Annotated in this window: 39 protein-coding genes; 37 read left to right on the top strand and 2 right to left on the bottom strand. The window is 68.6% G+C overall.

Annotation, left to right across the window (positions count from 1 at the left end; translation table 11 throughout):
• The coding region (locus tag VGV13_05940) for a kelch repeat-containing protein (protein ID HEV8640622.1) at positions 1-708 on the top strand (708 nt) is incomplete at its 5' end.
• Positions 709-715: 7 nt separating this feature from the next.
• On the opposite strand, the gene VGV13_05935 is transcribed toward VGV13_05940, so the two are convergent.
• Positions 716-1,528: a cyclase family protein gene (locus VGV13_05935; protein HEV8640621.1), complete on the bottom strand. Its 813-nt coding sequence runs from the start codon at positions 1,526-1,528 to the stop codon at positions 716-718.
• Positions 1,525-2,193, bottom strand: coding sequence for a GntR family transcriptional regulator (locus tag VGV13_05930; protein HEV8640620.1), 669 nt, complete (start codon positions 2,191-2,193; stop codon positions 1,525-1,527). Before VGV13_05930 ends, VGV13_05935 begins: the two co-directional genes overlap by 4 nt.
• Positions 2,194-2,367: 174 nt before the next feature.
• Here VGV13_05930 and VGV13_05925 point away from each other — a divergent pair, with 174 nt between their 5' ends.
• The 36 genes from VGV13_05925 (at position 2,368) to VGV13_05750 (ending at position 40,647) form a co-directional block, all read left to right on the top strand.
• Complete coding sequence (locus VGV13_05925; GenBank protein HEV8640619.1) at positions 2,368-3,162, top strand: SDR family oxidoreductase; 795 nt, start codon at positions 2,368-2,370, stop codon at positions 3,160-3,162.
• Between the two features lie 22 nt (positions 3,163-3,184).
• On the top strand, positions 3,185-4,465 hold the full coding sequence (locus VGV13_05920; protein ID HEV8640618.1) for an amino acid ABC transporter substrate-binding protein: 1,281 nt from the start codon (positions 3,185-3,187) through the stop codon (positions 4,463-4,465).
• A gap of 390 nt (positions 4,466-4,855) precedes the next feature.
• Positions 4,856-5,491, top strand: coding sequence for an urea carboxylase-associated family protein (locus VGV13_05915; protein ID HEV8640617.1), 636 nt, complete (start codon positions 4,856-4,858; stop codon positions 5,489-5,491).
• An 8-nt stretch (positions 5,492-5,499) separates the two neighbouring features.
• Positions 5,500-6,378, top strand: coding sequence for a branched-chain amino acid ABC transporter permease (locus tag VGV13_05910; GenBank protein ID HEV8640616.1), 879 nt, complete (start codon positions 5,500-5,502; stop codon positions 6,376-6,378).
• Positions 6,379-7,332: a branched-chain amino acid ABC transporter permease gene (locus VGV13_05905; protein HEV8640615.1), complete on the top strand. Its 954-nt coding sequence runs from the start codon at positions 6,379-6,381 to the stop codon at positions 7,330-7,332.
• Positions 7,329-8,051: an ABC transporter ATP-binding protein gene (locus tag VGV13_05900; protein HEV8640614.1), complete on the top strand. Its 723-nt coding sequence runs from the start codon at positions 7,329-7,331 to the stop codon at positions 8,049-8,051. Before VGV13_05905 ends, VGV13_05900 begins: the two co-directional genes overlap by 4 nt.
• The gene (locus VGV13_05895; protein HEV8640613.1) at positions 8,044-8,745 is read left to right on the top strand and encodes an ABC transporter ATP-binding protein; all 702 of its coding nucleotides are present in this window, start codon (positions 8,044-8,046) and stop codon (positions 8,743-8,745) included. Before VGV13_05900 ends, VGV13_05895 begins: the two co-directional genes overlap by 8 nt.
• Before the next feature lie 177 nt (positions 8,746-8,922).
• Positions 8,923-9,903 (top strand): tripartite tricarboxylate transporter substrate binding protein, encoded by a 981-nt coding sequence (locus VGV13_05890; protein ID HEV8640612.1) that lies wholly within the window; start codon positions 8,923-8,925, stop codon positions 9,901-9,903.
• Positions 9,903-10,355, top strand: a complete 453-nt coding sequence (locus VGV13_05885) for a tripartite tricarboxylate transporter TctB family protein (protein HEV8640611.1) — start codon at positions 9,903-9,905, stop codon at positions 10,353-10,355. Before VGV13_05890 ends, VGV13_05885 begins: the two co-directional genes overlap by 1 nt.
• 7 nt (positions 10,356-10,362) lie before the next feature.
• Positions 10,363-11,877 (top strand): tripartite tricarboxylate transporter permease, encoded by a 1,515-nt coding sequence (locus VGV13_05880; protein HEV8640610.1) that lies wholly within the window; start codon positions 10,363-10,365, stop codon positions 11,875-11,877.
• Between the two features lie 33 nt (positions 11,878-11,910).
• Positions 11,911-13,317 carry a UbiD family decarboxylase gene (locus VGV13_05875; GenBank protein HEV8640609.1) on the top strand — a complete coding sequence of 469 codons (1,407 nt, stop codon included), beginning with the start codon at positions 11,911-11,913 and terminating at the stop codon, positions 13,315-13,317.
• A 7-nt stretch (positions 13,318-13,324) separates the two neighbouring features.
• A complete protein-coding gene (locus tag VGV13_05870; GenBank protein HEV8640608.1) occupies positions 13,325-14,203 on the top strand; it encodes a xanthine dehydrogenase family protein subunit M in 879 nt (292 codons plus the stop codon).
• Positions 14,200-14,694, top strand: a complete 495-nt coding sequence (locus VGV13_05865) for a (2Fe-2S)-binding protein (protein HEV8640607.1) — start codon at positions 14,200-14,202, stop codon at positions 14,692-14,694. Before VGV13_05870 ends, VGV13_05865 begins: the two co-directional genes overlap by 4 nt.
• The gene (locus tag VGV13_05860) at positions 14,694-15,695 is read left to right on the top strand and encodes an ABC transporter substrate-binding protein (protein ID HEV8640606.1); all 1,002 of its coding nucleotides are present in this window, start codon (positions 14,694-14,696) and stop codon (positions 15,693-15,695) included. Before VGV13_05865 ends, VGV13_05860 begins: the two co-directional genes overlap by 1 nt.
• Positions 15,696-15,902: 207 nt before the next feature.
• Positions 15,903-16,658, top strand: coding sequence for an ABC transporter permease (locus tag VGV13_05855; protein ID HEV8640605.1), 756 nt, complete (start codon positions 15,903-15,905; stop codon positions 16,656-16,658).
• Positions 16,659-16,660: 2 nt separating this feature from the next.
• Complete coding sequence (locus VGV13_05850) at positions 16,661-17,464, top strand: ABC transporter ATP-binding protein (GenBank protein HEV8640604.1); 804 nt, start codon at positions 16,661-16,663, stop codon at positions 17,462-17,464.
• A complete protein-coding gene (locus tag VGV13_05845; protein HEV8640603.1) occupies positions 17,461-18,219 on the top strand; it encodes an ABC transporter permease in 759 nt (252 codons plus the stop codon). The genes VGV13_05850 and VGV13_05845 overlap by 4 nt, the downstream gene beginning before the upstream one ends.
• Positions 18,220-18,222: 3 nt before the next feature.
• Positions 18,223-18,516: a hypothetical protein gene (locus tag VGV13_05840; GenBank protein HEV8640602.1), complete on the top strand. Its 294-nt coding sequence runs from the start codon at positions 18,223-18,225 to the stop codon at positions 18,514-18,516.
• 13 nt (positions 18,517-18,529) lie between these two features.
• Positions 18,530-20,833, top strand: coding sequence for a xanthine dehydrogenase family protein molybdopterin-binding subunit (locus tag VGV13_05835; protein ID HEV8640601.1), 2,304 nt, complete (start codon positions 18,530-18,532; stop codon positions 20,831-20,833).
• Between the two features lie 5 nt (positions 20,834-20,838).
• Positions 20,839-23,193, top strand: a complete 2,355-nt coding sequence (locus VGV13_05830; GenBank protein HEV8640600.1) for a xanthine dehydrogenase family protein molybdopterin-binding subunit — start codon at positions 20,839-20,841, stop codon at positions 23,191-23,193.
• Positions 23,190-24,155, top strand: a complete 966-nt coding sequence (locus tag VGV13_05825; protein HEV8640599.1) for an ABC transporter substrate-binding protein — start codon at positions 23,190-23,192, stop codon at positions 24,153-24,155. The genes VGV13_05830 and VGV13_05825 overlap by 4 nt, the downstream gene beginning before the upstream one ends.
• A gap of 10 nt (positions 24,156-24,165) precedes the next feature.
• A complete protein-coding gene (locus tag VGV13_05820; protein ID HEV8640598.1) occupies positions 24,166-24,948 on the top strand; it encodes an ABC transporter permease subunit in 783 nt (260 codons plus the stop codon).
• Complete coding sequence (locus VGV13_05815) at positions 24,945-25,742, top strand: ATP-binding cassette domain-containing protein (GenBank protein HEV8640597.1); 798 nt, start codon at positions 24,945-24,947, stop codon at positions 25,740-25,742. The genes VGV13_05820 and VGV13_05815 overlap by 4 nt, the downstream gene beginning before the upstream one ends.
• Positions 25,739-27,016 carry a M20/M25/M40 family metallo-hydrolase gene (locus VGV13_05810; protein HEV8640596.1) on the top strand — a complete coding sequence of 426 codons (1,278 nt, stop codon included), beginning with the start codon at positions 25,739-25,741 and terminating at the stop codon, positions 27,014-27,016. Before VGV13_05815 ends, VGV13_05810 begins: the two co-directional genes overlap by 4 nt.
• A 390-nt stretch (positions 27,017-27,406) precedes the next feature.
• Positions 27,407-28,390 (top strand): sigma-54 dependent transcriptional regulator, encoded by a 984-nt coding sequence (locus tag VGV13_05805; GenBank protein HEV8640595.1) that lies wholly within the window; start codon positions 27,407-27,409, stop codon positions 28,388-28,390.
• 2 nt (positions 28,391-28,392) lie between these two features.
• Positions 28,393-31,602 (top strand): response regulator, encoded by a 3,210-nt coding sequence (locus VGV13_05800; GenBank protein ID HEV8640594.1) that lies wholly within the window; start codon positions 28,393-28,395, stop codon positions 31,600-31,602.
• A gap of 89 nt (positions 31,603-31,691) precedes the next feature.
• Positions 31,692-32,630: a cytochrome c peroxidase gene (locus VGV13_05795; GenBank protein HEV8640593.1), complete on the top strand. Its 939-nt coding sequence runs from the start codon at positions 31,692-31,694 to the stop codon at positions 32,628-32,630.
• An 11-nt stretch (positions 32,631-32,641) separates the two neighbouring features.
• Positions 32,642-32,962, top strand: a complete 321-nt coding sequence (locus VGV13_05790; GenBank protein HEV8640592.1) for a plastocyanin/azurin family copper-binding protein — start codon at positions 32,642-32,644, stop codon at positions 32,960-32,962.
• Complete coding sequence (locus tag VGV13_05785) at positions 32,959-33,303, top strand: hypothetical protein (protein HEV8640591.1); 345 nt, start codon at positions 32,959-32,961, stop codon at positions 33,301-33,303. Before VGV13_05790 ends, VGV13_05785 begins: the two co-directional genes overlap by 4 nt.
• A complete protein-coding gene (locus VGV13_05780) occupies positions 33,303-33,734 on the top strand; it encodes a response regulator (GenBank protein ID HEV8640590.1) in 432 nt (143 codons plus the stop codon). The genes VGV13_05785 and VGV13_05780 overlap by 1 nt, the downstream gene beginning before the upstream one ends.
• Positions 33,734-34,141 (top strand): response regulator, encoded by a 408-nt coding sequence (locus VGV13_05775; GenBank protein ID HEV8640589.1) that lies wholly within the window; start codon positions 33,734-33,736, stop codon positions 34,139-34,141. The genes VGV13_05780 and VGV13_05775 overlap by 1 nt, the downstream gene beginning before the upstream one ends.
• A 7-nt stretch (positions 34,142-34,148) precedes the next feature.
• Positions 34,149-35,891, top strand: a complete 1,743-nt coding sequence (locus VGV13_05770; GenBank protein ID HEV8640588.1) for a GspE/PulE family protein — start codon at positions 34,149-34,151, stop codon at positions 35,889-35,891.
• Entirely contained in the window at positions 35,878-36,915 is a 1,038-nt protein-coding gene (locus VGV13_05765) for a cytochrome-c peroxidase (GenBank protein HEV8640587.1), read from the top strand. The genes VGV13_05770 and VGV13_05765 overlap by 14 nt, the downstream gene beginning before the upstream one ends.
• The gene (locus tag VGV13_05760; protein HEV8640586.1) at positions 36,912-39,359 is read left to right on the top strand and encodes a DAHL domain-containing protein; all 2,448 of its coding nucleotides are present in this window, start codon (positions 36,912-36,914) and stop codon (positions 39,357-39,359) included. Before VGV13_05765 ends, VGV13_05760 begins: the two co-directional genes overlap by 4 nt.
• A gap of 105 nt (positions 39,360-39,464) precedes the next feature.
• Positions 39,465-39,875, top strand: coding sequence for a response regulator (locus tag VGV13_05755; protein HEV8640585.1), 411 nt, complete (start codon positions 39,465-39,467; stop codon positions 39,873-39,875).
• Between the two features lie 10 nt (positions 39,876-39,885).
• Positions 39,886-40,647, top strand: coding sequence for a hypothetical protein (locus VGV13_05750; GenBank protein HEV8640584.1), 762 nt, complete (start codon positions 39,886-39,888; stop codon positions 40,645-40,647).
• Positions 40,648-40,705 lie beyond the last annotated feature (58 nt).

Raw genomic sequence — 40,705 nt, 5'->3', positions numbered from 1 at the left:
GGGCTGCCCGCCTGGGTCCCCACGAACTCGGTCTGGATCTTCGACGTCACCACGAACGCGTGGTCGAAAGGCCCCGCTCTGCCGACGGCGCGGGGGGCGCTCACGGCCACCGCGGTCGGGACCAAGATCTACGCCATCGGCGGCGCCCGCAATCCCAGCTACTCCACCCCCGAGCTGCGGCCGACGGTGCCGGTCGAGAACCTCGCGACGAACGAGGTCTTCGACACCACGACCAGCACCTGGTCCTCGGCGCGGCCGATGCTGACCGCGCGCAATCACCACGGCGCCGCCCTGATCGACGGCAAGATCTACGTCGTGGGCGGGCGCGTCGGCTCGACCTTCATCATCGGTCTCTCCACCAACGTCAACACCCACGAGGTCTACGACGTGGCCAGGGACACCTGGTCGTCCGTGCTCGGCGTGCCGACGGCGCGCAGCGGGGTGGGCGTCGCGGTGCTCAACGGACGAATGCACGTGCTGGGCGGCGAGGCCTACCTGAACGACCTGGTGGGCACCTATCGCACGCACGAAGCCTACGACCCCAAGACCAACAGCTGGGAGCGGTTGCCGCCGATGCCCACGCCCCGGCACGGGCTGGCCGTCGCCGAGATCGACGGCAAGATCTACGCGGTGAGCGGCGCCAACGTGGCGGGCGGGGGCGGGCCGCACGAGGGCCTCGTCGTGAACGAGGTGTACGACCCCAAGTAAGCGCTGGTCAGGCCTCGACGGAGAGCGGCCCCACGTCGAAGAACGCGATGATGCGGCAGGGGCAGGCCTCCCCGCCCTCGAACTTCCAGGGGAAGGCGCCGATGATGCAGCGCTGGTTGAGCACTTGCTCGATGTCGCCGCCCACGTTTTCGGCGTGGATGCACCCTTCCGGGAAGGCCAGGTAGTGCATCGGGAAGATCTCCTCCTTCACCAGGCGGCCGCTCTTGTGATGCCGGTACTCGTACTCGCCGAAAAACTGCCCCACCGGCATCCCCACCTTCTCCTCGAACCGTCGCGTGAGATCGGGGCGCATGTAGCGAATCGTCGTGTTCATGGGGTGATCGCCGGAGCCGGCGTCGATGCCCCACCAGGAGATCTGCATGTCGTGCATCCAGGCCGCCAGTTCCTGGGTGCCGCCGGGATGCAGGCAGAAGTACCGCGTGAGGTCCTGCCGGGGTTTGTCCACGAAGTACCGGTGGTAGCCGGTGTGGAGGATGAGGATATCGCCCTTCTTGACCCGCATCTTGTCGGTGATGTGCTTCGGCGTGATGATGTCCCAGTCACCCACCACGTCGGACACGTCGACGATCACCCCCTCGTGGACGAGCTTGGTCAGAGGCAGCGACGCGATGTCGCCGGCGCCGTCGGCCGCGTGCATCGGCCCATCGAGATGCGTGCCCACGTGCAGCGAGGTCTCGATGCGCTGGGAGACGATGCGGTTCGTCTGCAACGTCTGCGTGTAGTAGATCTTCGAGCCCGGGTAGCCGACCCAGCCCGGCGTGTGCATGTTCCACGGGTGCGAGAGATCGACCAGCTTCATACGGTCCCCACCATGGCTTTGAGGAGGGCCTCCTTCAGATTCGTGATGTGGGTGGCGACCAGATCGACGCCCCGCTCCACTTCGTCCTGCTGGAGGGCGGCGAGGATGGCTTCGTGCTCGGCCTGCCAGCGCTCGGGCTGGCCGGGCAGCCCGATGAGGGAGATCTGGTAGCGGCGTAGCGAGATCTTCAGCTCCTCGTGGAGCCGGGTGAGGTGGCGGTTGGCGGCCAGCGCGACGAGACCGTCGTGGAAGCGGAGCGAGACCCGGTGCCACCGCTCGAAAGCCTCCTCGGCCAGCGCCGAACGCGCCTCGTCGACCGCCGAGCGCAGCGGGGCCATCACGTCGAGCGTCAGCCGATGCGGGCCCCGTCGGAGCCCGTGGCTCTCGATCATGAGCCGGACGTCGAAGATCTCCTCGAGATCCTGTTCGGACACCGGGCGGACGTGGGCGCCCCGGTGCGGCTCGATGGTCAGGAGGCCTTCCGCCTCGAGGATCCGGATCGCCTCGCGGACGGGCGAGCGGCTGAGCGCGAGCTCCCGGGTCAGCTTCGCCTCGTTCACCCGCTGGCCGGGAGCGAGCTCGCCCTTGATGATGGCTTCCCGGAGGTGGCGGGCAATCTCGATCGCCAGCGTCGTCGGCTTCTGGAATCGGCTGCCGCGGGTCACGGTCGCGCCTTCATGGCATGGCTCCAGCGGGCGGCATGATAAGGCGTTGACAATCGATTGTCGATTGTTTAGTTTCCCGACCGACGCGGATTCCCCGCTCCGGCGCCAGCTACGCAGACCCGCGTCCGGGAGTTGTGCGCTGCAGAGGTCGACACCCACAAAGGAGTGCGTGGCATGGATCTCGGCTTGAAGGGCAAGGTGGCGCTGGTCACGGGCGGGAGCAAGGGCATCGGCAAGGCGGTGGCCCGGGGCCTGGCGGAGGAAGGCGCCAAGGTCGCGGTCTGCGCGCGGGACAAGGCCACGCTGGAAGCGGCGGCCCAGGACATCGCCAAAGCGACGGGGTCCGAGGTGTTCGTGGTGGCCGGCGACCTCACCCGGCCCGCGGACGTCCAGCACATCGTCGACGCCACCGTGGTCCGGTTCGGCCGGATCGACATCCTCGTGAACAACGCCGGCGCCGCGCCCGGCGGGGAAATCCTCGATCTGACGGAGGAGGACTGGCAGAAGGCGCTCCAGCTCAAGTTCATGGGTTACGTCCGCTGCACCAAAGCCGTCATCCCGCACATGCTGAAGCAGGGCGGCGGGCGGATCGTGAACATCGTCGGCAACGACGGCGTCAAGCCCATCGGCATCGAGCTCAGTCCCAGCGCGGCCAACGCGGCGGACCTGGCGATGACCGTCGCGCTGGCCGAGCAGTACGGCCGGCGCAACATCTGTGTGAATGCTCTCAATCCGGGGCCGGTGGCCACCGAGCGCTGGGACCAGCTCATCGGCGGCATTGCCCGGCTCCGGAAGATCAGCGTCGAGGAGGCGCAGAAGCGGGCCGAGCGCAGCATTCCGCTGGGCCGCATCTGCACGCCCGAGGAGGTGGCCAACGTCGCCGTCTTCATCGCCTCCGGCCGGGCCAGCTTCATGAACGGCGCCGTGATCACGCTGGACGGCGGGCAGCGCAAGGCCTTACTCGACTGATTCGCGGACGGGAGGTCCGGGCATGGCGACGACACGGAGATCTCGCGGTGCGCAGTGGCTGGCGGTCTTGCTCCTGGCCGGGGTGGCGCTGGCGGCGCCGGGAAGCGCGGGGCGGGGGTGGGGCACCGCCGACGCGCAGCCCAAGGAGTTCCGGGTCGGCGTGGCCCTCTCGCTGAGCGGCATCTTCAGCCGCGACGCCGCGCTGTTCAAGGAGACCTACGACCTCTGGGCGGAGACGGTGAACCGCGCGGGCGGCATCAAGGTGAAGGGGACCGGCTACCCCGTCCGCATCACCTACTATGACGACGAGTCGAGCCCCCAGAAGAGCGCCCAGCTCGTCGAGCGGCTGGCGGCGTCGGACAAGGTCGATCTCATCCTGGGCGGCTTCGGCTCCAGCATCGTCTTCGCCGCCAGCGCGGTGACCGAGAAGTACAAGTACCCCTACATCTCGGGGGCGGCCAGCGCCAATCCCATCTTCGAGCGTGGCTTCAAGTACGTGTTCGCCACGCTCAACAAGACGTTCGACGAGGTGGAGGGGGCGGCCAAGGTCTTCTCCGTCGCTCAGCCCAGGCCGACCAGGGCCGCCGTCATCGGGTCCGATCACCTCTTCGGCAAGCTCTCGGCGGAAGGCTTCAAGAAGTTCCTGGGGGAGATGGGGATCGAGGTCGTGCACTTCGAGATCTTCCCCCTCGACCTCACCGACTACAACTCGCTTCTCCTGAAAGTGAAGCGGCAGAACCCGGACCTGCTCCTGGTCGGCGGGCTCTTCTCCCACGCGCTGCGCGTGATGAAGGCGACCAAGGAGGTGGACTTCACGCCCAAGGGCCTGGCCTTCAGTTACGGCCCCACCGTGCCCGAGTTCCTGAAGGAGTTCGGCAAAGACGCCGAAGGCGTCATCGCCGCCTCCGAGTGGCTGCCGTCTTTCCCGTTCAAGGACCCCGTGTTCGGCTCCGCCCAGGCCTTCGCGGACGCCATCGAGAAGAAGTATGGGCATGCCGCCGATTACGTTCAGGCGGCGGCGGCCGGTGGTCTGGTCGCCCAGCAGAAGGCCATCGAGACGCTCGGGCTCACGCCGCCGCTCGCCGAGAAGGACCGCGAGGCCCTCATGGAGCAGCTCCACAAGCAGGACATCCAGACCCTCTACGGGCAGGTGAAGTTCGGCCCCGACGGTGGCATCGTCCAGAAGCCGCCCATCGCCGTGCAGATCCAGGGCGGCAAGTTCGCGCTCGTCTACCCCAAGCAAGTGGGCGGCGTCCAGGCCGCGAAGCTCGGGTATCCGCTGACGCCCTGGCGATCACGCTAGTGTTCCGTCTGGGAGGTCATGTTCACGATCGCCGCGCTCGCGCCGGCGGGGCCGACGGGCGTGCGCGGCAGGGATCGCGGGACCACGAGGCACGCGTCCGCTGCCCGGTTGCGGCTGGGCTCCACCTGGGCACGCGGGGTCCGTTGCCGGGGGGGCGGGAACGGGTCCCGCGGACCCCTGCCGTGCGCGCCCGTCGGCCCCGGGGCCGCGCGCTGGCCGGTGCTTCACATGACTTCGAGGACGGGACACTAGGAGCGCGTCCGAGTAGCCTCCGTTCGAACGGCGGCTTTGCCGCCGTAATCGAATCCTGGGGGAGGTTTCGGAGGGGGCCGTCGCGCCCTGTGGGCGCGCCTGTGGAATCGCCCCCGCCGACGAACTAGGGAGCGCGGCATGCGGGTCGTGTTCGAGCAGGTGATTCCGCCCAAGCGCGGGCTCGCGGTGACGGTGCGCCGGGGCCAGCACCTGCGAGTGACGGACCTCGAGGGCCAGCAGGTCGTCGACATGGCGGTGTTCAACGCCAACAACCCCCGCGAGAAGCTGTCGACCTCGTACTCCCGCACGAGGTACGTCCCCCCGCCGGGCGCCGAGTACGTGCCGCGCGACAAGCTGACGGAAGGCGACACCCTCATGTCGACGATCTGCCGGCCCCTGATGACGATCGTCAAGGAGACGCCGGAGCCCAAGGGTGTCCACGACACGCACAACCGCATGTGCAACCGGTTCCTCTACGAATCGTACGGGCTCGGTCCGCGCGACGGCTGCCACGAGAACATCGCGAACGCGGTGGCGCCGTACGGGATCCTGCCCGAGGACATCCCGGACACGATGGATCTGTTCATGAACTACCACCACGACTGCGCGCGGGGACGCTGGGTCATCGGCGAGCCGGTGTCGAAGCCCGGAGACTACATCGAGTTTCGCGCGGAGAGGGACTGCCTGGTGGGGTTCTCCAACTGTCCGCTCGACGTACTGGCCCCGTGCAACGCGTACCACTGCACGCCCGTCAAGGTGGAGATCTTCGAGTAGCCCCTCCCGTGACGTTCCTCACCGACCTCGTCCAGACCCTCATCAACGGTATCTTACAAGCCGGGGTGTACGCGGCGGCGGCGGTCGGCCTCTCGCTGATCTTCGGCGTGAGCGGCATCCTCAACGCCGCCCACGGCGAGCTGGTCATGCTGGGCGCCTTCGCGACCTACTGGCTGGTCAGCGCCGGGGGGGTGGACGCGTTCCTGACGTTGCCGATCTCCTTCGCGCTGCTCTTCGCCCTCGGCTACCTCCTACAATATTTCGTCCTGAACCGGACGCTGGGAAGCCCCCTGCTCCTCTCGCTGCTGGTGACGTTCGGCATCTCGCTGATCCTCGTCAACACCGCGCTGCGGCTGTGGAGCGCCGATTACCGGCTGCTGAGGACCGCATACTTCGACCACAGCCTCGTCCTGGGACCATTCATCGTCCCGCTCTCGCGTCTGGTCGCCTGCCTCGTCGGCGTCGGCATGGTCGGCGGGCTCACCTGGCTGCTCCAGAAGACGCATCTGGGCCGGATGATCCGCGCCACCGCCCAGGACTGGGAGATGGCGCGCCTCATGGGCGTCGATCATCGAATGATCTACGCGGTGACCTTCGGGCTGGGAGCCGGCATCTCGGGCGTGGCCGGCTCCCTCATCGCCTTCTACGCGCCGGTGGAGCCCTATATGGGGCTCACCTACACGCTGTTCGCCTTCTCCGTGGTCGTCCTGGGAGGGCTCGGCTACATTCCCGGGGTGGTCTGGGGCGGCCTCGCGCTCGGCATCGCCCAGGCCCTGACCGAGACTTATCTGGAATCCGGGCTGTCGCTGCTGGTGGCGTTCTTCCTCCTCTACCTGATCTTGCGCTTCATGCCGGCCGGGATCATGGGGAAAGGCCGCCTGGAGTAATTGCGATTCCCAACGCTGAGGCCGGACGAGGTCGCCGCACTCCTGCTGCTCGTGCTCCTTGTCCTGCTCCCGGCGGCGGCCGGCGCCTACCAGATCCGGCTGGCGACGGTGATCTTCATGTGGGCGGCGCTGGCCGGGAGCTGGAATCTCCTGGCCGGCTACGCGGGCGCGGTGGACCTCGGTCCCGTGGTCTACTACGGCCTCGGCGCCTTCGCGACGGCGGCCTTGATGCTTCGGGCCCAGCTCCCGTTCCTGGTGAGCCTGGTCCTGGCGGGCGGTGTGGCGATGGTCATCGCCTACGCCGTCGGCACCCCGACCCTCAGGCTGCGCGGCGCCTACTTCGCCATCGGGACGCTGGCGCTGGCCGAGTCCGCCAAGCAGCTCGCGCTGGCGTGGGACCGGCTCACCGGCATTCCGCTCACGGGCGGGAGCGCCGGCGTCTCGCTGCCGTTGAGCTCGGGCTACCTCCTCTTCTATTACGTGATGCTGGCGCTGGCGTCGCTGGTGACGACGGCGGCCTTCTGGCTGGGCCGCTCCAAATTCGGTTACGGGCTGCGGGCGATCGGCGAGAACGATCGACTGGCCGAGGCCTCCGGCGTGAACATTCACCGGCTCAAGCGGCGCGTCTACGCGGGCAGCGCGCTCCTGATCGCCTGCACCGGCGGGACCGCCGGCTACTGGCTCTCCTACATCAACGCCACCGACTTCTTCGGGGCCGGGCTCACGTTCCAGATGGTCGTGATGGTCTTGCTGGGCGGGCTCGGCACCCCCTTCGGCCCGCTGCTCGGAGCCCTCTTTCTCACGCTGGCCGCCGAGATCCTCGGGACCCGGTTCGTGTATCACTACCTGATCGCGATCGGCGTCCTCATCGTGGCCATCTCGCTGTTCATGCCCGCGGGGCTGGTCGGGGTCGGCCGGCTCCTGCGCCCCCGCCGGGCGGGGCTGCCGCCGTGAGCATCCTCGAGCTGCGCGCGCTGACGAAGAGCTTCGGGTCACTGGTGGCCCTCGACCGCGTGGACCTGAAATTGGAGGAGGGCGAGATCCTGGGGATCATCGGGCCGAACGGCGCCGGCAAGAGCACGCTCTTCAACGTGATCGCCGGCCTCGAGCGGCCGAGCCGGGGAGCCGTCTATTACCGCGGCGCGGCGATCTCCGGGCTCACCACCGACGCGGTCTGCCGACTGGGAATCGCCAAGACCTTTCAGATCCCCCAGCTCTTTCCGCGGATGAGCGTGCTGGAAAACGTCTTCGTGGCCGGCCTCTACGGCAAAGGCGTGTCCCTCCGCGACGCGCACGGCGAGGCCGAGGCGTGGCTGGAGTTCGTCGGCCTCGCCGGGAAGGCGGCGGCCGCCGCCGAGACGCTCTCCCTCCCCGAGCGCCGCCGTCTCGACCTGGCCCGGGTCCTGGCCACCGACGCCCGCGTCCTGCTGCTCGACGAAAACATGGCGGGGCTGAATCAGCGGGAGGTGGCGGCGTCGGTCGCGCTCCTGCGCCTGGTGCGCGACCAGGGCCGGAGCCTGATGGTGATCGAGCACATCATGCGGGCGATCGTGGACCTGGCGGATCGGGTGCTGGTGCTCAACTACGGCGAGAAGATCGCGGAGGGACGTCCCCGGGAGGTGATGCGCGATCCCGCCGTCATCAAGGCCTATCTCGGCGAAGCCTATGCTTAGGCTGGAGGCGCTCGACGCGGGCTACGGCACGCTGCAAGTGTTATGGGGAGTCTCGCTCGAGGTCGGTGAGGGCGAGGTCGTGAGCCTCATCGGGCCGAACGGGGCTGGCAAAACCACGCTGATCAAAGCCATCGTGGGGCTGGTCCGATCCGGCGGCGGCATCTTCTTCCGCGGCCGCCGGATCGACCGCCTCGCGCCGGAGGAGATCGTCCGCCAGGGGATCGCGGTCGTCCCCGAGGGCGCGCGTGTGTTTCCCGAAATGACCGTCCTCGACAACCTTAGAATCGGCGCCGTGGTACCCCGGGCGCGCGCGCGGCAGGCCGAGACCCTCGCCGACGTCTTCGCCCTGTTCCCGAGGCTCGAGGAGCGGACGCCGCAGCTCGCCCGGACGCTCTCGGGCGGCGAGCGCCAGATGCTGGCGATCGGGCGGGCCCTCATGGCTTGCCCCGAGCTGCTCCTGCTCGACGAGCCGTCGCTCGGGCTCCAGCCGACGCTGGTCAAGCTGATCATCGAGACCATCCACCGGATCAACGAGCGGGGGATCACGGTGTTCCTGATCGAGCAGAACGTCCACTTCTCGCTCCCCATCAGCCACCGCGCCTACGTGCTGGAGCAGGGGCGGATCGTCCTCGCCGACACGGGCGCGGCGCTCCTGCAGAATCCCCACGTGAGAGTGTCCTACCTCGGGGTGTGACACATGAGTCGACGACCGACGGACGACGGTACGCGGGCGATCGTGGCGCAAAGACGGCGCGTGTTCGAGCGCCGGCTTTGCCGGCGCAATCCCCTCTTGGGGGAGGCTTCGGAGGGGGCCGTCGCGCCCTGTGGGCGCGCCTGTGACGTCGCCCCCTCCGATAAAAGGAGGAGCACCATGCGGAGAAATCCCGTTGTCCCCGTGGCCCTGCTGACCCTGGCGCTGACGGCACTCGGCGGGGGCCGGCTCGGCGCGGAGTCGGACTACCCCAGCCGCCCCCTCGAGTTCATCATCCCGTTCCCGCCCGGCGGTCCCGCCGACACCGCGGCCCGCATCGTCCAGCCCCAGCTCTCGGCGAACCTCGGCGTGCCCGTGGTGCTCGTGAACAAGCCCGGCGGCGGCGGCGCGCTCGGCGCGGACCATGTCGCGAAGGGCAGGCTGGACGGCTACACGGTGTACGCGACGACGAACTCGACGCTGACGATCATCACCGCCATCCAGCCCGACCTGCCCTACCGGCCGTCCGACTTCGCCCCGGTCGGCAGCTACATGTCCGATATCGGGGTCATCACCGCCAGGGCCGGCGGCTCCTGGAAGACGCTCGAGGAGTTCGTCGAGTACGCGAAGAAGAACCCGGGCAAGCTGAGCTACGGCTCGGCGGGCCTGGGGACCGTGTCGTTCTTCACCATGGAGCTCTTCAAGCTCGCCTACGGCCTCGACATCACCCACGTTCCGTTCCAGGGCACCGGACCGGTCAAGAACGCCATCATGGGCGGACACGTCACCGTGGCCTCCAGCGGCCTGAGCTCGCTGGCGCCGCTGATCAGGTCGGGCGATCTGGTGCCGCTGGTCATCACCGCGCCCAAGCGGGTGCCGGCATTTCCCGACGTGCCGACGATGGCCGAGAAGGGGTTCCCCGAGGCGTCGCTGAACATCTGGATGGGCCTCTACGTCCCGGCCAAGACCTCCCGGGAGATCGTCGACAAGCTCGCTCGTGCGCTCGACAAGACCATGAAGGACCCCGCCGTGGTCGCGGCGGTCGAGAAGGCCGGGATGCTCGTGGATCACCGTGACCCCGAGGCGACCCGCAAGCTCGTGGAGAGCGAGCACGAGGCGGTGAAGAAGGTCGTGGCCCGGCTGGGGATCGGCAAGAAGTGATGCCGACGCGGGAGCGGGTGGCCGCGGCGGTCCTCCTGCTCTTCGGCCTCGCCGGCGCCGTCGAGGCGGCCAGGCTGACGGTCGGCGAGCCGAGCCGCCCGGGGCCTGGGTTTTTCCCCTTCTGGCTGGCGGTGGCTCTGTGTCTGGTCTCCCTCGCGCTCCTGGCGCTGCCGCCGCGAGGGAGGCCGACGACCGCCCCGACGACCCTGGAACCGGCGCACCGGGCCAGGGCCGTAGGGACGCTGCTGGCGGGGGTGGCCTACGCCTTCGCGCTGGAGCCGCTGGGGTTCCTGGCGACGACGTTCCTGTTTCTCGCCTTCCTGTTTCGGGCCGCCGAGCCGCAGCCCTGGGTGGTCTCGGTCGCCCTATCGGTCACGACCGCGGTCCTGACCTACGTGGTGTTCAAGATGTGGCTGGGCGTCCAGCTGCCGTCGGGCCCGTGGGGATTCTGAGGGCTCCGTGGAGCCCATCCTCCCGAGCGTCCTCTACGGCTTCTCGGTCAGCCTGCACCCGCACAATCTGCTGGCCTGCTTCGGGGGCGTCTTCATCGGGACCCTCATCGGTGTCCTGCCGGGCATCGGCCCGGTGGCCACGATGTCCATCCTGTTTCCGATCACCTACGGGATGAGCCCCACGGCCTCGATCATCATGATGGCCGGGATCTACTACGGCGCCATGTACGGAGGCTCCACCACCTCGATTCTCGCGAACATTCCCGGTGAGGCGGCCTCCGTGGTGACGTGCCTGGACGGACACCAGATGGCGCGTCAAGGGCTGGCGGGTCCGGCCCTGGGGATCGCCGCCTTCGGCTCGTTCATCGCCGGCACCGCCAGCGTCCTCGGCATCATGCTTCTGGGACCGCCTCTGGCCTCGGTGGCGTTGCGTTTCGGGCCCCCGGAGATCTTCGGCCTGCTGGCGCTGGGCTTCACGATGGTCACGTATCTCGCCGGGGCGTCGAAGCTCAAGGCCGCGGCCATGGCCCTGCTGGGCCTCTGTCTGGGGACGGTCGGGCTCGACCCCGTCACGGCCACGCCGCGGTTCACCTACGGGAGCATCACCCTGATGGATGGTCTGGGGCTGGTGCCGATGATCATGGGGCTGTTCGGCATTGCCGAGGTGCTGCTCAATGTCGAGAAGGGGGTGCGCCAGGAGGTCTTCAAGGCCCAGATCAAGGGCCTGCTGCCCAGCCGACAGCAGTGGAAGGAGTCCGCCGCTCCCATCGCGCGCGGCAGCCTCCTGGGCTTCTTCCTCGGCATCCTGCCGGGCATCGGCGCGATCATCCCCCCCTTCCTCTCCTATGCGCTGGAGAAGCGGATCTCCCGGCACCCCGAAAGGTTCGGCGCCGGTGCCATCGCGGGCGTGGCGGCCCCCGAATCGGCCAACAACGCCGCCGCCGGCGGGTCGATGATTCCCCTCCTCACGCTGGGCATCCCGCCGAACGTGGTCATGGCGGTGCTGCTGGGCGCCTTGCTCGTCCACGGCATCCAGCCCGGTCCGCTGCTGATCAGGGAGCATCCGGAGATCTTCTGGGGCGTCATCGCCAGCATGTACGTGGGCAACGTCATGCTGCTGGTGCTGAACCTTCCGCTGATCGGGCTGTGGGTCCAGCTACTAAAAATTCCCTACGGCGTGCTCTTTCCCCTGATCCTGCTCTTCTGCATAATCGGGGTCTACACCGTGTCAGCCAACGTCTGGGACGTCATCGTCATGCTGGCCTTCGGGGGTCTCGGCTACCTCCTGAAGAAATTCGGGTACGAGCCGATGCCGCTCGTGCTCGCCTTCGTGCTGGGCCGCATGGCGGAGGAATCCATCAGACAATCGCTGCTGCTCTCGCGCGGCAGCCTGACGATCTTCCTCACGCATCCCATCGCCGCCGGCTTCCTGGGGGCGGCGCTCGTGGTGGTTCTCCTGCCCCTGGTGGCCCCGCGCCTGCGGACGGCCTTGCGGCTGGCGGGAGCGCTGGGCGGGACCTGATCCACGATCTCGGTACGCAAAAGGAGATAACCCATGCCCCTGAACCTCCGAGACTTCCTCGAGGCCCTCGGGAAAGATCTCATCCAGATCGATGACGAGGTCGACCCCATCACCCAGGCGGGGGCGCTGTGCTCCGCCAGCCCCCGTCCCCTCGTGTTGAACCGCCTCAAGGGATTCCCGGGCTGGAAGCTCTGCGACATTCTGGTCAAGGACCGCGCGCGGCAGGCGCTGGCCCTGGGCACCACCCCGAAGAACGTGGTCCGGGATCTGTCCGATCGGATGTTCAGTCGCGTGCCCGGGCAGTCGAAGATCGTCGCCGACGGGCCGTGCAAGGAGGTCAAGCTGATCGGCGACGCCGCCGACATCACCAAGCTGCCGATCCCCATCCATTCCGAAGGCGACGCCGGCCGCTACCTCGGCTCGGGTATCACCATCACCAAGGACCCCGAGACCGGGATCCGGAACGAAGCCATCATCCGCGCGCTGGTGAAGGGTCCGCGGAAGATGGGCTTCTGGATGGCGGCCCGCCACAACTGGGCCCACCTCATGAAGTACCAGGAGCGCGGCGAGGCGGCCCCCATGGCCTTCGCCATCGGCCTGCATCCCGGCTACGAGATCCTGGCCAACTTCAGCGGCCGTCACGAGGGCTACGACGAATTCGAGATGGGGGCGGGCGTCCTGGGCGAGACGCTCGAGCTGGTCAAGTGCGAGACCATCGACCTCGAGGTCCCCGCGCAGGCCGAGATCGTCATCGAGGGCATCGTGCCGCCGGGGGTGCGGGAGCCCGAAGGCCCGTTCGGCGAGTTCACCGGCTACAGCAAGGGCGCCGAGGGCCCGGCGCCGGTCTTCGAGGTGACCGCCGTCACCCGGCGCCGGGACGCCATCTACCGGCACATGCAGGCGACGGTGTTCACCGACCACCAGCCGCTCGTCTCGGTGCCCATGGAGGCGAGCCTGTATCGGAGGCTCCGCGAGATCCACGGGCACTCCGAGGTTCACGACGTCTACATCCCGCCCTGGGTCACCATGTTCACGGTGTTCGTGCAGATGACGCCGCGCTGGGACGGCCAGGCCCGCGACATCCTGCTCGGCGTGCTCTCCAGCCCCTACCTGCATCCCAAGATCGCCATCGCCGTCGACGAGGACGTCGACATCTACGACCCCCGCGAGGTGTTCTGGGCGATCTCGACCCGGGTGAATCCCGAGCGCGACGTCATCGTCATCCCGCACGAGCGGATCCACCCTCTGGACATCTCCGCTCCCAACGTGGACCGCTCGGAGGTCACGGTCATGCGGGTGGGCGGGAAGATGGCCATCGACGCCACCCGGCCCCCGCTCTGGCGCAAGAAGGAGCGCGCCGAGTTCGAGCGGGTCAAGCCCCAGGGCGCCGGCGATCCCGCGCTCCAGGCGCTGCTCGAGCGGCTGGCGGCGATGGCCTGAGGAGATCATGAAGCCGCCGCCGTTCGAGTATTTCGTGCCCGCGTCAGTGGAGGAAGCGCTCACCCTGCTCGGCGAGCACCGCGAGCAGGCCAAGGTCCTGGCCGGGGGGCAGAGCCTGGTCCCCCTCATGAACTTTCGCCTGGCCCGCCCGCGCTATCTCATCGATCTGAACGGAATCCCGGAGCTGGTCGGGATCCGCGAGGAGGACGGCTGGCTGGCCATCGGGGCCATGACGCGACAGCGCGCCGTCGAGCGCTCGGCGCTCGTCCGCGACCGTTGCCCGCTCCTGGCCGAGGCCATGCCGCAGGTCGGCCACGTCCAGATCCGCAATCGCGGCACCATCGGCGGAAGCCTGGCCCACGCCGACCCGGCCGCGGAGCTGCCCGCCATCGTGGCGGCGCTCGGTGGCCAGCTCGTGGTGCGGGGTCCCGACGGCGAGCGCGTCATGGCCCCCGAGCGTTTCTTCGTGGGGTATCTCACCACGGCTCTCCAGCCGTTCGAGCTGCTGGTCGGCGTCCGTCTGCCGGCCCGGCGCTCGCGCACGGGGCACGCGTTCGTCGAGGTCAGCCGCCGGCACGGAGACTTCGCCCTCGTCGGCGTGGCGGCCGCGCTCACGCTGGACGGGGCCGGCGCCTGCACGGACGCCGTCATCGCCCTGACCGGGGTGGGGCCGACGCCGGTGGTGGCGGCCGCGGCGACGCGCGTGCTCGTGGGCCAGAGGCCCTCGACGGAGGCGTTCCAGGAGGTCGGCCGGCGCGTGTCGGAGACTCTCGAACCCGACAGCGATCTGCATGCATCCAGCGAGTACCGCAAGCACCTGGCGGGCGTCCTGACCCGGCGCGCGCTGACGCGCGCCGCCGAGCGGGCGAGAGGGGGGGAGGGATGAAGGAGCGGACCATCCGCCTGAGCGTCAACGACCAGCCCTACGAGAGGACCGTGGAGGTCCGCAAGACGCTGGCCGACTTCTTGCGGGAAGACCTGGATCTCACCGGCACCCATCTGGGGTGCGAGCACGGTGTGTGCGGGGCCTGCACCGTGGTGGTGAACGGCGAGGCGGTGCGATCGTGTCTGCTCTTCGCCGTGCAGCTCGAGGGCGCCAGCATTCTCACCGTGGAAGGGCTGGCGGACGGCGACAATCTCCATCCGATCCAGGAGGCCTTCTGGGAGCACCACGGGCTCCAGTGCGGCTTCTGCACGCCGGGCTTCCTGTTGACCCTCTACTGCTTTCTCAAGGAAACGCCCCGGCCGTCGGAGGCCGAGATCCGCGAGGCGATCTCGGGCAATCTGTGCCGCTGCACCGGCTACCACAACATCGTGATCGCGGCCCGGGCGGCGGCCGAGAAGCTCGCGTCGGCTCCCGCGGGAAGGAGGACGTGATGGGACAGGTGAAACGGATGGTCGTCGTCGCCGCGGCCGCGCTGGCGGCTTTCCTCGGGAGCCAGCCGGCGACCCTCGGCGCCGCCGCGGAACGCGGGCAGCTCACGCTGATCACCACCGTCACCCGGGTGGTGAACCTTCCGATGATCGTCGGGCTCCGGCTCCTCGAGCGGGAGGACAACATCGCGGTCACGGTCAAGGACCTGCGCTCCCCCGAGGCGGCCATGCTCGCCGTCATCGAGGGCCAGGGCCAGGTGGGCACGGGCTTCGCCCCGTTCTATCCGGCCGTGGAGAAGGGCGCCCCGGTCCGCGGCGTGATGGAGCTGTCGCGGCCGGAGTTCGTGGTGATGGCCAAGAAGGAGCTTGCCTCCGTCAGGGCCCTGAGCGGCGTGCGCCTGGCCTCCCACTCGCCGAAATCCACGGTGCAGTCGCTCCTCGAGTTCTATCTCCAGACCCAGCCCGGGGTCCAGCCCGACTTCGTCTTCATTCCCGAAGGCTCGCCCGCGCGCGCGGAGGCCCTCCTCCGAGGGGCGGTGGCCGCCGCCGCCTTCGACCTGTCGGCCGCCCAGGTCGTGAACGAGCGCGCGCCCGGCAAGTTCCACGTCCTGGTGGACTTCACCGATCAGCCGGTCTCGTCGAGCTTGCTGGTCATTCACGCCGACTTCGCCAAGCGCGAGCCGGAGGTCGTCCGGAAGCTCGTGCGGCGGATTCTGGAGTCGTACCGCCAGGGCGTCCGGGATCCCCGCTTCTGGGTTCGGGAGCGCGGCCAGGCCTTGAAGGAGATCGACGACGCCAAGCTCGAGGCCCAGCTCCGAGCGCTGGTGAAGATCTTCGACGTCAACGGCGGCATCGGTCGCATGCGGGGCCCCGGGGTCCTCGAGAACCTGAGCTTCCAGGTCGCCACCGGCAATCTGAGCGGGCCCGTCGCCAAGTGGAAGCCGGAGGCCTTCTTCGACATCGCGCCCCTGGAAGCGGTGCTCAGGGAGCTCGGCAGGCCGTAGTGTTGGCGGCGGGGCCGACGGGCTGGTGCGGCAGGGATCGCGGGACCACGCGGCACGCGTCCGCAGCCCCGTTGCGGCTGGGCTCCACCTCGGCACGCGGGGCCCGTGGCCAGCGTGCGGGAACGGGTCCCGCCGACCCCTGCCGCACCAGCCCGTCGGCCCCGCGACCGCGACGATCGTTGACATGACTTCCCAGATGGCGCCCTGGTGAGTCGCGAGAGCCGCGTGCTCCTGCTGGTGCTCAGGGCCGCCTCGCTGGTGGCCTTCCTGGCGCTCTGGGAGTGGGCGGCCCGCGTCCGGATCAGCTTCAACTTTCCCTCCCCGCTGGCCACACTGGGAGCGCTGGGGGAGCTGCTCGGCTCCGGAGCGCTCCCGACCGCTACGCTGACCAGCGCGCAGTCGCTGCTGCTCGGATTGGGCGCGGCGACGCTGTTCGGCGTGCCGTTCGGCCTCCTCATGGGGGTGGCGCGACCGATCGGGCGGGTCGCCCGCGTCTACTTCGACCTCCTCATCGCCCTGCCGACGGCCGCCCTCATTCCGCTCGTCATCCTCACGTTCGGTATCAACATCGTCTCCTCGGCGGTCATCGTGTTCGTGTTCAGCGTGCCGTTCATGGCCATGAACGCGTACGGCGGGGTGCGGGACGTCCAGCCGCGCCTGGTGGAGATGGCCCGGTCGTTCGACGCTTCCGGGGCCCAGCTCTTCACCCGCATCGTGCTGCCCAGCGCGCTGCCCATGATCCTGGCCGGCCTCCGCTATGGCCTCTCGCGCGCATTCGTCGGCCTCATCATCGCCGAGCTGCTGCTGTCGCCGTTCGGCCTCGGTCGCCTCATCATGGCCTCCCGCTCCATGTTCGAGCACGACCGGATGTTCGCCACGGTCCTGTGGACCCTGATCCTCGCGGTCGGAGCGCTGACGCTGCTCGGACGGCTCGAGGCGCGGCTCCTCCGCTGGCGGGCTTGAGGGTGGCTTCGTCAGGAGCGACTGCGGCCGCCGGCGTCGGTGCCCCGGCCCCCGCGCCCGTCGAGATCGTCGTCGACGGCGTCTCGAAGCGGTTCGGCGACGTGTCGGCCCTCGCCGAGGTCCGCCTCCGGATCGGCGCCGGCGAGTTCGTCACCCTGATCGGACCGAGCGGATGCGGCAAGACGACGCTTCTGAAGATCATCGGAGGGCTCGTGCGCGCCGACGGGGGCCGGGTCCTCATCGGGAACCGGCCCGTCGAGCGCCCGGGCCGGGAGAGCAGCATGGTCTTCCAGGACTTCGCCCTGCTGCCGTGGGCGACGGTCCAGCGGAACGTCGAGTTCGGGCTGCTGCTGCACGGGGTGCCCCGGGCGGAGCGCGAACTGATCGCCCTCCGGTACGTCGACAAGGTCGGCCTGGCCGGTTTCGGCCAGGCCTATCCGGCCCAGCTCTCCGGCGGCATGCAGCAGCGGGTGGGGCTGGCGCGCGCGCTGGCCGTCAATCCCCAGACGCTCCTGATGGACGAGCCGTTCGCCTCCATCGACGAGCAGACCCGGCGCCTCTTCCAGGACGACCTGCTGGCGCTGTGGTCGGAGGAGCGGAAGACCGTGGTGTTCGTCACGCACAGCATGGAGGAGGCCATCTATCTTTCCGATCGGGTCGTCGTCCTGAGCGCGCGGCCCGGCCGCGTCCACCAGGTCCTCGACGTCCCACTAGCCCGGCCGCGCGAGACCAGCGACGTCCGCTCCAGCGTGGAGTTCACCCGCCTGGTGGATGACCTGTGGAAGATTCTGAGGAAGCTCCAGTGAGCGGGCCGGACGCCGCCGACTCGGATCTGAGCCGGACCGCGCTGGTCGCGGTGGCCGCGCTGCTCGGCGCCTGGGAGCTTCTCGGCCGACTTCAAGTATCGCTGTTCATCCCGCCCGTCTCCGAGGTGGCGGTGGTGTGGTGGAGGCTGGTCGTCGACGGGACGCTGCTGGGGGCCGCCTCGTCCAGCCTCCGCTCGCTGGTCAGGGGCTTCGGGCCGGCGGCCGTCCTCGGCCTCGCCCTCGGCCTGGCAATGGGCCGCTTCGCCGCCGTGCGCTACTTCTTCGACGGTCCGATCAACGTCCTGATGTCGGCGCCGCTGTCGGCGCTGGTGCCGGTCCTCATCGCCCTCTTCGGCATCCGCGATACCGTGGTCGCCGCCACGGTGTTCATGTTCTCGTTCTTCGTCATCGTCGTGAATACGATGACGGGGGTCCGGGGAACGGACCGCTCGCTCATCGACATGGCGCGCCTGTTCGGCGCGGGCGAGCTGGCGCTCTTCTGGCGGATCTGTCTGCCGGCCGCGCTGCCCGCGGTCATGCTCGGTCTTCGGCTCGGCGCCATCCAGGCGGTCAAGGGGATGGTCGTGGGCGAGATGCTCATCTCGCTGATCGGGCTGGGGGAGCGTCTGATCTACTACGGCAACACGTTCCTCGTCACGCACCTCTACGCGGTCATCCTCACGGTCCTGCTCATCGCGGTGGTGACGTCGCAGCTCGCCCAGGCCCTCGACCGGGCGCTGATCCGCTGGAAGTGAGTCATGACCGTTGACATCCACCTCCATTACCTCTCTCCGCACGCCCTCGACGCCGCCCGGCGCCATCCCGACCGCTATGGCGTCCGCGTGCTCGACGGCCCCGAGCCGAGCCTGCGGATCGGCGACGAGGCTCCGACCCGGCCGCTCCTCCCGGCGCTCTACACGCTCGACCTCCACACGCGGTTCCTGGGCGCGCACGGGATCGACCACGGGGTCTTCGGCCCGCTGATGGAGGCCCAGGCCGCGATCCTGGGCGACAACGCGACGCGCGCCTTTCACCTGAGCTCGACCTGTTGACATGGCGACTCCGATGATCGGGGCCTCGATCCGGCGAAAGGAGGACCGCCGACTCCTCACCGGACGCGGAAAGTACGCGGCCGACTTCCGCCTCCCCGCCATGCTGCACGCCGCCGTGCTGCGCTCTCCGCATGCGCACGCCCGGCTGGGGACGATCCAGGCGGAGGCGGCCCGGGGCCTGGCCGGCGTGGCGGCGGTCATCACGGGACGGGACCTGGCCGGCGTCGGACGGATCCCCGTGCGCCTCGGCCCCCGTCCGAGCCTGATCGCCTGCCTGCAGCCCCCCCTCGCCACCGAGAAGGTGCGCTACGTGGGCGAGCCGGTGGCCGTGGTCATCGCCGAGAGTCGCTACCTGGCCGAGGACGCGCTGGAGCTGATCCGGGTGGACTACGAGCCGCTGGCGCCGGTCGCCGACTGTCGCCGCGCCGTCGAGCCCGGCGCCCCCGTGCTCCACGACGCCATCAGCGGCAACATCGTGGACCGGCTGTCCACCCACACCGGCGATGCGATGCGAGCGCTCGCCGCCGCGCCGGTGCGAGTCCGCGAGAGCTTCGCCGTGCAGCGCCACACGGGAGTGCCGCTGGAGACCCGCGGGCTGGTGGCCGCCTGGGACGGTGGGACCCGCGTGCTCACGATCTGGGGCGTGGCCAAGGTGCCGCACTTCAATCGGCGGGTCCTCGCCGATCTCCTCGGTCATCCGGAGCACCTGATCCGGTTCGTCGAGCTGGAGGTCGGCGGCGGCTTCGGGGTCCGCGGAGAGTTCTACCCCGAAGACTTCGTGATCCCGTGGGCGGCGATGCGTCTGGGCCGGGCCATCCAGTGGGTGGAGGACCGACGCGAACACCTGATGGCCACCAACCATTCGCGGCAGCAGTTTCACGAGATCGAGATCGGCGTCAACCGCGACGGCACCATCCTGGCCCTGGCCGACCGCTTCCTGGCGGACCTCGGCGCCTACATCCGAACACACGGCGTGATCGTGCCCGAGCTGACGGCGGCGCTGCTGCCCGGGCCGTACCGGATCCCCCACTACTCGTGCGAGGCCCTCTGCGTGCTCACGAACAAGACGCCCACCGGGACGTATCGGGGGCCGGGCCGGTACGAGTGCACGTTCGTGCGCGAGCGTCTGGTCGATCTGGTGGCCAAGGCGCTGGGCGTGGACCCCGTGGAGGTGCGCCGGCGCAACTTCATCGAGCCGGACGAGATGCCGTACGAGGTGGGCGGCGCCTCCCTCGGCCAGCAGACGGTCTATGACTGCGGCGACTATCGCAGCGCGTTCGAAACGGCGCTCGCCGCCGTCGACTACAAGGCGGTGCGGGCCGAGCAGGCGGCCGGGCGGCGCGACGGGCGCTATCTGGGCATCGGCGTGGGGTGCGTCGTCGAGAAGGCCGGCCTGGGCCCGTGGGAATACGGCCGTGTCGAGGTCGACGGCTCGGGTCACGTGGTCCTCTACTCGGGAGCGGCCGCCGTCGGGCAGGGGCTGGAGACCACGCTGGCCCAGATCTGCGCCCAGGAGCTCGGCGTGCCGCCCGAAGCGATCACCGTGATCCACGGCGACAGCGCGCTCGTCCCCTTCGGCGTCGGCGGGTTCGCCAGCCGCGGCGCCTCGGTGGCGGGCCCCGCGGCGCTGGAGGCGAGCCGCAAGCTCAAGGCCAAGATCCTCCGGGTGGCCGCGAGCCTGCTCGAGATCCACACCGAGGACCTCGTGCTCGAGGGCGGGGCGGTCCACGTTCGCGGCGTGCCCGACCGCGCGGTGTCCTTTCGCGAGCTGGCCCGTGCGGCGGTGCCGGGTCCGCCCGGCATGGAGCCCGGGCTCGTCGCCACGCACTTCTTCGAGGCGCCGAAGATGACGTACCCGTACGGCACCCACGTGGCGGTCGTGGAGGTCGACGCCGAGACCGGTCAGGTGCGGCTGCGCAAGTACGTCATCGCCTACGACGTGGGCAAGGCGATCAACCCGATGATCGTCGACGGGCAGCTCGTCGGGGCGCTGGCCCAGGGCATCGGCGGAGCGCTCCTGGAGGAGCTCGTCTACGACGAGCAGGGCCAGCTCTTGACCACCACCTTCATGGACTACCTGCTCCCCACCGCCATGGAGATGCCCGAGGCGACCGTCGTCAAGATCCTCGAGGAGACCCCCACGCCGCTGAACCCCCTCGGCGTGAAGGGGGCGGGCGAAGGCGGCAGCTCGGGCGTCGGCGCCGCGATCGCGAATGCCGTCGCCGACGCCCTGGCGCCGTTCGAGGCGTCCGTGACCACGCTGCCGCTCTCGCCCGACCGGGTGCTGGCCCTCATCCGGGCCGGCCGGAAGCGCTGAGGGCCATGGCGCGACGATACGTCAACACGCGCGTGAAGCGGCGCGAGGACCCCCAGCTCCTCACCGGCCGGGCCCGCTACCTGGATGACCTGCGGCTCTCGGGGACGCTGAGCGTGGCCATTCTCCGGAGCCCGCACGCTCACGCTCGACTGGTCGAGGTGGACGTGCGATCCGCGCTGGCGGCGCCGGGCGTCGAGGCCGCTCTCACCGGTGAGGACGTCGCCCGGCTGGCCCGCCCGATCCGCGCCGAGATGAGCGGCCCCGGCTACAAGACGAGCGGCTGGCCCGCGCTCGCGCAGGACAAGGTGCGCTTCGTCGGCGAGCCGGTGGTGGCGGTCGTCGCCCGGGATCGCTATCGGGCGGAGGACGCGCTCGAGGAGGCGCGGGTGACGTACGACCCGCTCCCGGTGCTGACTGATGCCGAGCTCAGCATGCGGCCCGGGGCCCAACGGATCCACGACGATCTCTCGGACAACATCCTGTTCCACACGCGCTTCGACAACGGCGCCGTCGAGCGCGCGTTCGCGGCGGCGGAGCTCCGGCTGAACCACACCTTCCGCCACGCTCGCTGCACCTCGGCCCCGATGGAGAATCGGGGCGCGCTCGCCTCGTTCGATGCCACCGAGGGCATCCTCACCCTGTGGGCGTCCAGCCAGTCACCCCATCTGCTGCGGAGCGGTCTGGCCGAGGCGCTCGATCTGCCCGAGTCGAGGCTCCGCGTGATCTGTCCGGCAGTGGGCGGAGGCTTCGGGCCCAAGATGCATCTCTACCCCGAGGACATCATCGTGTGTCTGCTCGCGCGGCGGCTGGGCCGGCCGGTGAAGTGGATCGAGGACCGGCGCGAGAACCTCCTGGCCTGTGCCCAGGCCCGGGAGCACGTCAACCACATCGAGATGGCGGCGACAGGCGACGGCGTCATTCTGGGATTCAGAGCCATCCTCATCTGCGATGTCGGCGCCTACTCCATGTACCCCGTCACCGCGGCGCTCGAGCCGGTGACGGCAGCGGGCATCATCCCGGGGCCCTACCGGATCCAGGGGTACAGCTACGACGCCTATGCGGTCGCCACCAACAAGTGTCCGGCCGGGGCCTACCGCGGCGTGGGCATGGCGCTCGGCACCTTCGTCCGGGAGCGCCTGGTCGACATGGTGGCGCGCCGGACGGGGCTCGACCCAGCCGAGGTCCGGCGCCGGAACTTCATCGCCGCCACCGACGTCCCGTTCACCACCGCCTCCGGGCTGGTCGTCGACAGCGGCAACCCGACCGAGTCGCTCGAGCGCGCGCTGGAGGCGGCGGGGTACGACGCGCTGCTGAAGGACCGGCGGCGGAGCTCGCCGACGACCTATCGCGGCATCGGTCTCTGCTCCTACACCGAGTTCACCGGCATGGGCTCGGGCACCTTCCGGCGGCGGGGGATGAGCCAGGTCGCGGGTCACGACGCAGCGACGGTCCGCGTCGAGCCCACCGGGGAGGTGCGCGGGTTCGTGAGCGCGGCCTCCCAGGGCCAGGGCCACGCCACCACGCTGGCCCAGGTGCTGGCCGACGAGATCGGCGTCCCGATGGCGGCGGTGTCGATCGTGGAGGGGGATACCGAGCGGTGTCCCTACGGGAGCGGCTCGTTTGGCAGCCGGAGCATGGTGGTGAGTGGCGGCGCCCTCATCCTGGCCGCGCGCCGGGTCCGCGACAAGGTCATCGCCATCGCCGCCCACATGATGGAAGCGGCGCCCGGCGATCTCGTGATGGAGGACGGCGCGGTCTTCGTGCGGGGCCTGGCCGCGCGCAGGGTCACGCTGGCGGAGGTGGCCCGCTTGGCCTACCGGCCGGCCTCGGGCACCTTGCCGGCGAGCGTCGATCCCGCCCTGGAGGCGACCCAGTACTACGACCCGCCGCCGGCGACGTTCTCCATCGGAACGCACGTGGCCGTCGTGGACGTGGACGCCGAGACGGGGCAGGTGGCCATCGTCCGCTACGTGGTGAGCGAGGACTGCGGCACCATGGTCAATCCCATGATCGTCGAGGGGCAGATCCACGGGGCGGTGGCCCAGGGGATCGGCGCCGCGCTTTACGAGGACGTGGTGTACGACGATGCCGGCCAGCCGCTCACCACCAGCTTCATGGACTACCTGCTGCCGACCACGATGGAGCTGCCCGCCATCGAAGTGGTCCACACCGAGACGCCGCCCGCGGTGACGGTGAGCGGGTTCAAGGGGATGGCCGAAGGAGGGACGATCGGCGCGACTGCCGCGGTGGCCAACGCCGTGGCCGATGCGCTGGCCCCCCTGGGCGTGGAGGTGCACGAGCTGCCGCTCTCGCCCGACCGTCTCTACCGACTGATCCATCAGGCGAGGAGGAAACCATGATGACGGTGCGGATGGCGCTCAGCGCGCTCACACTGGCCTCGGCGTTGATCACGAGGCCGGCACCGGCCGAGGCCCCGATTCGGGCCAAGATCGCCCGGCTGGCCTTCCCCTCCCTGGTGACGATGATGGTGGACGTCGTGAAGGACCAGGGGCTCGATCGGAAGAATGGCATCGACCTCGAGGTGCAGTCCTACGGGGCGATCTCCGCGTTTTACGCGGCCCTGGCGACCGGCGAGGTCGATATGACGGTGGCGGGGCCGCACGTGCTCCAGAAGATGCGGAACGAGGGAGTCCCCATCAAGGCCGTGTTCACGTACGCGCGGCTCAACGCCCTGGCCGTGATCACGGCGGACCCGGCCGTGCGCAGCATCGCCGACCTCAAGGGCAAGTCGATCGCCGCCGACATGGGCTCCTCGGAGTACCAGATCCTCTCGATCTACGGGCGCGCGCAGGGCCTCGTCTTCGGTAAGGACATCACGGTGGTGCAGGCCGGGCCGCCGCTGGCGCGCACCCAGCTGCAGGCCAAGCGGGTCGACGCGGCGATGACCTGGGAGCCATCGGCCACCCTCACGCTCCGCGACAATCCGCAGTACCGCGTGATCCTCACCGGCGACACGGCCTGGAGATCGATCGCCCGGACCAACGGCTGGCAGCTCGTGCTCGCCATGCGCGAGGACTTCCTGCGCCGCAGCCCCGACGCCGTGCTCCGCCTGCTCAGGATGTTCCAGGACGGGCAGCGCTTCATCCAGACCAACCTGGACGACGCCGACCGCATCGTCTCCGGCACCGTCAAGCTCCCGCCCGGCGTGTTCAAGGAGGCGGTCAGCGCCGGCCGGCTCGTGTACGAAGTGCTGCCGGTCTGGGAAGGTGAGCGGCGCGTGATCTGGGACATGTTCAAGGTGGCGGTCGATCACGGGTATCTGGCGAAGCTTCCGGACGAGGGCGCGATCTACCAGCCGTAGGGGCGCGACCATGGAAAAATCGAAGCCGGTGATGGGGGAGACCGTGGAGGCTCTGGAGGCCAGGACCCCCTTGCGTTTTCCGCGGGAGATGGTCGTCTCCCTCCTCGCGCTGGCGATCGCCTGGGAGATCCTCTCGAAGTTCGTCCCGCCGTTCGTCATCCCGAGCTGGGCGCGGATCGGGAAGAGTGTGCTGGGCCTCCCGGCCGACTTCATCGCCATCACGCTGGCGAGGGTGGCGGTGGCCCTGGCGCTCTCGTTCGTGCTCGGCCTCGGCCTGGCCATCGCCATGTACCTCTCGACGGGGGTGGAGAGGTATGGGAAGCCGATCGTCCGGCTGCTCATGGCGGTGCCCGTCGTGTGCTGGATCCTTTTTGCCGTGCTCTGGTTCAAGTGGGTCGAATTCCGGATCGCGTTCGTGCTCATCGTCGTGTGCGGCCCGGTCTTTCTCATCGATTTCCTCGACGGGATGAGAGGGGTGCCCCGGGAGCTGCGGGACATGCTCCGGTCCTTCCGCCCGTCACGCACCCATTTCTTCACCAAGCTGATCCTGCCGGCGACCCTGCCGGTGATCCTGACGAGCTGGAAGATCAACCTGAGCCTGGCCATCCGGGTCGTGACCATCGCCGAGCTGGTGGGAGCGGTGACGGGGATCGGCTACGGCCTCGTCGTCGCCCAGGAGCTCTTCTCGGTGGCGGACGTCTTCGCCTGGACGCTCGTCCTGGTGGCCATCCTGTTCGCCGCCGAGGCGGTCGTCACGCGCGTCGAGGAGCGGATGCTCCGCTGGCGGACATGACTCCACCCGACGGGATCGTGGTCGAGCGTGTCCGCAAGGTCTTCCATCAAACCGGCACCGGAGGGGCCGTGGTGGCCATCGACCGCCTGGACTTCCGCATCGCGCGGGGCGAGATGGTGGCCATCGTGGGCCAGACGGGCTGCGGCAAGTCCACCTTTCTGAATCTGCTCATCGGGCTCGATCGCCCGTCCGAGGGGCGGATCGCCATCGATGGCCGGATGCCCTATGACGACTTCCATCATTTTCGCGGCCACCTGGCCGCTGTCTTTCAACAAGACAGGCTGCTTCCGTGGCGGACCGCGCTCGACAACGTGCGGCTCGGCCTGGAGCTTCTGGGCTACGGCCCGGCCGAGCAAGCGGAGCGCGCCAGGAGGTGGCTCGACCGGCTTGGCCTCGGACCGTTCGTGGGGGCCTTCCCGCACGAGCTCTCGGGCGGGATGCGACAGCGCGTGGCCCTGGCCCGCGCGTTCGCGATCCAGCCGGGGCTCCTGCTCGCCGACGAGGCTTTCGGCCACCTCGACGAGGTGACGGCCGCCTCGCTCCGGCAGACGTTCGTCGAGCTGGCGCGGAAGGAAGGCAACACGGCCGTCCTGGTCACCCATCAACTGGAGGAGGCCATCGAGCTGGGGGATCGGATCCTGGTCTTCGGCAAGCCGGCCCGGCTCCTGGCCGATATTCACCTCGAGCGCTGGCCGCCCGGGGAGCTGCCGCGCCTTCGCACCGTCATCCAGCGCATGATCCACGCCAACGAACCCGCTCCCGAACTGGGGGCACCGGAGGAGGCATCCCGATGAAGACAGAGTCCGGTGCGCAGGCAGTCCTGGACCGCATCGCCGTCGACGAGCTGGTGAAGGTCGCCCTGGACCTCGGGAACATCGACAGCCCGACCGGCCGGGAGGGGCCCGTCGGCGAGTACGTCTACGACTGGCTCGCGGGTCAGGGCTTCGCTCCAAAGAGGGTGGGCCTCTTCCCCGATCGCTTCAACGTGATCGCGACGCTGCCCGGGCAGGGCCGGGGCCGCAGCCTCGTCTTCAACAGCCACATGGACACCACGATCGCCAAGGAAGAGATCTGGACCACCCGGCGCGCGGCCGACCCGGTCTTCCACTCCGCCTGGCGCGAGGGGGACATGCTGATCGGCAACGGGATCTGCAACGACAAGGGGCCGATGGCCACCTGGCTGATCGCGGCGAAAGCGCTGCGGGACAGCGGCGTCACCCTGCAGGGCGACCTCATGCTCATGGCGGTGGTCGGCGAGATCGGTCTCGAGCCCGTCGACGAGTTCCAGGCGCCGCAGTACGTCGCCAAGGAGGCCGGCACGCGCTGGGCCATCACCCACGGGGGCGTCACCGACTTCGCCCTGGTGGCCGAGGGGACCGATTTCGGCCTGGTCGGCGTCGAGGCGGGCAAGGCCTTCTTCAAGATGACGGTGTTCGGCGACGATCTGCCGATCTACACGCCCTACATCGTCCGCCCCACCCCGGTGGAGAAGAGCCCCAACGCCATCGTGCGCATGGCCCGCCTGATCGAGCGGCTGGACGGCTGGGCGTACGACTACGAGCGGCGGAATCGCTATGAGTGTCCGGGCGGCGTCGTGGTGCCCAAGGTGAACATCGGCGCCATCCGCGGGGGCGTGCCGTACAAGATCACCAAGACCGTTCAGCAGTGCGCGATCTACGTGGACGTGCGCATCACGCCCGTCCAGAACCCGCTCGATATCCGGGAGGAGCTGCGGCGCCTCGTGGCCGACGCGGGGCTGGCCGGCGAGGTGGAGCTCTACGTGTACCGCCGGGCCTACGAAGCCCGGAACGTCGATCCCCTGGCGGGCGCCATCACCCGCGCCCACCAGCACCTCCTCGGCGGCACGCCGAAGCCCGCCGCGGCGCCGTTCTCGAGCATGTGGCGCGACATCAACGTCTTCAACGAGATGGGGATTCCGGCGCTGACCTACGGCCCCGGCATCAGCGTGGGCGGCGGGAACTTCGGCATGCGCGTCGCCGATCTCGTCACCGGCGCCAAGCTCTACGCCCTCACCGCGCTCGATCTCTGCACCCAGGACCGGAGCTGACACCGACACCCAACCGACTGCGAGGGAGCCCGATGCCCACCGCCGACCAGGCCAAAATCCTCGGCACGACGGCGGCGAAGCTGCTTCGCCTCTCACGCCGGCCGACAGGGAGACCACCCATGTCACGATGACACGCAGGAGCAAGTAGGCGCGCAAGGCGCCGGAGCGGAGAGAACTAAAGGTCCCGCGTCCCGCCTCGAAGTACTTGTTTTCCGTGCCCTGTATTCCACTGGCGTTATGTAAACCGGTCTGGCATCGCCCTTGCTCCGCTGGCTGCAGTTGGCGCGCTTTCAGGATTTCGCGTCCTGGCCGAAGGGGGCGATGAGAGCGATCGATCCGTTTCCCAATCGCGAGGCACTCCGGATTCGGAGCGGGGGGAGCCCTTCGCCCGTGGCGGGCGAGCTGATGCGCGATTCGGCGGAGCTGATCGGCCGCGACCCGCTGATGCAGGACGTCTACTCCATGATCGATCGGGTGAGCCGAACCAACGCCACCGTGCTCATCCTGGGTGAGCCGGGCAGCGGCAAGGAGCTGGTGGCTCGCACCATTCACGCGCGGAGCCTGCGGGCCGAGCGTGCCTTCATGGTCATCGATTGCGCGGCGATTCCCGCCGGCCTCCTCGAATCGGAGCTCTTCGGCCACGAGCGCGGCTCCTTCACTTCGGCTCTCCGGAAGCAGATCGGCAGGTTCGAGGACGCCGACGGGGGCACCGTGTTCCTCGATGAAATTGCCGAACTGCCGCTGGACCTCCAGGTGAGGTTGCTGCGCGTGCTCCAAGCCCGGCAGCTCACGAGAATCGGGGGCACGGCGCCGATCACGGTCGATGTCCGCTTCATCGCCGCCACCAGCCGTCGGCTGGGGGAGATGGTGCGGGCCAAGACCTTCCGCGAAGACCTCTTCCACCGCATCAACGTGGTCTCGATCAGGGTGCCGCCCCTTCGCGAGCGGGCGGGCGACATTCCCCTCCTGGCCCAGCGGATCATCGCCTCCATCAGCCAGCGGGACGTGATCCCATCGCGCCGCCTCTCTGGGGAGGCGCTCGGCCGCCTTCAGGAGTACGCCTGGCCCGGCAACGTCCGCGAGCTGGAGAACGTCCTGGAGCGCGCCTTGATCGTGGCCGAGGGCGCGGAGATCACCGCCCGGGATCTGGTGCTGTCCAGCGAGTCGCCGGCGGACGACCGCCGCTTCCGAGGGAGGCTGCAGAGCCTGCGGGAGATGGAGATCGGGCACATCCGCGACATCCTGTCCGTGACGAATGGAAACGAGAGCGAGGCGGCGCGGATTCTCGGCATCCATCGCGACACGCTGTACCGCAAGCTGCGCCGCTACGGGATTGTCGGGCCACCGCAAGATCCGACACGGCGAGTGTCGTAGGCGTGCTGGCCCTCGATCGGCCCGTGCCCAGCCCGGAAGTTCGAGAATCGCCAAATCCCTGGCGCAAGTACACACCCGCCGGGCTCGCCGCCGTCATCGGTCTGGCGGTCTCCGCCCTGGCCTTCATGACGGTCGGCAATCTCGAGGAACTGAGATTGCGGAGCGAGTTCGAACAAAAGTCCACGCTGCGGGCGCGGGCACTGGCGCATGCCCTCGAGGGCAGCCTGAACGAGCTCAATTCCATCGTCGACCTGTTCGGGGCCTTACGCGTCGTGGAGCGGCGAGAGTTTCGGGCCTTCGTCATTCCTGCCCTCTCGCGCCAGAGGCAGATTCAAGCGTTCGAATGGATGCCGCGGGTGCCGGATGCCCTGCGCCCGGCCCACGAGGCCGCGACCCGCCGTGAAGGACGGGCCGGCTACGCCGTCACCGAGCGCGACCAGCAGGGCCGGCTGATCCCCAGCCGTCGGCGAGACGAGTACTTCCCCGTTCACTATCGGGAGTCCCTGAAGGACCCGAACCCCAAGGCAGGCCTGGGCTTCGACGTGGGCTCGAATCCCTCGGCGCGGCTCGCCCTGGAGCGAGCCCGGGACACGGGAGCGCCGGCGGCCAGCGGACGCGTCCCCCTGATGTCCGCCGCCGGCGCCCAGACGGGATTCCTCGTGTTCCTCCCGGTCTACCGGACCGGTGTCCCGCTTCTCGGGGTGGCCGAGCATCGCGAGAACCTGCTCGGATTCGTGGGGGCCACCTATCACATCGGGGAATTGGTCGAGGCGGCGCTGGTCGGCTCGGCACCGGAAGGACTCAATTTCAAGGTGATCGATCGCGACGCCAGCGGCACTGAGCGGGCCCTCTATTTCCACAAGTCGCGCACCCTGAGCGAGCACGAGTACCCGCTCGAAGACGAGCCAGATATCCGCGCCGGGCTCCACTTCCCGACCGCGATCACGGTGGCCGGGCGCCCCTGGGAGTTGCTGTTCTATCCGACCCCCCGCCACGTCGCTTCTCATCGCGCCGCTCGGAGGTGGGAAGTCCTCGGAGCGAGCGTGCTGGCCACGGCCCTGCTGGCGATGTACTTGATCTCGGTAGCCGGGCGCGCGGCCCGGGTCGAGCGGCTCGTCGCCCAGCGCACCTCCGAACTGTCGGCGGAGATCAGCGAGCGCCGACGAGCGGAAGAAGCCGCCACCCGGGCGCGCGAGGAGGCCGAGCGGGCCGCCAGCGTCAAGACGGACTTCCTGGCCACCATGAGTCACGAGATCCGGACGCCCATGAACGGTGTCATCGGGATGATCGGCCTTCTCCTCGACACCGAGCTGTCGCCCCGGCAGCGAGAGTTCGCCGAGACGGCCCGGTCGAGCGCCGAGTCCCTGCTGAGCATCATCAACGACATCCTCGACTTCTCGAAGGGGGAGGCCGGCAAGATGACGCTGGAATCCATCCCCTTCGATCTGCGGCTGGCCATCGAGGAAGTGGCCGAGCTCCTGGCCGTCAGAGCTCGGGACAAGGGGCTCGATGTCATCGTGCGCTACGCCCCCGAAACGCCCCGCTATGTCGTCGGCGACCCCGGGCGTGTCCGTCAGGTGCTTTTGAACCTGGCCAGCAACGCCATCAAGTTCACCGAGGCCGGTCACGTGCTCATGAACGCGGAGTGTGAGAGCCGCACCGACGGCGCGGCGCTACTCCGGCTGTCCGTGCAGGACACCGGCATCGGCATCCCGGCCGACAAGCTCGAGATGGTCTTCGAGAAGTTCACCCAATCCGACGCCTCGACCACCAGGCGGTATGGGGGCACGGGCCTCGGGCTGGCTATCTGCAAGCAGCTGGTGACGCTGATGGGCGGGACCATCGGCGCGGAGAGCACGCCGGGCCGGGGGTCGACCTTTCGGTTCACCCTCCCCGTGCCGGTGGCCGCACCGCTGGCCGCCGCCTCCCTGCCATCCGACGAGCTGAACGGCGTGCGCGTGCTGATCGTCGACGACAACGAGGTCAACCGGCGGGTCCTGCACGAGCAGATCGTGAACTGGGGGATGCGCAACGGCAGCGTGGCGTCGGGCAAGACCGCCCTGGCCAAGCTGCGCGAGGCGCATGCCGCCGGCGACCCCTACCAGATCGCCATCGTCGATCTCCAGATGCCCGAGATGGACGGCGAAACGCTGGGCCGTCTGATCAAGGCCGATCCGCTCCTGAACGACACGCTGCTGGTCATGCTGACCTCGCTGGGCGAGCGGAACGACATGACGAGCCTGCAGGAGGTGGGATTCTCCGGTTTCCTCGTCAAGCCGGTGCGTCAGTCGCAGCTCATGGACGCCCTGGCCACGATATGGGCGGCCAGAAACCAGGGACGCGCGGCCGCCCTGCTGACGCTTCAGACCCTGGCCGCCTCCCGCGCGGCGAAGAGAGTGACGCCGACGCCGCGGCCGGCCGGCGAGCCCATCCACGCCCGGGTCCTGCTGGTCGAGGACAACCCCACGAACCAGCAAATCGGCTGCCTGATGCTCGAAAAGCTGGGCTGCCGGGTGGACGTCGCCGGCAACGGCCGCGAGGCCATCGAGATACTCTCGATGGTTCCCTACGACGTGGTCTTCATGGACTGTCAGATGCCCGAGATGGACGGGTACGAGGCCACGGCGGAAATCCGTCGCCGCGAGGCCGAGATGCCGTGGCGCGCCCCCATCATCGCCATGACGGCCAATGCGATGCAGGGCGACCGCGAGAAGTGCCTGGCCGCGGGAATGGACGACTACGTCAGCAAGCCGGTCAGGCCCCGGGATCTGGACGCCGTGCTCCGGCGGTGGTTCAAGGCGCCCGACCCGAAGGCGGGCGCGTCGGCCCTGACGAATGGACCCGCTGTCGCGTTGGATCCCGTCGCGTTCGAGGAGTTCATGAGCCTGGCCGGCACCGATGTCTCGCTGCTCGAGGAGCTGGTGGAGACGTTTTTCACGGAGGCAGTGGCGCGGTTGGGAGCCATGCGCCAGGCGGCGAGCGTCGGTGACGCGGACGGCATCAGGAAGGCCGCGCACGCGCTGAAGGGCAGCAGCAGCGGACTGGGAGCGCCCGGCATGGCCGATCTCTGTGACCGACTGGAGATGCAGTCCAGCGCGGAACCGTCCGCCGACACTATCGAGCGCATCGGCCGCCTGGAGGCAGAGTTCGGACGGGTGCGCGACGAGCTGGACGCCCGCCTGCGGCGCAGCGGTCTCAGCGGGACGCGATGAGAAGTAGGTTCCCCCTGCGATCAGTCCTGACCGCCCTCCTGTTGCTTGGCGTCGTGACCGGCGTCCACCAGCAGCTTTGGGCGCAATCCATGTCGGTCGATCAACTCAAGGACCGATACCGTCGCCCGCAGACGGTTCCCTTCCCGGAGGACAACACCTTCACCCAGGATCGAGCAGCGCTCGGGAAACTCCTGTTCTTCGATCCCCGGCTCTCCGGATCGAACCTGATCTCCTGCGCGACCTGTCACAACCCGGCGCTTTCGTGGGGGGACGGACTCCCCAAGGCCCTGGGTCAGGGGATGAAGGAACTGAGCCGGCGGACGCCCACCATTCTCAACATGGCCTGGGCTGAGGCACTCTTCTGGGATGGTCGCGCCGACACGCTGGAAGCCCAGGCCCTCGGGCCGATCACGTCGCCCGACGAAATGAACCTGAGCCCCAAGGAGCTGGTGGAGAGGCTCAAGGCCATCCCCGGCTATGTCACACGCTTCCGGATCGCTTATCCCGACGAGGGCATCGTCCCCGCCACCGTGGCCAAGGCCCTGGCCACGTTCGAGAGGACGGTCGTCTCCGGGATCGCGCCGTTCGACGAGTGGGTGGCGGGGAGCGAGCAGGCGATCTCGGAGAAGGCCAAGCGGGGCTTCGTGCTCTTCAACACCAAGGCCAACTGCGCCAAGTGCCATCGCGGGTGGAATTTCACGGACTCCGGCTTCCACGATATCGGGATGCCCACCGAGGATCTCGGGCGCGGCAAGCACCTCCCAAAACTGGTCGGCATGCGGCACGCCTTCAAGACGCCGACGCTGCGCAACGTCGATCGGCGGGCGCCCTACATGCACAACGGGTCGGTGGCCACGCTGAGGGAGGTCATCGACCTCTACGACAAGGGGGGCGTGGCCCGGCCGAGCCGCTCCCCGGATATTCGGCCGCTCGGCCTGACCCGCGAAGAGAAGGAGGCGCTCATCACGTTCCTCAAGACCCTGACCAGCGTCGATCCGCCGGTGTCTCTCCCGGAGCTCCCGCGATAGAGGTCAATGGCATGATGCGGAGCGCTGCCGGAGCCCTGGGGGCGGTCATGATCGCCGCCACCCTCGCGGCCGGGAGCGACATCGTCGTCGTCCAAAGGAACAAGACCTTCTCCCCCCATGAGATACAGATCAGGGTCGGAGACCGCGTGGTGTTCGTCAACGAAGACGAGGTCACCCATAACGTCTACTCGCCGACGCCGGGGCTGGAGTTCAACATCCGGTCCCAGCAGCCGGGGCAATCGGACGTGGTCAGCTTTTCGAAGCCCGGAGTGCTCGAGGTGCGATGCGCGATCCACCCGAAGATGAAGATGCGCGTGACGGTGACCCGGTGACCACGGCCTACGGCGTCGTCGCCCGGTGCAATCCATCGATATCCCGGGACACGATCGAAGCGGCGGTTTCGAGGCTGGCCCGTACGATATTCCCCAACGCGTCGATCGCGCTCGGAGAGGACACGGATCACGGATCGCTCGTCAGCGAGCGCCCGCAACCGTTCGTATTCCTCTACGTGACCGAGTCCGGGCGCTCGTTCTCGTTTTGTCGCTTCCGGCGGTTCCCCGAAGGCGCGGAGTTCGTGTTCAATCTGACCGAGAGCGGCCGGTCCTCGGCGGAGCTCGAACGCTATCTGACGGGCTCCCTGTCGATCGAGGTCGTCCGGCGCCAGCTCTTCTGATGAAAAGCCCCGGCCGACGACCGGTCCTGGTGGCCGACGACGAGGACGAGTTCCGGTCGGTCCTCGGGGAATATCTCGAACAGTGCGGCCACGAAGTGCTCGAAGCGGCCAACGGGCTCGAAGCGCTGTGGGCCATCAAGCACAAGCGCTGTGCCGTCGTGGTACTGGATCTCTCCATGCCCCGCCTCGGCGGCCTCGACGTCATCCCGCAGATCCAGAAGTTCGACCCCTCGATCTGCATCATCGTGGTGACGGCGCACGCCACCGGCGAGATCGTCGCCCGACTCGAGAAGCTGGGGGTGCCGGTGCTGTCCAAGCCCGTCGCGCTGCGGCCGCTGGGCGCGCTCGTGGCCGAGGCGTGCGCGCGGGTGCAGGGCTCCACCTCGGCGGGCGCGGGCCGTAACGCTCCTGACCAGGGAACAAGGGGGTGATGAGGGTGGACACGGGCAACGCACGGGTTCTCATCGTCGAGGACGATCGGTTTCTCCGCCGGGTTCATGAAGTCGGGCTTCGCCAGCGCGGGTTCACCGTGCTCACCGCGGCCGATGGGGAGGAAGGTCTGCGGGTGGCCCGCACCGAGCACCCCGACGTGGTCCTCCTGGACCTGGTCATGCCGAAGCTTCAGGGCTTCGAGGTGCTCCGCCTCCTCAAGGCCGATCCCGCTACCGAGGCGATCCCTGTGGTCATCCTGAGCAGTCTGGGCGGCGACGGCGATGTCCAAGCGGCGCTGAAGCACGGAGCGGCCTCCTACGTTCTCAAGAGCAACCTCTCCGTCCAGACCCTGGTCAGCAAAGTTCAGGAAGCCCTCGGCGCCGGACAGCCCCGGGCCGGGGACTGAGGGCTCGATGGCCGGACTGCGCGTGAGCGAGGAGGAGCTGCGGAGCTTCCTGGTGACCCGCCTCGGAATCATTGACGCGGCCGAGTTCGACAAGGCGCGAAGGATGGCCGTGCGCCTGAAGATCCCGCTGGAGCGCGCGGTCGTGGAACGGGGCCGCATTCCCTTCGGCGCGCTCCTGGAGCAGCTGGCCGGGAGCTGGGGCGTCGACTTCATCGACTTGAAGGTCAGCGACGTCAAGGCGGAGGCGCTGCGAACGCTGACCGAGGAGTATGCCCGAGCGCGCCTCCTCATACCGTTCGATCTCGCCGACGACCAGCTTCGCGTCGCCATGTGGGATCCCCGTGACCATCGCGCGCGCGACGAGATCGAACGCATGACGAAGCTGCGGGTGGTCCCCTATCTGGCGCCGGAGACGGCGATCCGGCGCGCCCACCTGCTGTACAAGGGCGACCTCCACGAGATGCTCGAGCGTTCCATTTCCGACGAGGGCTCCGGAGCCGCGCGCCCGCGGCCGGCGGGCGGCGAGGATAGATCGGCCGTGGAGCTGCTCGATCGGATTCTTCAGTACGCCATGGTGTCGGGGGCGTCCGACATCCACGTCGAGCCCTACGAGTTGGAAACACTCGTCCGCTACCGGGTCGACGGCCTGCTGCGCGAGGTGCTGAGCCTGCCGCCGGCCGCGCTCCCCTCACTGATCGCGCGAATCAAGATCCAGGGCGGGATGCGGATCGACGAGCGCCGCACTCCTCAGGATGGCCGCTTCGAAGCCGACTTCGGGGGCTTCAAGGTGGACCTCCGCGTGTCCTCGGTGCCGACCCACTGGGGGGAAAAGGTCGTGATCCGCGTCCTGTCGAGGGAGAACGTCGTTCTCGACCTGGAGGACCTGGGGCTGGCGGCGGCCGATTTTCGGATCGTCCTCCGGAACATTCTCCGTCCGCACGGGATGGTGCTCATCACCGGCCCTACCGGCTCGGGGAAGACGAGCACGCTGTACGCCATGCTGATGAGGGCGGGCGCCGAGCGGCAGAACGTCATCAATATCTCGACGATCGAGGATCCGGTCGAGTACACGCTGCCCCGTGTCAACCAGATCCCCGTCAACCCGCTGGCCGGGGTCGAGTTCGCCACGGGCCTGCGCGCCCTGCTCCGCCAGGACCCCGACATCATCATGGTGGGCGAGATCCGCGACCAGGACACGGCCCAGATCGCCGTACGGGCGGCCCTGGTCGGGCGCCTGCTCTTCTCCACCCTCCACACGAATGACGCCACCGGCGCCGTGCCCCGGCTGCTCGACATGGGGGTGGAGCCATTCCTCCTCGCCTCGACGCTGGCGCTGGTGGTCGGCCAGCGGCTGGTCCGCCGGATCTGTGTCAACTGCCGGGAAAGCGTCGCGCCCGACGCCACGGTTCTCAACGCCCTCCGGTCACGGCTGGACTTTGAACAGATGGTGACGATTCTCCGGGGCGAGGGGGTGTTGGGCCAGGCCGACGATCCCTTCGCGGGGGTCCGTTTCTTCCGCGGCAAGGGGTGTCTGCAGTGCAATGGCAGCGGAGTCAGGGGGCGACTGGGAATCTTCGAGCTGTTCGAGATCGACGACCACCTGCGCGGGATGATCATGGCGCGAGGTGACGTCGCGGAGCTTCGAGTCGAAGCGCTGGCGCGGGGAATGAAGACGATGTTCCAGGACGGGCTCGGCAAGGTGCTCCTCGGCGAAACCACGATCGAGGAGATCTTTCGTGTCGCTCTCTAGCCGGCGACCGATCCTCTACCTTCTCGCGCTCACGAGCGTCGGCCTGCTCGGCCTCGCCCCCTGGATTCTCCTGCCCAGTCCCGCGGAACGACGGATGGCCGTCCCGGACGTGAAGACCTCGAAAGGCGTCTCCACCATCAACGAGCCGATCTATCCCATTCCGCGACAGATGGAGCTCGACGCGAGGAAGGTGGCGCTGGGGAAACGTCTCTTTCACGAGACGCGTCTCTCGGGGGACAACAGCACCGCCTGTGCCTCCTGCCACGATCTGGGCAAGGCGGGGACGGATCAATTGCCTCGGTCTATCGGGATCGACGGCCGCCTGGGCACGGTCAACGCGCCGACGGTCTTCAACAGCGGCTTCAACTTCAAGCAATTCTGGGATGGCCGCGCCGACACTCTGGAGGCGCAGATCGATGGGCCGATCCACAACCCGAGGGAGATGGGATCCAATTGGCCGGACATTCTTCGCAAGCTCGAGCAAGATCCCGGCTACGCCGCCACCTTCGCGTCCCTGTACGGCCGCGGCATCCGGCCCGATCACGTCAAGGATGCGATCGCGACGTTCGAACGCTCGCTGATCACGCCCAACTCGCGGTTCGACAAGTTCTTGCGGGGCGACGGCGCGGCCATCACGGCGGAAGAACGTGAGGGCTATCTCCTGTTCAAGAGCCTCGGCTGCGTGGCCTGTCACCAGGGGGTGAGTGTCGGCGGCAACATGTTTCAGACGTTTGGCGTGATGGCCGATTATTTCGCCGATCGGGGCGGGCCGACCGCGGCCGACCTCGGACGCTTCAACGTCACCGGGCAGGAGCCGGATCGCTACCGGTTCAAGGTTCCCAGCCTCCGCAACGTCGACCGGACGGCGCCCTACTTCCACGACGGCTCGGCGACGACCCTGGAGCAGGCGGTCACGGTCATGGCCAGGTACCAGCTGGGCCGCACGCTGGCGCGGGCTGACGTCGACCGCGTCGTCAAATTCCTTCGTACGCTGACCGGCGAGTACGACGGCCGATCGCTATGAAGCTGGTCCGCTCGATGAAGCCTCTGCTCGGTGCCGCCATCTTCTTTCTTTTGACCGTTCTCTTCGTGAAGACGCAGACCGTCGACCCCGAGACACACAATGCGATCGTCACCAATCTCGATGAGTTGAAGCGGCTGGACGCGGTCCTGGACCAGGAGATCCTCGAGGCGCGATTTTCGCAGCTCTCCCACTATGATCCCCTGGTCGCGAGCCTGGCCGAACTGCGAGCTGGGCACCACCGCCTCAAGGCCGGCCCGTATGCCATTTACCGCCGCGGGCAGGCGGACATTGACCGGCGCGTGGAGGCCTACGAGCAGATGCTTGGCCGAAAAGAATTGCTCCTCGAGCAGTTCAAGTCGGCCAATGCCCTGCTCGAGAACTCGCTACGCTATTTCCCGGCGGCGATCGCCCAGGCTCGAGAGGACCGCATCGGCAGCAGCCACGCGGCCGTTCTTAGCGGCCTGTTGCTGGATACACTGATCTATAACCTCAGCGCCAGCGCCGAGCTGAGGCCGAAGATCCTGGTCGCGATCGATTCCCTCGAGGCCGTGCGTCGCCGGTCCCCGCGCGCCGCTGCCGCCGTCGACAACGTGATCGCGCATGCCCGCGTGATCATGCGGACGAAAGATGAGGTGGACGGCCTGGTCGGCGAGCTCATCTCGTTGCCGAGCAGTCAGCGCGCTGACGAGATCTACCGGGCCTACAACGCGTACTACGAACGGCAAGTGCACCGCGGGTACGTCTATCGCTTCTACCTCTACGTGGTGTCCGTCGTTTTGCTGGCCTACGTCGCGCATATCGTGCTGAAGCTCCACCGCGACATCGCTGAACGAAAGCGGGTAGAGGCGGCCCTTCGGGCCAGCGAAGAGCAGTACCGGGCCCTGGTCGAGGGGTCCATCCAGGGCATTGCGATCCACAGAGAACTGATCGTCCTGTTTGCCAACCGCGCGTGGGCCGCCATGTTCGGGTATGGGACGCCCGAAGAGGTGGTGGGCCTGGACCTGAGGACGACGTTGGCCACCCACGAAGTCGCCCGTGTCGAGGCGTACAAGGACGCCCGTCTGCGCGGTGAGGCCGCGCCACCCCGCTACGAATTTGAGGCCGTGCGCAGGGACGGCATAGCGATGCGGGTCGAGGTCGTGGCGTCCGTGGTCTCCTGGCGGGGCGAGCAAGCGATCCTGGGCACGTATTTCGATGTGACCGAGCGCCGACAGGCGGAGGCGGCCCTCCGCAACAGCGAGGAGCAGATCCGTCAGCTGCAAAAGCTGGAGGCGGTGGGGCGACTGGCCGGCGGCATCGCGCACGACTTCAACAACTTGCTCACGATCATCCGCGGGCGGGCCCACATCCTGCACGGTCTCGTCGAGGGGAGCGAACGGCAGCGCAAGCAGGTCGAGGTGATCGCGAAGACGTCGCAACGTGCCGCGGTCCTGACGGCGCAGCTCCTGGCCTTCAGCCGCAAGCAGATCCTCCAGCCCAAGGTCCTCGATCTGAACGCCCTGGTGGGGAACATGGAGGACATGCTGCAACGGCTCATCGGCGAGGACGTCGACCTGCTGTTCGTCTCCGGTGCCAAGCTCGGCCGGGTGAAGGCGGATCCTAGTCAGCTCGAGCAGGTCGTCATGAACCTGGCCGTGAATGCCCGTGACGCGATGCCCCGGGGCGGGCGGCTCACGCTGGAGACAGGGGACATCGAGCTGGACGAGCAATATGCCCGGCAGCACGTCGGGGTCCAGCCCGGCCGGTACGTGATGCTCGCGGTGAGCGATTCGGGGATCGGAATGGACGCGGCGACGCGCGCGCGCATCTTCGAGCCGTTCTTCACGACCAAGCCGGCCGGCAAGGGAACGGGGCTGGGCCTGGCCACGGTCTATGGGATCGTCAAGCAGAGCAGCGGCAACATCTGGGTCTACAGCGAGCCCGGGCAGGGCACCACGTTCAAGATCTACCTCCCGCAGGTCGAGGCCGCGGTCGACGAGCTCGAGCCGAGCGAGCCTTCGGCCGCGCCGCAGCGGGGCGGGGAGCATATCCTGCTGGTCGAGGACGAGGACGAGCTCGGAGACCTGGTGCGAGAGGTCCTCGAAGGGCACGGGTACATCGTGCTGCAAGCGCGTCATCCCGCGGACGCGGTCACGATGGCCGAGCGGCACCCGGGCCCTATTCACCTGCTCGTCACCGACGTGGTGATGCCCGAGATGAGCGGCCCCCAGCTGGCGGCGAGCCTGGCGTCTTCGCGTCCCGCGATGAGGGTCCTCTACATGTCCGGCTACACCGACGACGCCATTGTTCACCACGGCGTTCTGGACCCGGGCACGCCGTTCGTCCAGAAGCCCTTCACGCCGGAAGTCCTGGCCCGGAAAGTCCGCGAGGTGCTCGATACCGAACCTCCGGAGGCAAGTGCGCAACGCCGGGGAGGACGACGGAGACCGCCGGTGGCTCCCTAGTGCCGTTCCAACTATTCGCGCCTAGGAAGGCACCGTGTACGTCGTTCGTGGACAGATTTAGTATCAACAAGTTGGAACGGCACTAGCGGTGGCGAAAGGACGGTGATGAGCGTGCCGCAATTCACGATTCTCGTCGTCGACGACGATCCGGACGTGCTCGATACGGTCGCGGAGCTGCTCGAAGCCGACGGTTATGCCGTCCTGCGGGCCCTCTCGGGGATCGAGGGGCTGAGGCTCTGCAAGGCGCAGAAGCCCCACCTCGTGCTCATCGACTTCACGATGCCGGGGATGGACGGGGTGACGACCGTGCAGAGGCTCAAGGCGGATCCCGACACCAGGGGGATCCCGGTGGTCGCCCTGAGTGGCGCCATCGGGCCGGACATCCACGAGCTGATGCGGGCCGGGGGCCTCGGCTACATTCCGAAACCCATCGACCCCGAGACCTTCGCCGGCCTGGTCGCTCAGTTCCTCAAAGCGACCGTGTCACGCCGGGACCACACCAGGGGAACGCAGTAGGAGCCGGCCCATGCTGAAGGGGCTGCTGGTCGGCGTGGGGCTGGCGGTCGTCCTGCCCGGTGCGGCCGCGGGGCAGCGCATCGAGCTGGACACGCGGTACTGGCCGGCCGAGCTCGTCGCCGAGGCGAAGATCGAAGGCGGGCCGCTGCCCGGCACCGCGTTCGACTTCAAGAAGGATCTGGGAATCGACGATGAGCCCCTGGTCGATCTCCGGCTGGCCGTCTTCACGGGTCCGAACAGCCGGCTGCGCTTGGCCTACACACGAGCGAGCTACGAGGGCGACACGATCATCGGCCGCGCCGTCGAGTTCAACGGTTCCACCTATCCGGCCGCGACCCGCGTCGTCTCCGAGCTCGACGTGCACTATGCCCGGCTGGGATGGATCTGGCAGCTCCCGGTGATCCCCGGCAAGCTCAGGGTCGGTCCGGTCCTGGAGGCGAAAGCGTTCGTGGTCGGCGCCACGCTGGAGGCTCCCGCGACCGCGCCGGCGCTGCGGGAAACCGAGTGGTTCGCCATCGTGCTCCCGAGCGCCGGCCTGGCCCTCGATCTCAGCCTGCGCCAGGCGGTCGACCTGTTTGCCGAGGTCTCCGGCCTGACTCTGGGCGACCTGGGACACGTCGTCGACGCCGAGGTCGGCGTGAGGATCAGCCCTATCAAGTACCTCACCATCAGCGGCGGTTATCGCTTCTTCGACGTCCGGGGCGAGGAAGACAAGAGCTTCGCGCGGCTGCGACTCTCCGGGCCGTTCGGGGGCGTGACCGTTCGGTTTTAGCTCGGTGGTCCCCCCGCACGCGCGGTCGATTTCCTCTGGCCGGCGCTGGCAGCCCTAG

The sequence above is a fragment of the Candidatus Methylomirabilota bacterium genome (assembly GCA_036001065.1).
Classification (GTDB): Bacteria; Methylomirabilota; Methylomirabilia; order Rokubacteriales; family CSP1-6; genus MNEF01.
This window is presented reverse-complemented; position numbering and strand designations above follow the sequence as displayed.

What these genes read in the sequence shown, in the direction of transcription:
- VGV13_05775 (HEV8640589.1), top strand. Translation starts at nt 33,734, where the DNA reads ATGAGGGTGGACACGGGCAACGCACGGGTTCTCATCGTCGAGGACGAT.
- VGV13_05935 (HEV8640621.1), bottom strand. Translation starts at nt 1,528, where the DNA reads ATGAAGCTGGTCGATCTCTCGCACCCGTGGAACATGCACACGCCGGGC.
- VGV13_05865 (HEV8640607.1), top strand. Translation starts at nt 14,200, where the DNA reads ATGAAGGAGCGGACCATCCGCCTGAGCGTCAACGACCAGCCCTACGAG.
- VGV13_05760 (HEV8640586.1), top strand. Translation starts at nt 36,912, where the DNA reads ATGAAGCTGGTCCGCTCGATGAAGCCTCTGCTCGGTGCCGCCATCTTC.
- VGV13_05885 (HEV8640611.1), top strand. Translation starts at nt 9,903, where the DNA reads ATGCCGACGCGGGAGCGGGTGGCCGCGGCGGTCCTCCTGCTCTTCGGC.
- VGV13_05840 (HEV8640602.1), top strand. Translation starts at nt 18,223, where the DNA reads ATGACCGTTGACATCCACCTCCATTACCTCTCTCCGCACGCCCTCGAC.
- VGV13_05795 (HEV8640593.1), top strand. Translation starts at nt 31,692, where the DNA reads ATGTCGGTCGATCAACTCAAGGACCGATACCGTCGCCCGCAGACGGTT.
- VGV13_05875 (HEV8640609.1), top strand. Translation starts at nt 11,911, where the DNA reads ATGCCCCTGAACCTCCGAGACTTCCTCGAGGCCCTCGGGAAAGATCTC.
- VGV13_05895 (HEV8640613.1), top strand. Translation starts at nt 8,044, where the DNA reads ATGCTTAGGCTGGAGGCGCTCGACGCGGGCTACGGCACGCTGCAAGTG.
- VGV13_05835 (HEV8640601.1), top strand. Translation starts at nt 18,530, where the DNA reads ATGATCGGGGCCTCGATCCGGCGAAAGGAGGACCGCCGACTCCTCACC.
- VGV13_05870 (HEV8640608.1), top strand. Translation starts at nt 13,325, where the DNA reads ATGAAGCCGCCGCCGTTCGAGTATTTCGTGCCCGCGTCAGTGGAGGAA.
- VGV13_05815 (HEV8640597.1), top strand. Translation starts at nt 24,945, where the DNA reads ATGACTCCACCCGACGGGATCGTGGTCGAGCGTGTCCGCAAGGTCTTC.
- VGV13_05810 (HEV8640596.1), top strand. Translation starts at nt 25,739, where the DNA reads ATGAAGACAGAGTCCGGTGCGCAGGCAGTCCTGGACCGCATCGCCGTC.
- VGV13_05915 (HEV8640617.1), top strand. Translation starts at nt 4,856, where the DNA reads ATGCGGGTCGTGTTCGAGCAGGTGATTCCGCCCAAGCGCGGGCTCGCG.
- VGV13_05825 (HEV8640599.1), top strand. Translation starts at nt 23,190, where the DNA reads ATGATGACGGTGCGGATGGCGCTCAGCGCGCTCACACTGGCCTCGGCG.
- VGV13_05755 (HEV8640585.1), top strand. Translation starts at nt 39,465, where the DNA reads ATGAGCGTGCCGCAATTCACGATTCTCGTCGTCGACGACGATCCGGAC.
- VGV13_05860 (HEV8640606.1), top strand. Translation starts at nt 14,694, where the DNA reads ATGGGACAGGTGAAACGGATGGTCGTCGTCGCCGCGGCCGCGCTGGCG.
- VGV13_05770 (HEV8640588.1), top strand. Translation starts at nt 34,149, where the DNA reads ATGGCCGGACTGCGCGTGAGCGAGGAGGAGCTGCGGAGCTTCCTGGTG.
- VGV13_05920 (HEV8640618.1), top strand. Translation starts at nt 3,185, where the DNA reads ATGGCGACGACACGGAGATCTCGCGGTGCGCAGTGGCTGGCGGTCTTG.
- VGV13_05780 (HEV8640590.1), top strand. Translation starts at nt 33,303, where the DNA reads ATGAAAAGCCCCGGCCGACGACCGGTCCTGGTGGCCGACGACGAGGAC.
- VGV13_05750 (HEV8640584.1), top strand. Translation starts at nt 39,886, where the DNA reads ATGCTGAAGGGGCTGCTGGTCGGCGTGGGGCTGGCGGTCGTCCTGCCC.
- VGV13_05790 (HEV8640592.1), top strand. Translation starts at nt 32,642, where the DNA reads ATGATGCGGAGCGCTGCCGGAGCCCTGGGGGCGGTCATGATCGCCGCC.
- VGV13_05820 (HEV8640598.1), top strand. Translation starts at nt 24,166, where the DNA reads ATGGAAAAATCGAAGCCGGTGATGGGGGAGACCGTGGAGGCTCTGGAG.
- VGV13_05925 (HEV8640619.1), top strand. Translation starts at nt 2,368, where the DNA reads ATGGATCTCGGCTTGAAGGGCAAGGTGGCGCTGGTCACGGGCGGGAGC.
- VGV13_05890 (HEV8640612.1), top strand. Translation starts at nt 8,923, where the DNA reads ATGCGGAGAAATCCCGTTGTCCCCGTGGCCCTGCTGACCCTGGCGCTG.
- VGV13_05830 (HEV8640600.1), top strand. Translation starts at nt 20,839, where the DNA reads ATGGCGCGACGATACGTCAACACGCGCGTGAAGCGGCGCGAGGACCCC.